Raw genomic sequence first — 56,503 nt, 5'->3', positions numbered from 1 at the left:
CCGGCCGCCGTGCTCGACCGGCTGGACGTGGAGGCCAAGGCGAACTGAGCGGCGGAACCTTGGGTGCGATGGGTTTGCGGTTTTCGCGGCAGCTCGCGGATGAATTCCAGCCTTCCGACCGGCACCCTCATCCCGGGGTGCCGGACCGCAGCGCAGGCCTCGAAGGAGGCCTTCAGGGATCGCGCGGCTGGCTGGAGGCCTTCGAGGCCCGCTGACGCGGGCACCTTGGGATGAGGGGATTGGGCGGGATCACCCGATCAGCTCGCCGAGCGGAAATGTCGAATCCGTGTCAACGTTGGGCGCGCTTCGCCGCGCCGAGCTGGTGTCGGTCTCGACGACCCCCGTTTTGGATTGGAGTGCTGCTCCGGTGATCGTCGCTCGCCTCTCCAAGATCGTCCTGATCGCCGCCCTGGCGCTGACCTGCACGCTGGTGGTGTTCGGAAACGTCGTCGATCCGGCGACCAATCTCAGCTTCGTCCGCCACGTCCTGTCGATGGACACCGTGCTTCCGGATTCCGGGATCACCGACCGCTCGATCACCAATCCCGAGCTCCAGCAGGCCGCATTTTACCTGATCGTCGCCGGGGAGGCGCTGACCGCCCTGCTCCTGTGGATCGGCGCGGCGCTGATGCTCGCGCGGCTCAAGGCGCCCGTTACGGGCTTCGCGCGGGCGAAGGGCTGGGCCATCGCCGGCCTCAGCGTCGGATTCCTCGTGTGGCAGGCGGGCTTCCTGGGCATCGGCGGCGAGTGGTTCGGCATGTGGATGTCGAAGACGTGGAACGGCCAGGAATCCGCCTTCCGCTTCGCCATGACGGTGCTGGGCGTCCTGATCTACGTCGCCCTGCCTGAGTCCGAGGCGCCTCGCCCAAGATCCGGTCCCTAGGAAGCCGGCTTGCGCTCGTCCGCTCGACTGCGCCGCTACAGCGCGATGATCTCGGGATGGCGCGCTGCCAGCATCGTCCGGGTGGCCTCCGCCCAGGCGCGGTCGCGCGCCTTCCGATCCCGCTCCAGGGGCACGTCCGCGACGAGGCGGGCCGGCCGGCGCGAGAGCAGCAGAAGCCTGTCAGCGATCCCGATCGCTTCCGCAACGTTGTGCGTCACCATCAGGACGCTCATGCCGGCCTGATCCACGATGTCGACCACGAGGCCGCGCAATTCGGCGGCGGCAGCGTCGTCGAGGGACACGAACGGCTCGTCGAGGACCAAGACCCGTGGCCCATCGGCGAGCGCCCGCGCCAAAGCGACCCGGCGCTGCATCCCGAGGGATAGCGCCTTCGGATAGTTGGTCCGCCACGCCGTCAGTCCGAGGCGCTCGAACAGCTCGTCGAGGTCGCGCCCGCGCCGCGCCCGCGGCAGCCCGAGGCGGACGTTGTGCTCGACGCTGCGCCATGGCAGCAGCCTGGGCTCCTGGAACACCATGCCGGCCTGCTCTGCACCGGACACCCGGCCCTCGAAATCGGGGTCCAGGCCGAGCAATGTCCGCAACGTCGTGGTCTTCCCGGCGCCCGAGGGACCGATCAGGCAGACGATCTCGCCCGCCCCGACCGTGAAGGCGAGGTCGCTGACTGCCTCCACGGGCTCGGCACCGCGGGGGCGATACCATTTCGAGTCGATGGCGACTCGGAGGACGGGCTCAGCGCCAGCGGCGGACATGGGCCTCGAGCCGTTGCAGGAGAAGGACGTCGATGCCGATCATCACGGCCATGAAGACGAGGCTGTAGCCGATGATCGCGGCCACGTCGGTGCTCTGGACGAAGTAGTAGTTGATCGCGAACCCCACGCCGTCGGGGCGGCCGAGCAGCTCCACCACCAGCACGATCTTCCAGGCGAGGGACAGGCCGGAACGCGCGGCCGTCACCACATAGGGCTGGAGCTGCGGGATCAGGACATCGCGAACCCAGGTGCGGCGGTCGAGCCGATAAGCGCGCGCCATCTCGTCGAGCTGCGGATCGAGGTTGCGGGCACCCTCGCGGACGATCACCGCGACGTTGGGAAGCTTGTTGAGCACGACCGCGAGGATCGCCGCCGTCTCTGTGAGGCCGACCCAGACATAGGCCAGCACGGTGATCACCAGGGCCGGCGTGTTGAGCAGGACCAGGAGCGGCGTGTCGAGGGTGAGATCCGCGGCCTTCGAGCGCCCCAGTGCGACGCCGAGCGCCACGCCCAGCGCCATCGCGATCGCGAAGGAGACGGCGACCCGGAGCAGCGTCACGCCCACATTGTGGGCGAGGTCGCCGCGCTCGGCCTCCTGCGCGATAAAGCGCAGCACCGCCAGGGGCGGCGGCAGCAGGCGCGAGCCGGCCTCCAGCGCGGCAGCCTGCCACGCGGCGATCAGGACCACCAGCGACGCGATGCGGGTCAGCGCGCCCATGCGGTCCGGGCGTTCCACATCACCGTCGCGCCGGGCTGCCGGGCGGCCGCCTCAACCATTGCGGTCGCTGTCGTAGTAAAGGTCGGGTGGCAGCCCGTTCCCTTTCCCGACGAGCCGCGTCCCGCCGAGCCGCGCCATCACGGCGTAGAGTTTCTCCGCGTCGGCCCGCTCCTCGGCCACCGGACGGCGCGGAATGCCCGCCAGGAAGTCGCGCTTCAGCGCCTCGAAGGTGGCGTCGTCCTCGGCCGCCATCAGGGGGCGCACGATCTGCCAGGTTGTCGGATCCTGCGCCAGCATGTCCTTGGCGGCGCGCGAGGCCCGGGCGAAACCCGCCACCGCGGCCGGCTTCTCTTTCACGGTGGTGTCCTGGAACAGGTAGCCGATCAGTGCGACGTCGCCGGTGACGCCCAGCGCGTGCATGATATCCTCGGCCCCGACGAGGCGGCGGTACTTCTTGGCCTCCAGGCGCGCGCAGTAGGTCCAGTAGGTCAGCGCCGCGTCAAGGGCGCCCTGTTCCAGCTTCAGCGTGATGAGCGGGGGCGCGCCGTAGGCGATCTCGGCGGCGTGCTCGAGATCGATTCCAGCGGCATCCTTGGCCTGGGCTTTGAGGAGCAGCCAGTTCTTGTCGAGGGGCCCCCGGCCACGCCGAGGCGCTTGCCGTCGAGATCCTTCAGGGACTTCACCGGGCTGTCGGCCGGCACCATCACGGCGCCCTCCGAGGTCGAGTAGGGGATGAACCGCACCGCCTGCCCGTCATTGCCGAGCCGGGCCGCCCAAAGCAGGTCACCCACGATCGTGTCGACCTGATTGCCGATGAAGCTGATCCGCGCGGCATCGTTGCCGGCAAGCTTGACGGCGTCGAGCTGAAACCCGTTGGCCGTATCGAGCCCACGGGCCTTGATGACCGCAGCCTCCCAGGTCGAGGTGCCGAAGGGCAGGCTTCCGAGCCGCACGGTCGGGACGTCGGCGCGCGCCGCCCGCAGCCCGAGGCCGCCGATCACGCTTCCGGCGAGCATCGCGCGCCGTGACAGCATCACGCCTTCTCCCATCGTATTGCGCAGTCTTTGAGGACGACAGACTGGGGTTCGAGTCTGTTCCAGCGCCATTGGAAAATGGTCATAGGGCCCGCACCGGCCTCCGTCCATCGTGCGGAACACGCTTGCGCGCAACCTGCGTCAGCGGCACCCTCCGCCGGACGCATTTTGGCTGAGGCAGGACCATGAGTGAGCGACGCGAGGGCGTTCTGGACGACGCGACCGTGGAGGCGCGGCTCAAAGCCGAGCTGCCCGCGTGGCGCTTGGAGGACGGGTGGATCCGCCGGACCTACAAGACCGCCGGCTGGAAAAGCACACTGATGGTGATCAACACCGTGGGCCACCTCGCCGAGGCCGCGTGGCACCATCCCGACATCACCGCATCGTACGCCTGGGTCGAGGTCCGGCTGATGAACCACGCCGCGAAGGGCATCACCGACAAGGATTTCGCCCTCGCCCGGAAGATCGAGGAGGTCGTGTCCTGGCAGCCGGGCCAGGAGGGACAGGGGCTCGAGGGCACGCCGACCGATCCGCGCTTCGCCTACATCAAGTACGACAAGTAGCCCGCGGCATCCGGGCTGGGGCCGTCATTGCGGCTCCTTCACCCGGCGGCATTCGGTCTTGAGGTAGGCGGTCTTGCCGATCTCGTCGCGCCGCTCGGTCCGCGCGATGATCTCTTGCCAGCCGGTGGCGCAGCCGAGCTCGTTGGCGACCCTCACCTTGCGCACTTCCAGGGCCTGATCGTCTGTGCAGGCGTCCTGCGCGAGACCGTTGGCGCAGACCAGCACGACGGCGATGAAGGCGTTCATGGGAGGCGTTCCTCGTTCCAGCCCTGCCTTACGCGCCAGAACGCTCGAGGTTTCCGGAGGCGCATCGCGGCCGGTGCGGAGGATGTCCACGGTCGGCCCGTCCCGAGGGGGGAAAGGACGGGCCGACCGCTTCTCGCGGCGTCCGGGGACGCCGCGATCGCGAAAGCGTGACGCTCACACGCTGTGGGTTGCCGCAACGCCACTGCCCGGCCGGATCCGGTAGCAGCCGACATAGAGGGCGGGCAGGAACAGCAGCGTCAGGACGGTGGCGGCGAGGATGCCGCCGATCATCGCGACGGCCATCGGCCCCCAGAACACCTCCCGGGCAATCGGGATCAGACCCAGGCTCGCCGCAGCGGCCGTCAGAAGGATGGGGCGCAGCCGATGGTGCGTCGCCTCGAACACGGCGTCCCAGGGCGGCATGCCCTCCGCCCGGAACTCCTCGATCTGGCTCACGAGGATTACCGCGTTGCGGATGATGATCCCGACCAGCGCCAAGATGCCCAGGATCGCGACGAAGCCCATCGGCTTGTCGAACAGGAGCAGGGTCGGCACGACGCCGATCAGGCCGAGCGGAGCGACCGTGAAGACCAGCAGCATCCGCCCGAAGCTCTGGAGCTGCATCATCAGCAGGACCGCCATGGCCAGCAGCATCACCGGGACGACCGCCGCGATCGGGCCCTGACCCTTGGCGGATTCCTCCACGGCGCCGCCGGTCTGCAGGGTATAGCCCTCGGGCAGCGCCTTGACGAAGGCGTCTATGCCGGGCTGCAGGGCCGTCACGATGGTGGCCGGCTGGGTCGCGTCGCGGATCGTCGCCCGTACCGTCACGGTCGGCAGCCGGTCGCGGCGCCAGACGATCGGCTGCTCGAGGTCGTAGCCGATCCGCGCGAAGGCCAGGAGCGGCACCACGGAGCCGTTGGCGAGCCCGACCTGGAGCGACTGGAGCGTGTCCAGCGACGACCGTTCGGCCGCCCGCGCCCGGCCGACGACGTTCACGAGGTAGATCGAATCGCGCACCTGGGTGATCGCCTGGCCGCCCTCGATCCCGTTGAGGATGCCGGCCACGTCCTGGCTGGTGACGCCGAGCTGGCGAGCCTTGTCCTGCAGGATCTCGACCCTCAGCACCTTGCCGGGCTCGTTCCAGTCGAAGGTCGGCACGTCGAGGCGCTTATCCGCGGCGACCACGTTGGCGAGGTCGAGGGCGAGGCGTCGCACCGTCTCCATGCGGGGTCCGCTGAGCCGGTACTGCACCGGTCGGCCGACGGGCGGACCGAGGCTGAGCGGCTGGACCAGCACATCGGTCCCGACGAACTCGCGCAGGCCGACATGCTGGAGCCGCGCGATCACCCGGTCGCGCACCTCCAGGGACTTGGTGACGATGACGATCTGCCCGAAGAAGGCGTTGGCGAGTTGCTGGTCGAGGGGCAGGTAGAACCGCACCGCGCCCTGGCCGACATAGGAAGACCAGCTCGAGACGTCCGGATCATCCTTCAGCCTGGCCTCGAACCGATCCATCTGCGCCCGGGTCTCGGCGACGGTGGCGTTCTGCGGCAGGGTCAGATCGACCAGCACCTCGGACCGGTCCGAGGACGGGAAGAACTGCTGCTGCACGTGGCCCATGCCGATGATCGCCACGCCCATCGCGCCCAGGCACAATGCCACGGTCGTCCACCGCCAGCGCATCGCTACCCGGAGCGCGGCGAGGAACAGGCGCGTGAAGATCCCGCGCTTCTCCGTGTGATACCTCATGGTCGTCGGGAGCAGCGTCACGCCGATCAGTGGCGCGAACAGGACCGCGACGATCCAGGACACCAGCAGGGCGGCGGCGATCACCACGAACAGCGAGTAGGTATACTCGCCCGCGCCGGACCCGTTGAAGCCGATGGGCAGGAAACCCGCCACGGTCACGAGGGTCCCCGTGAGCATCGGGAAGGCGGTGGAGGTGTAGGCGTAGGTCGCGGCCTTCCGGAGCGTGTCGCCGCGCTCCAGCCGCGCGACCATCATCTCGACCGTGATCATGGCATCGTCGACCAGGAGGCCGAGCGCGATGATCAGAGCGCCGAGCGAGATGCGCTGCAGCGTCACGTCCATGACCTGCATGATCACGAAGACGATCGCCAGCACCAGCGGGATCGACCCCGAGACCACGAGTCCGGCGCGGACGCCGAGGCTGACGAAGCTGACGGCCAGCACGATGATCACCGCCTCGACCAGCGCCTCGGTGAAGCCGCCGACCGCGTGCTCCACCTGTTTCGGCTGGTCCGACACGAGGTGCACGCCGACGCCCACCGGCAGCGTGGCCTCGATCCGCCGCATGCGCGCCTTCAGGGCCTCCCCGAAATGCAGCAGGTTGGCGCCGGGCCGCATCGCGATGGCGAGCCCGATGGCGGGCTTGCCGTCGACCCGGAACAGCGGCGCCGGCGGATCCTCGTAGCCGCGGCTGATCTCGGCGATGTCGGCGAGGCGGAAGAAGCGGTCGTTGACGCGCAGGTTGAAGTCCTGAAGCGAGGCCTCCGACGCGAAGGAGCCGCTGACCCGGAGCGAGACGCGCTCCGGCCCCGCCTGGACGACGCCGGAGGCCGAGACGGCATTCTGCGACTGGAGGGCTTTGATCAGCGCTTGGAAATCGATGCCGTATCCCGCGAGCTTGCGGGTTGAGAAATCCAGGTAGATCGCCTCCGCCTGCGTGCCGATCAGCTGCGTCTTGCCGATGTCCGGCACGCGCAGGACCTCGGTGCGGATCGACTCCACGTAATCGCGCAGCTGCCGGTGCGTAAGGCCGTCCGCCGTGAAGGCGTAGATGTTACCGTAGACGTCACCGAACTCGTCGTTGAAGAACGGACCCTGCACGCCCTCGGGGAACTGCCCCTTGATGTCGCCGAGGCGCTTGCGGACCTGATAGAAGGCCGGTTGCACCTCCGCCTTCTTCAGCGTGTCGCGGAACTGCACGAAGACCGTCGACGATCCCGGCGTGGTGTAGCTGCGGACGTAGTCGAGGCCGTTGAGCTGCTGGAGTTCCTTCTCGACGCGGTCGGTGACCTGATCGAGGGTGTCCTTGATGGTCGCGCCCGGCCACGTCGTCTGCACGACCATGGTCTTGATGGTGAAGGGCGGATCCTCCTCGCGGCCAAGCCGCGTGTAGGCCATCACGCCCGCGACCAGCGAGACGAGCATCAGGAACCAGACGAATGAGCGGTGCTCGAGCGCCCAGTCGGAAAGGTTGAAATCCTTCACGGGAGAACCTCGTCCGGCCGGCTCAGACGGCGTCGTCGGTCAGGCGCACGGCTTGGCCCTCGGTGAGGGCGTGGACGCCGGCGATCACGACCCTGTCGCCGGGTCGAAGCCCGGCCGTGACGGCGATGCGCTCACCCTCGTCGCTTCGGACCGCCGCGAGGGACACGTCGCGGCGCGTCACCGACCGGCCATCGGCGGAGACCACCCAGACCGAGCGGCGCTCACCGTCTTCGAGGAGCGCCGAGGCCGGCAGAAGGATCTGCGCCGGCACCGTCCGGGTCAGCGACACGTTGATGGTCGCACCGAGGCGAAAGGCCGGGTTTGGATCCTCGAGCGTGAGCCGGATCCGCTTCGAGCGCGTTCCGGATTCGGCGAGCGGCGCCACCTCGCGGATCCGGCCGCGCGCCGTCACGTCGGGCGCGCTCTGGAGGGCGACGGTGAAGATCCCGTCCGCCGGCATGGCGCCGACATGGACTTCGGGGATGTCCACCACGGCCTCGCGGACGTCCGGCCGGGCGACGGTCACGACGCCCTGGCCCGCGCTCAGGACCTGTCCGACTTCGGCGAGGCGCTGCGTCACCACGCCGTCGAACTCGGCCTTCAGCTCGGTGTAACCCATCTGGTCACGGGCCTTCTGCAGGCTGGCGAGGGCCTGATCGACCCGCGCCCGGGCGGTCTCGCGCTTGGCCACGGCCTGGTCGAGGGTCGCCTGGGCGACGCTGTTCCCCGTCATCAAGCGTCGCGTTCGCGCCTCGGCGGCCTCCGCGTTCTCGGCCTGGGCACGCGCATCGGCGAGGTCGGCCTCGGCCCGGGTCAGGTCGAAACGGGTGACGATGACGTCGAGGGCGGCGAGGCGCTGGCCCTTCTTGACGATGTCCCCGACCGTCACGTCGCGCGCGATCATCCGGCCGGGGATCTGGAAGCCGAGCTGCGCCTGGTAGCGCGGTTCGACGGTTCCGGCGAACGGGCCGAAGGTGATCGTATCGGTAGCCTCGGCCACGCGGGTGAGGACCGGGCGCACGACGCCGGCGTCCGATTGTTCGGTCTCGTCGCTCCGCTCGTGACAGCCGCCCAGGATCGAGACGAGGACGCCGGCCGTGATTAGGGACCGCACACTCATGGACGGTCTCCCAACTCGGTTGCCGCCACGATCTGCCCGGGCCGGAGGAACTGGATGCCCGCGACGACCGCGCGCTCGCCCGGCTCCACGCCCTGCCTGATCGCGATGATGTCGGGGCCGAAGCGATCGATCTCGACGGCGCGGACCGACACGGTCCGCCGCGCCGGATCGTAGATCCAGACCGACGGGCGGCCGTCATAGCGGTACAGGGCGGACCAGGGCAGCTCGACGGCACTGTGGGGTGCGAAACGGCCGCGTCCCACGACGACGGCGCCCAGCCCCATGGCGGCCGGCGTCGAACGGAGGCCGATCTTCACCCGCACCGTACCGCTCGACGCGTCCACCGTCGGCGAGATCTCGCGCACCGTGCCGGTGGTGGCGACCGACGGATCGGCCTGCAGCGCGACCGCGACCGCATCGCCGTCCGGCGGCTGCGTCGTCAGGGATTCGTAGACGTTGAAGACGGCATCCCGCGGTCCGTCCTGGGCCACCACCAGAACCGTCTGGCCGGACTGCACCACCTGGCCGACTTCGAAGCTGCGGCTCGTGACGATCCCCGCGACCCCGGCGCGCAATTCCGTGTAGGAGAATTGTTCCTGCGCCGTGCCGAGTGCGGCTTTGGCCGAGTCGACAGCCGCCTGTGTGGTGCGGAGTTCCTGCTCCGCATTGTCGTAGGTCGAGCGCGTGGTGAACCCGCCGGACAGGAGCTGCTTCTGGCGCTCGAACGACATCTTGGCCTGGGTCAGCAGCGCCTCGGCGGAATTCAGCGCCGCCTTAGCGTTGTCGAGGTTGGCCCGTTGCGTCAGGGGTTCAAGGCTGGCCAGCACCTGATCGGCCTCGACATGGTCGCCGACCTCGACCCGGCGTTCGGCAACCTTGCCGTTCGTCCGGAAAGACACGTTGACCTGAGCCTGAGCCTGGATGTCGCCGGTCAACACCACGTCGAGCGCCATCGGCGAGCGTCTGGCCTCCACCACCCTGACCTGGGCCACGGTCCGGTCGAGGGCCGCTGGCTCGCCACGGGCGCACCCAATGCTGCCGAAGGCCGTTAACGCCAGTGCATACGTTATGGGTCGGAAGGCGAAAATGCGGATCATCCGATCGACCTTTTTGGCCGGGCTCGTGCAGATTGCATGGATCGGTCCTATCCGATCCGTTACATACCGTCCAGTCGGTATTTAAGGTCGGCCAACGCAGGACAGGCAGGCGATGCGCGCGAAACGACAGCGGCTGGCCGAGCGGCCCGAGATCATCCTCGAAGCGGCGGCCGCAGTCCTCCTGAAGAGCGGAGCGCGCGGGCTCACCATCGACGCGGTCGCGGCCGAGGCTGGCCTCAGCAAGGGCGGCGTTCTGCACCACTACGCGTCGAAGGAAGCCCTTGTCCTGGCCCTGGTTGCCCGGAAGCTCGCCCAGCTTCGCGAGGAAATCGCCGTCTGTGAGGCGGAGATCCCGCAAGGCCCGTCGCGGCTTCCCCGGGCCATGGTGGCGCATGTCCGCGGCCATTACTGCGACGACGACGAATCTTCGCAGGCGCTTCTCCTCGCCTCGCTGGAATCGCCGGAGGCGCAGAAGGATTACAGGGCCTTCGTGGCCGAGCAGCTCGGCCGCCTCGGCGCCATTGAGGGAGCCTGTCCGGGTGAAGGTTCGGTACTCTTTTTCGCGATCCTGGGCCTGTTCATGGGACGAACCCTGGGCTTCCATCAGCTCGGGGATGCGGAGCTCACGCCGATGCTCGACGCCCTGGAGCGGATCGCCCGCCGGTTCGAAGGCGACTCCACTTGAGACTGCCGTTCGGCCGGTCGAGAGGCTGTTCGGAACAATCGGGGCGCGGACAGGGATGCGCCGCCGGTGCGGGCCATGACGATCCCGGTGGGCGGACACAGGCTCGACCAGGCCGCCATCCGGGCAAGGGGACGGCGCCATGAAAAATTTCCGGTTCGTCGCACCGGTTTGGTCTCTTCCAGGGTTCTCAGGCGTTGTAGGCTTCGCCGCTCATCCAGTGCCCGTGCCGGTTCATGAACGAGCCCTCCGCGACATCATCTCCGGATCATCCGCGCACGATCGTTGCGCGCGCTCTGTATGATTCCGATCAGGCCGGAGACACGGACTTGCCCGCGTGGGACGATCTGGCCGTGAATTCGGCGCATGCGGATCTGCGTGAGCGCTATTTACGACGCGCCGACGCCCTCGTGGCGGGGCCGCTGGCGCGCTACTTCACCGATGCGGCGGCGCGATCCGCCGTCGAGGAAGAGTTGCGGGTGCTGCGGCGCCAGAGGATGGCGCCCGAGCGCGAGCGTGAGCTCCTCGCGGCGAACAACCGGATGCTTGCGCGGGCGGAAGCGGCCGAGGCGGCGCAGGGGATCGCCGAGGACGCCCTGGCGACGATGCGGCGCGAGAGGGATGTCGCCCGCGAGGCGGAAGCCTTCTGGCAGCAATTCGCCTTCGACGCCGACGATCTGGCGACGGACCGGCTTCTGGAGCAGACCGAGGCCCGGGCGGCGGCCGAGCGCGTGGCGATTCAGGAGCGGTGCCGCCGGGAGCGGGCTGAGGGCGCGCTTCGCCTTTTCGCCGATCGAGCGGAGGTCATGCCGAAGGAGGGTTGGGCCTCGGAGCTGGCCAAGGCCAACCGCGACATCCCGCTCTGGTGGTTCCATGCGGCCCGCGCCGCTCTGGAGCCGCCGGACTCGTCCAGCAGTACCTAGGCTTGCCGACGGCGCGCGGATCGCTGCCGTCTCCCGCTGGGCGATAGGACTTGTTCGCTCCCGCCGACAGCGGTCACGCAGCCGCGGGCTGCTTGGCGGTCGCGGGCGGATCGCGGAAGAGCGCCGTGCAGCCGGAGCCGCGATGCATGCTGAGGATCGACGCACGGTCGATCTCCGGATGGGTCTTCAGGACCCTCTGCACGCAGGCGAGGACGCGCTCATACTGGGCGGCGTCGTAATTCGGCTCTAGCGGACTTACGGCAATGTAGGTCTCGACCACGAGAACGCGCTCGGCCCGGTCATGGCCGACATCGACCGCGATCCAGGACGACTTGATCAGGCTGGTGCTGGCGAGCATGGACGTTCCTCGTTCAGCGTTGCTTCGCTCGGTCGACCCCGCGGGGCGACCATTTTGACGAAATCATGGACCGCACGGGCCCGAAAGCCAAGGGCCGCCGCGGGTGGTCCCGCGACTGCGCCCAGGCACCGCTGTTGAGTAGACCGGATTGTCAGCCTACGGTCAGGCGTTGAATGAGAACGATGCCACCGCTGGCGGGTACTCGCGTCCGACGAATGGCATGTGGTATACAAACTTCGAGACTCGTAACATCGAGGCCGAATGACGGTGTCGCGACACGACGAGACCGCGCTGTGACAGGGAGTGCAGACATGATCCGTCGGAGGATGGACAGCGCGGACTGTCGCGGAGCGGACCGGCGGTCGCTGCCTGCCGAAGGTACCCCGCCGTTTCTCAGGGCGGCCTGAGCCGCCCCCCACAATCCCGAACCCCGTCCTCCAACACCGAGACCGATCATGACCAAGGCCCTCGAAGGCGTCCGCATCCTGGACTTCACCCATGTCCAATCCGGCCCGACCTGCACCCAGCTCCTGGCTTGGTTCGGCGCGGACGTGATCAAGGTCGAGCGGCCGGGGGTCGGTGACGCCACGCGTCAGCAGCTTCAGGACATTCCGGAGGTGGACAGCCTCTATTTCACGATGCTGAATCACAACAAGCGCTCGATCACGCTCGATTCCAAGAATGCCAAAGGCAAGGAGGTGCTCTGGCGCCTCATCAAGGAATGCGACGTCCTGGTCGAGAACTTCGCCCCCGGAGCGCTGGCCCGCATGGGTCTGACCTGGGAGAAGATCCACGAGGCCAACCCGCGGATGATCCTGGCCTCCGTGAAGGGCTTCGGTCCCGGCCGCTACGAGGATTGCAAGGTCTACGAGAACGTCGCCCAGTGCGCTGGCGGTTCGGCCTCGACCACCGGCTTCCGGGACGGCATCCCGATGGTGACCGGCGCGCAGATCGGCGATTCCGGAACCGGCCTGCACCTCGCCCTCGGCATCGTCACCGCCCTCTACCACCGCACGCAGTCCGGCCTCGGCCAGAGGGTGGACTGCGCCATGCAGGACGGCGTGCTCAACCTGTGCCGCGTCAAGCTTCGCGACCAGCAGCGCCTCGAGCACGGTCCGCTGAAGGAGTACAGCCAGTTCGGCGAGGGCATCCCGTTCGGTGAGGCAACGCCGCGCGCGGGCAACGATTCCGGCGGCGGCCAGCCGGGGCGCATCCTGCGCTGCAAGGGCTGGGAGCAGGATCCCAACGCCTACATTTACGTCATCACCCAGGCGGCGGTCTGGGAGCCGATCTGCGACATCATCGGCGAGCCCGACTGGAAGAACGACCCGAACTACGCGACTCCGAAGGCCCGCCTGCCGCATCTCAATGAGATCTTCACGCGCATCGAAGCCTGGACGATGAAGGTGTCCAAGTTCGAGGTGATGGACACCCTCAACAAGCACGACATCCCGTGCGGCCCGATCCTGTCGATGAAGGAGATCGCCGAGGACGAGGCCCTGCGGAAGACCGGCACTATCGTCGAGGTCGATCATCCGACCCGCGGCAAGTACCTGACGGTGGGCAACCCCATCAAGCTCTCGGCCAGCCCGAGCGACGTCAAGCGCTCGCCGCTTCTGGGTGAGCACACGGACGAGATCCTCCGCCAGGTCCTGGGTTACTCCGAGGCGGAAGTCGGCGAGATCGCGGAATCCGGCGCCATCGGGGTGGTGCAGAAGATCGCCGCCGAGTGATCTGAACGGACGGGCGCGGTGGGGTCAGCGGACCTCGCCGCGCCTTGACCGCCTTCGGGCGGCCGTCGAAGCATAGAGCCGCCCTCGTTCCGCGGCGACGCGACCGGATTCTCCGAGCGCGCCGCTCCGATCATCGCCGGCATCGCGTCGGCCCACGCCCAGGAGATTGCATGCGCATCGCCTTCATCGGACAGCAGGATTTCGGCAAGGCGGTCCTGGAGGCGTTCCTGAAGCGCGGCGACGAGGTCGCGGGCGTCTTCTGCGCCCCGGAGAAGCCGGGAGCCAAGCCGGACGTCCTTAAGACGGCTGCCGAGGAGAAGGGCCTGCAGGTCTTCCAGTTTCCGAGCCTCAAGAGCCCGGAAGCGGAGAGCGCGATGCGCGGCCTCGAAGCCGATATCGGCATCATGGCCTACGTTCTGCAATTCGCGCCGCAGAGCTTCGTCAACATCCCGAAGCACGGGACGATCCAGTACCACCCGAGCCTGCTGCCGCGCTATCGGGGTCCGTCCTCGATCAACTGGCCCATCGCCAAGGGTGAGTTGCAGACGGGCCTCACGATCTTCCGTCCGACCGACGGCCTGGATGAGGGTCCGGTCATCCTTCAGAAGACCTGCCCGATCGGCGCCGACGCGACGCTCGGCGACATTTATTTCGAGAATCTCTTCCCGATGGGCGTCGACGCGATGCTGGAGGCAGCCGACCTCGTCGTCTCTGGCCAGCATGTCGAGATCGATCAGGATGAGGACGCCGCGACCTACGAGGGCTGGTTCCGCGCGGCCGAAGCCGAGATCCGCTGGTCGGCGCATGCCGAGCAGATCTACAATCTGATCCGCGCCGCCAACCCGGCCCCCGGCGCCTGGACGACGGTGGACGGAAAGAAGCTGCAGATCTTCGACTCCAGCCTGAATCCGGTGCGCCGCCTGTCCGACGTGAAGGGCAAGCCCGGCGAGGTGATCGCGGTCGATGAGGACGGCTTCAGCGTCTGCGCCCAGGGCGGCCAAGTCCTGATCCGAAAGGTCAAGCCGGAGGGCGGCAAGAAGGTATCGGCGGCCGATTATGCGCGCGAGAGCGGCCTCTCGGTCGGTCAGGTGCTCGGTCGTTAGGACGCCGCGTTCAGCCCATATCCGCGGAAGCGCTCCACCGTGGCGGCGATCTCGTGATCGGACAGGACGGTGGGCGCCCCCACTTGGAGCGCCACGGCATATTGCTGACACAGGGTCTCGAGCTCGACGGCGAGCCAGAGAGCCTTCTCCAGGGTGACGCCGGCCGCGATCATCCCGTGGTTGCCCAAGAGGCAAACGTTGCGGTCGGCAAGGGCCGCGAGGGCGACTTCAGATAGCTCGGCTGTCCCGTAGGGCGCGTAGGGCGCGCAGCGCACGGTCGGGCCGCCGAAGGCCGCGATCATGTAGTGCACCGCCGGGATACTCCGTCCGCACATCGCGAAAGCGGTGCAGTAGACCGGGTGCGCATGGACCACGGCGCCGATCTCGGGCCGGTGGGCCAGGATATCACGGTGGAAACGCCATTCCGATGACGGCTTCTGGCCGGGCGGATGCGAGCCGTCGAACCCGAGCGGAACCACATCGGTCGCCTGCATGCGCTGCGTGGGCAAGCCCGACGGCGTGATCAGGAGCCCATCGCGGAAGCGAACCGAGACGTTACCCGAGGTGCCTCGGTTCAGCCCCTGCGTGTCCAACTCCCGCGCCGCCGCCACGACGCTCTCCCGTGCGCTGCGCTCGTCCGTATCCATGCTCAACCTCCGGAAGTCAGGGTCCGGGGTTATGCAGGAAGCCCGGCGCCGTAAAGACGGCGCCGGGCTGATCCGCGTCACGCTGCGGCTGTTACTGGGCGAGGGCCGGCGCGAGGCTCACCTCGGGCTTCTTGGTGTAGGCCGCCCGCATCGGCTTCAGCACGAAGAGTGCCAGGAGCGCCGCCACGATGTTGAGGGCGGCGGCCGCCAGGAACACCGCGTGCCAGCTTCCGGTCATCGTGGTGAGCACGCTGGTGTAGGGCACGATCAGCGCAGCCGTTCCTTTGGCCGTGTAGAGCAGGCCGGCATTCGTGGCGGCGTATTTCGACCCGAAGGTATCACCGCAGGTCGCCGGGAACAGCGAGTAGATCTCGCCCCAGGCGAAGAACACGAGGCCTGTCAGCAGCACGAAGGCGATCGGGTTGTCGCCGAACTGGCTGAGCGCGTAGATGCCTACGCCTTCGATCGCGAAGGAGAGGAACATCGTGTTCTCCCGGCCGATATGGTCGGAGACCCAGCCGAAGAACGGACGCGTCACGCCGTTGAGCACCCGGTCGAGCGTCGCCGCGAAGGTCAGCGCCGGCAGGGTGATGCCCAGGAGCGAGACCGGCACGTCGGCGATCTTGAAGTCCTTGGCGATCGGGCCGAGCTGCGCGGTGGCCATCAGACCGCCGGCCGCCATCATCACGAACATGGCGTACATCACCCAGAAGATCGGCGTGCGCACCATTTCACCGGGCTTGTAGTCGCGCTTCGACTGGCTGACGCGGGCGACCTGCGGGACCTGGCCCTTGGCCGGCGCACGCAGGAACAGGGCGAGCAGCATCACGATGACGCCCTGGCCGATGCCGAAGTAGAAGAAGGCCGCCTCGTAGCCCTGCGACTTGATCATCGCCTGGATCGGCACGACCGTCAGAGCCGAGCCGGCGCCGAAGCCCATGGCGGTGATGCCGGCGGCCAGGCCGCGGCGGTCCGGGAACCATTTCAGCGAATTGCCGACACAGGTGCCGTAGACGGCGCCCGCACCCGTGCCGCCGATCGCGGCCGCGATGTACAGGACCGTGAGCGAGTCGGCGTAGGAGTTGATCACCCAGGCGATGGCGCAGAGCAGGCCGCCGAACAGGGTGACGATGCGCGGGCCGTATTTGTCGACGAACCAGCCCTCGATCGGCACCAGCCAGGTTTCGGTGACGACGAAGAGCGTGAACGCCACTTGGATCGCCGCGCGATCCCAGCCGTGCCGCTCCTGCATCGGGTTCACGAAGAAGGTCCAGCCGTACTGCATGTTGGCAATCATGCACATGCAGACGACACCGAAGGCGAGTTGCAGCCAACGGCCGCGCCCCACCGGTTTGAGGATCTCGGACATACGCTTCCCTCCTAGGACGTGTTCTTTTCGGATCTTGTATTCAGTTACCCTATGCCCTGCCGGGGACCTTAATGGCAGGACGAACTGGGAGCCGTTCTTGAAAAAATTCTTGGCCGCTAGGCAAATTTCGTCTGCAACATTGCGACATCCGTGAACCGAAGCAGCGTCGGATATTTGATGGTCGACGGTATGCCAGCAGAATGGTGCTGATGCCCGGGTCGGGTGTCAATGGAACCTGCAGAAAAATACATGACCGGCGGTGGGGATTAAGCCCAGTCGCCGTACGTGCCACCTTGCGACCCCGTTCCGGACGAGCCGTCCGCCGACCTTTTGCGGGATAAGGCCCGGCTCTTGTCACAGGTCTGTGGGGTCCGCCCGCGATTGACTAGGATCTGGCTAAGGTTTGGGTTAGTTCGCTTGAGAGCGCACGACAGAGAATGCGTGCGGGAAATCATACGTGTGAGCCGACTGGACGAGGGATGTCGAACTCCGAACCGTTGAGCGTGAAGCCGATCGTCGCCAGCTCCAGTCTCCGGACATTGGCCTACGAGGCGCTCAAGACGGCCATCACCAACATGGACATCTACGGGCGTCCGGAGGAGGTGCGGCTCGACGAGCGTAAGCTGTCCCAGGATCTGGGCGTCAGCCGCACCCCGGTGCGCGAGGCGCTGACGGTCCTTGAGCAGGAGGGCTTTGTCCGGTCGGAGGCGCGGCGCGGCGTCTTCGTCATCAAGAAGAACAAGCGCGAGATCGTCAGCATGATCCACGCCTGGACGGCGCTGGAAAGCATGGCGGCCCGCCTTGCCTGCACACGCGCCACAGATGGGCAGCTCCGATCCCTGCGCGAGTCATTCCCGGAGTTCTACGAAGGTCAGCCGTCCGAACACATGGACGAGTACTCGGACGCGAACATCCGCTTTCATCAACGGATCATCGCCCTCGGCCACTGCGAGGCGATCGCCGACCTCACCAGCAATCTGCTGATGCATGTCCGCGGGATCCGCAGCACGGCGCTCCGGCAGGGGGACCGGGCGGAGCGGTCGATCCGAGAGCACGTCGCCATCATCGCGGCGCTGGAAGCGCGCGACGCCGACTTGGCGGAACGGCTGGTGCGCGAGCACGGCCTGGGCCTGGCCCGCCACGTCGATACCTACGGGGATTATCTTGACTGATCCCGGAGCGGATCCGGTCATGCCCGAGACCACGCGTGCAGTCGGTCGACACAGACCGTTACGACTCGGATGCGATCTCCCGGTCGACTGAGGGCTGCGTCATGTCCCGCATCTGACGGATCTTACCTCAGGCGCGGACAGGCTGGGTCGGCAGATCGTACTCCGCCCGAGTTCGATGCGCGCGCACACATACCGATGTCTTGGCGAGGCCGTTGGCGTCTCTGATCGTAGGGCATTGACCACTTCGCGTGTCGGCCGGATTGACCGAGGCCCCGGGGCATTATCACGGTTAGCCGGATCTGACGCTGGCCGACCCGAAAAGCCGCTGGCGTTCTCCGATCTCTTACCTCGGACGCTTGCACTGCAATATTACGCAGACGTCGCGCGAGCGTGCACGATATGTCGTGCAGCGCATGAGAACAGCGCCTCCCCGGTCTTCAACGAGCCAGATGTGACGTCACATGCATGGCTCGCATGATCGGTATTCGATATCTGGCATACCAGTTTGCGAAGCAACATGGCATCTATCGCATCGCAACATACAGAGGCAGCGCGCCTCTCACGGAGTGCCACCGATGTTCGCCAGCTTCCTCGTGATTTTCGTCGCTTTCGCCGTCTGCCAAGCGCTCCTGACGGTCAAGTATGCGGACTTCCTGAGCCCGGCCTCCGACGTCGGCGCGACCACGGTCCAGGCCGCGCGCGGAGTCAGCACCGCCAAGCTCGCTTGATGCGGCTACGCTGCACGGTCACGGCGCGGAATGCGTAGGGTTAACGCTTTCCTCAAAATTCCTGGCTATGGTCAACGTATCGTTGACCATGCGGGCCAGGAGCGACCGTGTTGGCTCTCGGCGCTACATCGCGCTTTTCCGACGGCCCCTACGTTCTGCTGATCTCGGATCGGCCGTCTGAACGCGCGGCCCTTGAACGCGCCATCGCGCTGGTGATGAACTGCCGGGGTCTTGCCGCCGACGGATCTGTCCCCAAGGAGCGCCCGCACCTCGTCATCCTGGACCTGCCGCCAACCCAGGCCGCGAAGCTGGAGCCGGTTCTGAGCCAGCGGGGGCCGCCCGTGCCGCGGCTCGTGCTGGTTCGCGGAGAACCTGCACCGGCCGCGCCGCACCTGCGTCAGCTTCCAGCCGCCGCGCCCCGACAGGTCGTTCTGGCGAATGTCTTCGCCATGATCGAGGAGGCGACGCGCTCGGTCGAGCTGCGGCAGCGCCGGCTCGTGGAGCGTGTCACCGGCGCGACTGCCATCGTCGCGGAGCTGTTCGACAGCGCGGCCCTCGGTGGCGGCCTCCAGCAGGCCGACGTGGAACGCGGCACCGAACTCGTGCTCTCCGCTGTGTCGGAGGTCGGCATTCTGACATGGCTCGCGGAAGTCTGGCGCCATGACATCGGCGTGTATCAGCACACCCTCGGCGTCGCCGGCCACGCCGCAACCTTCGGGGCACAGATCGGCCTGAGCCGCAACGACCTCCGGCTGCTCGTCCGCGCCGCCCTCCTGCACGATATCGGCAAGTCGCGCATCCCCGTCGAGATCCTGAACAAGCCAGGCCCCCTCACCCCCGAGGAGTTCCGGCTGATGCAGCGCCATCCCGAGATCGGCGCCGACCTGTTGCGCGGCCAGGGCGACTTCGAGGATGCGGTGGTCGACGTGGTGCGGCACCACCATGAACGGCTCGACGGCAAGGGCTACCCGGACCGCCTCGCCGGATCCGCGATCAAGGATCTCGTCCGGATCGTGTCGATCTGCGACGTATTCTCGGCGCTGACGGAGCGCCGGACGTACCGGCAACCCGCCACCGCGGCGGAAGCGCTCGCGATCATGACCGACAGCACCGGCCACCTCGACTCCGACCTGCTACGCGTCTTCGCGCCGGCGATGCTCCGGGGCGAAGCTCTGGCGGCCTGACCGCGGGGTGGCGTTGCGGACGCGCCACGCCCTCGCCCGATCGTTCGCGCCGCCTGGGCCTGCCGCGCTTTCGCCACAGCCGGCTCCGACGCAAACCCGCAAGCCCACAGCGCCCAAGCCGGACCGTGCCGAAACTTCAGCTCACCCTCGCCGCCACCCTGACGCTCGCTCTCGCCGGCTGCGGCGGGCTCTCCTTCGGCCCCGAGCCGACGGCAGAGACCGTCACCCACGCCGCGGTCCTCGACGAAGTCGCGGCGGCGGCGGCAATCTCCGCTTACCGCGTCCAGAACGGTCTGAGCCCTGTCGTCGTCGACCCCACCCTGGTCAAGGCAGCCGCCTTCCAGGCTGGAAACAACGCCCGTCAGGGTCAGCTCAGCCACGAGATCGGCGGAAGCTTCACGTCGCGCATGAACGCCATCGGACTGGCGCGATCCTACGCGGCCGAGAACCTCAGTGCTGGCTCCGAAACCCTGGAGCAGGTGCTCGCCCGCTGGAAGGCCAGCCCCGAGCACAACAAGAATATGCTGCTCCCCCAGATCCGGCGGATCGGCATCGCTCGTGTGGACGCGCCGGGTACTCGCTACAAGCGCTTCTGGGCGCTGGTGATGGCCGGGGCCTGACCGGCCCGTCGATCAGCTGTCCGCCGGGGCGACGTCCACGATCCGCACCTGCGCGCGCTCGGCCCCCCGCCATCGGTCGCAGGACAGCGTTCCGGCCACATGCATCTCGCGGCCGATGCCGTTGAGCAGGGCTAGACCGAGCGGCCTCTCGGCTGCCCGGAAGCAGATCGCGCCGACCGCCTGACCATCGCGGCTGCGCAGGCGTGCCCGGACGTGCCCTGATCCGACGAGCCCGGCATCCACGAGGCGGTGGCGCCCGAGGGCGAAGATCGGCTCCGGGGCGCCCTGTCCAAACGGACCGGCGCGCCCGAGCAGCCGAACGGTCTCCGCGGTGGCGCCGCCGGCGCTGAGGCTGCCGTCGATGAGCAGGGCGTCGGCCGCCCGCGCAACGGCGACGCTCGCGCCCAGAAGTGTCGACAGGTGAGCCTCGAAGCGCGGGATGTCGTCGGCGCGCACGGTCACGCCGGCCGCCATGGCGTGCCCTCCCCCCTTGCTGGCGAGCCCGGCCTCCACGCAGGCGCGCACGGCCAGACCGAGATCGGCGCCCGGGATCGAGCGTCCGGACCCGGTCGCGGTGCCGTCCGGCCGGATCGCGAAGGCGAAGGCGGGGCGATTGAAGCGCTCTTTCAGCCGGGACGCGATCAGGCCCACGACGCCGGGATGCCATGCGTCGCTCCCGGTCACCAGCACCGACCGGGCGGGATCGCCGGTCAGCGCGCGGTCCATCTCCGCCTCGGCCTCCATCACCGCCTGTGCCTCGATCGCCTGCCGCTCCCGGTTCAGCCGGTCGAGCTCGGCGGCGATCCGCGCCGCTTCGAAAGGATCGGCGGTGGTCAGGAGACGGGCTCCGAGAGCCGAATCGCCAATGCGCCCTCCCGCGTTGATCCGTGGGCCGAGGACGAAGCCGAGGTGCCACGCCTCGGGCGGCTCACTGAGCGAGGCGGCATCGAGGAGGGCCGCGAGCCCGGTGCGGCCGCGATGGCGCATCACCGTCAGACCCTGTGCGACGAAGGCCCGGTTCAGACCGGACAGCGGCACCACGTCGGCAATGGTCGCCAGCGCGACGAGGTCGAGGGCGTTGGTGAGCGCCGGCTCCGGCCGGCCCGGACCGAAAAAGCCCCCGATGCGCAGGGCGCGGTTGAGGGCGACCAGCGTCAGAAACACCACCCCGGCGGCGCAGAGATGGCCGAGGCCCGAGAGGTCGTCGAGCCGGTTCGGATTCACGATCGCGCGGGCCGGCGGCAGCACCTCGGTGGCGGCGTGGTGATCGAGGACGATGACGTCGAGGCCAGACCTCTCGGCCTTCTCCAGCGGGGCGTGACCGCTCGTGCCGCAATCGACGCAGACCAGCAGGGTCGCCCCATCGGCCGCCAGCGTGTTGATGGCGGCGCTGTTGGGACCGTAGCCTTCGGTGATCCGATCCGGGATGTGAATGGGCGCTTTGAGGCCCAGGCCGCGGAGGTAGTCCGCCAGCATCGCGGCGCTGGCGGCCCCGTCGACGTCGTAGTCTCCGAACACCGCCACGGTCTCGCCGCGCCGGACCGCGCGCACGAGCCGGTCAACCGCGGCCTCCATGTCGAGGAGGACGAGCGGGTCCGGCATCAGGTCGCGCAGGCGCGGTGCCAGGAACCGATCGACCGCGTCCGGCGCGATGCCGCGGCCCGCCAGCACCCGCGCCAGCAATTCAGGCAGCCCGTAAGCCTGTACCATCTTGGCGATGTGGGTCTGGACGAGGCCGCCGACACAGCGCTCCTGCCAGCGCCGCCCCGTTACAGAGGCGGCGACACCCAGATAGGCCGCGGGTTCGGCAAGGGATGGAGCACAGGACACGGACGCCATCCTACACCGGCTCGGTCGCCAAATCCCGCGCAGACCCGCAACAGCGCGCGCTCGACACGATGGGGCCGAAACGACAGAGGGCGGGCATCGCTGCCCGCCCGTCTTCTCGCCGGAGACCGGTGTCTCAGAGCGACTTGAGCACGCTGTCGACGACCTTCTTGGCATCCCCGAACAGCATCATGGTGTTGTCGCGGAAGAACACCTCGTTCTCGACGCCCGCGTAGCCGGAACCCATGCCGCGCTTGATGAACAGCACGGTCTTGGCCTTCTCCACGTCGAGGATCGGCATGCCGTAGATCGGCGAGGCCTTGTCGGTCTTGGCCGCCGGGTTGGTAACGTCGTTGGCGCCGATTACGAAGGCCACGTCCGCCTGCGGGAACTCGCCGTTGATGTCCTCCAGCTCGAACACCTCATCGTAAGGCACATTCGCCTCAGCCAGCAGCACGTTCATGTGACCCGGCATGCGGCCCGCCACCGGGTGGATGGCGTACTTCACGTCGACGCCCTCCTTCTTCAGCATGTCGGCCATCTCGCGGAGCGAGTGCTGCGCCTGGGCGACCGCCATGCCGTAGCCGGGGACGATGATGACCCGCTCGGCGTTCTTCATGATGTAGGCCGCATCGTCCGCCGAGCCCTGCTTCACCGGCCGCGTCTCGACCTGGCCGGAGCCCGCCGCGGCGGTGTCGCCGCCGAAGCCGCCCAGGATGACCGAGATGAACGAGCGGTTCATCGCGTGACACATGATGTAAGACAGGATCGCGCCCGAGGAGCCGACCAGCGAACCGGTGATGATCAGCGCGAGGTTGCCCAGGGTGAAGCCGATGCCGGCCGCCGCCCAGCCCGAGTAGGAATTGAGCATCGACACGACCACCGGCATGTCGGCGCCGCCGATCGGGATGATGATCAGGCCGCCCAGCACCAGCGAGGCGAGGACGATCAGCCAGAACAGCGCCTTCGATTCCGTGCCGATGAACAGGGCGATCAGCAGCACGAGGCCGGCAGCCAGCAGACCGTTGATGAGATGGCGCTGCGGCAGCATGATCGGCTTGCCGGACATCCGTCCGTCGAGCTTGGCGAAGGCGATCACCGAGCCGGTGAAGGTGATGGCGCCGATAGCGACGCCGAGACCCATCTCGAACAGCGACTGCTTGTGGAAGTGGCCGTTCTCGATGATGCCGAAGGCCTGCGGCGCGTAGAGTGCGCCCGCCGCCACGAAGACCGCCGCGAGACCCACCAGCGAGTGGAACGCCGCCACGAGCTGCGGCATGGCTGTCATCGGCACGCGCTTGGCGATCACCGCGCCGGCGCCGCCGCCGATGCCGAGACCGAGCAGCACCAGGATCCAGGCGCCGAAGCCGGCCGGCGGGTGGCCGACCAGCGTTGTCAGGATGGCCAGACCCATACCGACCATGCCGTACAGGTTGCCCTGCCGGGATGTGGTGGGGTGCGAGAGCCCCCGCAGCGCCATGATGAACAGGACGCCGGCGACGATATAGAGAAGGGAGGAGACGTTCTCTGACACCGGCTCAGCCCTTCTTCTTGTACATGCCGAGCATGCGCTGCGTGACGAGGAAGCCCCCGAAGATGTTCACGCTGGCGAGCACGATCCCGATGAAGCCGAAGAACCGGGCAAGCCCGGTGCCCTTCTCGATGAGCGGCACGCCGACGGCGAGGATTGCGCCGACGATGATCACGGACGAGATCGCGTTCGTGACCGACATGAGCGGCGTGTGGAGCGCCGGGGTCACCGACCAGACCACGTAATAGCCGACGAAGATCGCCAGCACGAAGATCGCCAGCCGGAACACTGTCGGATCCACGGCGCCGCCGGTGGCGGCGCTGAGCCCGTGGCCCATGCCGTCGGCGAGAGCCTGGGCCTGGTCGGCGGCGTTGCGCGCCACCGCGGCCGCGGCGCGGGCGGCGTCGGCGAGCACGCGGGCCTGATCGGCCGCCTGATCGGGAGGGACGATGACGTTTGCCATTCTGCTACTCCTCTCGGCCGGGCTTCACTGCGCGCCCGCCGGGGCGGCCGTGCCGGACGCCTTGTTGGCCTCCGACTTGGCAAGCCCCACGGACGCGGCTTCCGAGGCGGCGCCATCGGTCTTGGGCTGGAAGGACGCGTGGACGACCGAACCGTCGCGGGTGAGGTTCGTGGCCTTCACCAGCTCGTCGTCCCAGTTGATGGCCAGCGCCTTCGACTCCTTGTCGATCAGGGTCTCGACGAAGGCGTACAGATTGCGGGCGTAGAGGCTCGAGGCGGTGGCGGCGAGCCGACCCGGGACGTTGACGTGGCCGACGATCTTCACGCCGCGATCCGTGGTGACGATCTCGCCGGGCTTGGCGCCCGCGACGTTGCCGCCGCGCTCCACCGCGAGGTCCACCAGCACCGAGCCGGGCTTCATCGAGGCCACCATCTCCTCGGAGACGAGCTTCGGGGCCGGCCGGCCGGGGATGAGCGCAGTGGTGATGACGATATCCTGCTTGGCGATGTGGCCCTTCACGAGCTCCGCCTGCTTCTTCTGGTACTCGGCAGACATCTCCTTGGCGTAGCCGCCCGCCGTCTCGGCCTGCTTGAACTCGTCGTCCTCCACAGCGACGAACTTCGCGCCGAGCGATTCGACCTGCTCCTTGGTGGCGGGGCGCACGTCGGTGGCCGTGACGACCGCGCCCAGGCGCCGGGCCGTGGCGATGGCCTGGAGGCCGGCGACGCCGACGCCCATGACGAAGACGCGGGCGGCCGGAACCGTGCCGGCGGCCGTCATCATCATCGGCATCGCCCGGCCGTACTCGGCGGCGCCGTCGACCACCGCGCGGTAGCCGGCGAGGTTCGCCTGCGACGAGAGAACGTCCATCACCTGAGCGCGCGTGATGCGCGGCATCAGCTCCATGGCGAAGCCGGCCACGCCCGCCTCGGCCATGGCCTTCAGCGCCGCCTCATTGCCGTAGGGATCCATGATTGCCACAACCGTGGCACCGCGCTTCAACTGCGGCAGCTCTTCGGCGCCGGGGCGACGAACCTTGAGCACGAGGTCCGCGTCACCCGCGGCATCCGCGGCGCTGCCGGCGATGGTAGCGCCTGCGGCCTCGTACTCCTCGTCGAGGATGCCGGCCTTCTGACCCGCGCCGGACTGCACCACCACGTCGGCGCCCAGCGCCTTGAACTTCTTGACGGTCTCGGGGACCGCGGCCACGCGCGGTTCCGCGGAGTCCGTCTCGGACAGCACAGCAATGCGCATGCGAGGCTTCCCCTGGATAAGCTCGGCCTCTCGAATGCGCGAACCGACACCGCTTTTCGAGAGGCGGACCTAAATTATGTTGGTGGAACCGGGCCGAATGTAACTTGTGCCCAATCGAATTGATCTCAAAACATTATCAACCCCGCTCGGCGTCCGGCCGGCAGGTTCGACAAACGAAGCGGGCGGCTGAAGAGCCGCCCGGATCGGGTCACGCGAAGAACAGGTAGAGGATCAGCAGCACACCGACCACGAGCGGTCCGCGCCAGCCGACCGCAGGGGCCAGCGCGCCGAGTGCGCCGGCGGCGCCCGACACGATCACGCCCAGGATGGCCAGGAGCCACGCCTCGCGAATGCCGCCGATCGCGAGGGCGAGGACCCAGCAGATCACAACGCCGGTGGCGATCTCGACGAAGCGGACGAAGCCGCGATAGGTCTGCTCGTGGGTCTTCGCGTCCATCGCCGGGCTGTAGGCGTGCCCGGCCACCGTGTCACTCTCAGCCATCGTGCGCTCGTATCCCTAAGACGCGACTTCTTGCGGTCACGGTGGGATGTAGCTCAAGCGTTTACCTGCCGCAATCGGACGCACGCAAGTTGATCGCTCTCGCGGTGGATCCGACACCGGTATCAGGCGGGCTTCGGTAGTCCCGCCTCGACAAGCGCCTTGCCCTGTCGCTCGGCCAGCGTGTCGAGCGAGAAATGCTCGATCTCGGCCTCGAACAACCGGTGGTAGTTTAGCTCCGACCGCAGGTGGAGGAATACCGCGCCGAGGCCGACGGCGGCCCGATCCATGAAGACGAATTCCTGCGGCACCGTCACGGGACCACGTTCCTTCAGGGCCTGATGCACCTCGAAGGCTTGGCGGCGGCCGTATTCGCCAGGCTTGACGCCGTCCGCGACCGTGCGGGTGCGGTCCTCCAAGAGCGGCCCGTAGATGAAGCGCGCCCAGATGTTCAGGATCTCGATCTTCTCGCGGTCGAGATTCTTGAAGCCCCAGACCTCGTAGGCGTGGACGATGCGGGCCTCATCGTTCTCAAGCAGCCCACGGTAGAGATCGACGACGCCGCCGACGAATCGCGGATGGAAGATCCGCACGCAGCCATAGTCCAGCAGGTTGATGCCGGCCGCCTCTCCGCCCTCGGAGAAGACGGTGTAGTTCCCGAGATGCGGATCGCCGTGGATCACCGCGGCTCGGCTGAACGGGTGCCACCACGCCTTGAACATCGCCTGCGCGATGCGGTTGCGCACTTCGACCGGCTCCTCGGCAAAGCCCAGGATCTTGTCGCCGTGGAGCCAGCCGAGGGTCAGGAGGCGCTTGGTCGAGAGCTCGGGGTAGACCTCCGGCACGCGCACCGCCGCGATGTCCCGCAACACCGCGCCGTACAGGGCGGCGTGCTTGGCCTCGCGTTCGTAGTCGAGTTCCTCGCGCACGCGCGCCCCGATCTCCTTGGCGATCTCGCGAGTATCGAGCCAAGAGTTCATGCGCCGGTGCAGAGCGAAGGCGAGTTCCAGCTGCTTGAGATCGGCCTCGACGGCGGACTGCATGTCCGGATATTGCAGCTTGCAGGCGAGACGCTCGCCCTCTTTCGAGGTGGCGCGGTGGACCTGGCCCAGCGAGGCCGCCGCCGCCGGCTTCAGGTCGAAGCTGCCGAAGCGGCCCTGCCAGCCGGCGCCCAATTCGGACTGCATCCGCCGCCGGACGAAGGCGGCGCCCATCGGCGGCGCATCCGCCTGAAGCTTCTGGAGTTCGGCCGCGTATTCGGGCGGCAGCAGGTCCGGCACGGTGGCGAGGAGCTGCGCCACCTTCATGATCGGCCCCTTCAGGCCGCCGAGCGCCTGCGCCAGAGCGGCGGCATTCGTGGTGCCCTCCTTGCCGAAGAGCCGCGCCATCGCCATCCGGGCGGCCACGCCGCCCACATTAGCGCCCACGCTGGCGTAACGCCCGGCGCGGGCTGAGAAGCGGTTCGCTTCGCGATCGGTCTCGGCCATCTCTCGATCTGCTTGTGAGGTGTCACTCTGGACATAAGCCGCGCCCGGCGGCGCACCAGAGGCGTGGGTCTCTCCGCCGCGGGCTCAGGTCGGCCAGTTGTCCCGGATCCAGCAGGTAAGGCCGGCCCCGTCGATCTCGCCGGCCGCGAGGCCGAGGATGGCGACAGTCGCCTGGGCTTGATCGGGGGCGAAGCGCACGTTGTTGAGCCGGAGGAACAGCATCATCGCCACGAAGGCGATCCGCTTGTTTCCGTCCACAGAGGCGTGGTTTCGAGCGAGACCGAAGGCTGCGGCGAGCGAGGCCAAGTCGGCCTCCTCGTAGCGCCACCGGTTGATCGGCAGGGCAAGCGCGGACTCGAGGGCGTTCTCGTCGTGCAGGCCAGCAGGGCCTCCGAAGCGAACCAGCTGACGCTCGTGGGCGACATGGACCTCTGAGGTCAGCCAGCGGGGCTCGCTCATTTGGCAAGCGTCCGAAGCGTGTCGCGGTATTCGTCCATGATCTCGTCGACCACGGTCATCGCGGCGTCAAAAAAGCCGGATCGTACGGGCTCAGCCGCACCCCGCCATCCGGCAGCTCGGACACATGGAGCCTTTGTCTCTGCTGGAGGTTCAGGCGATTGACCAATGCCTTCGGCAGGATGAACCGGTCGAGTTGCCGACGCGTTTGACTTCGAGCTTCATGGATCAAGTCCAGGATGTTATACAAAAAGTATAACATCCTGGCCGGCCCGACGGAAACGGTCCTCAGACCTGCTCCTCCATCCCCTCAAGCTCCACGATCATGCCCTCGATCATGCCGAGGCCGATCTGCCAGAAGCCAGGGTCCCTCGCGTCGAGGCCGAACGGCGCGAGCAACTCACCGTAGGGTTTAGACCCGCCCGCCGACAGCAGCGCGAAATAGCGCTCGACGAATCCCGCCTCCGCCCGGGCATAAACCCCGTAGAGCGAGTTCACGAGACAGTCGCCGAACGCGTAGGCATAGACGTAGAACGGCGAGTGGATGAAGTGCGGGATGTACGCCCAGAACGGCTCGTAGCCCGCATCCAGCGTGATCGCCGGCCCGAGGGATTCCGCCTGCACGGACAGCCACAGCGCGTTGATCTGGTCGGTCGTCAGCTCGCCCTTGGCCCGGGCCAGATGCACCTTCCGCTCGAAGGAGTAGAAGGCGATCTGGCGCACCACCGTGTTGATCATGTCCTCGACCTTGGCGGCGAGCATCGCCCGGCGCTGGGTCGTGTCGGTGGTTGCGGCGAGGAGCTTGCGGAAGGTCAGCATCTCGCCGAACACGCTCGCGGTCTCCGCCAGCGTCAGCGGCGTCGGCGCCATCAGGGCGCCGTTCGGGCCGGCGAGCACCTGATGGACGCCATGGCCCAGCTCATGGGCCAGGGTCATCACGTCCCGCGGCTTGCCCTGGTAATTCACCAGCACATAGGGGTGGACGGACGGTACGGTCGGATGCGCAAACGCGCCGGGCGCCTTGCCCGGACGGGTCGGCGCGTCGATCCACCGATCGTCGAAGAAGCGCTTCGCGATTCCCGCCATCTCCGGCGAGAACGCGTCGTAGGCCGACAGCACCGTGTCGCGGGCCTCCGTCCAGGGGATCGTGCGCTGCTCAACCTTGGGCAGGGGCGCGTTGCGGTCCCAGTACGGCAGCGAGTCCTGACCGAACCACTTGGCCTTCAGCCTGTAATACCGGTGCGACAGGCGAGGATAGGCGGCGCGCACGGCGTCGACGAGGGCCTCGACAACCTCGGGCTCGACCCGGTTGGCGAGGTGGCGCGCCTCGGCCACGTCCTTGAAACCCCGCCAGCGGTCGGAGATCTCCTTGTCCTTCGCCAGCGTGTTGGTGATCAGCGTGAACACCCGGAGGTTCGCGCGCAGCACCGTGCTGATGGCCCCGGCGGCCTCCTTGCGGACGGCGCCGTCGGGATCCTGGAGCTTGTTGAGGGTCGGCTCCAGCGGCATCTCCTCGCCCTGGACCGAGAAGCGCAGAGACGCGATCGTCTCGTTGAACAGCCGGTCCCAGGCGGCGTTCGCGGTGACCGACTTCTCCAAGAACAGCTTCTCGGTCCGGTCGTCGAGCTGGTGCGGCTTCTCGCGGCGCAGGTCTTCGATCCAGGGCGCGTAATGGGCCAGCGGCCCGTCGGCCATCGCGGCGTTCATCACCGCATCGTCGACCCGGTTCAGCTCCAGGCCGAAGAACAGGAGGTCGGCCGAGGCATTGGTCAGCCGCTCGCGCGTATCGCCGTAGAACTTGGCGCGCGCCTCGTCGGTGGTGTCCCCTGAATAGACCAGGCCGGCGAAGGACATGAGCTTGCCGAGCAGATCCTCGATCCCCTCGTAGGCGCGCACCGCCTCCGCAAGCTGCCGGGACGCGTCGGGACCGGCCGCGATCTCCGCGATGCGGCCGGCATAGGTCTCGGAAAACCGGCGGCACTCCTCCTCGGCGCGGGACAGGTCACCGGAGAACTCGGGCGCGTCCAGTCCGGAATACAGATCCGAGAGGTCCCATTCCGGGAGATGGCCGAGGTCGGCGGCCTTCGCGGCGGCGCGCGCGGCGCTCACGCCCTCCGGCAGACGGACGTGCACCGGCGAGGCGGCGTGGCTCGGCATCATGTCGGGCGTTCCTCTCAAAGTTTCGTCAGGCCGTCGGCCAGGGTCTCGGGGCCGTACCCTGATATCGAATGTGGCGACCCGCGTTCAACGTGACGGGCCGACCCGAACGCAATCGGCGCCTGACGAAGCGCTGCAAACGTCGTTAAGCGGCACTTTACGTCTGTCGGTCACCCTACGGCTCGAAACGAAACACGCGCCGAATCGGCGTCTGCGGCCGGGATAACGCCCATGTCGCGCGCCGGGTCCACGTGCGCCGTGCAGGGAGCCCTCATGTCCACCACCGTGCTGATCGTGGACGACGATCCGGTCCAGCGCCGCCTCGCCGAGGCGGCGGTCCGCCGGTTCGGCTTCGAGCCGCGGGTCGCCGAGTCCGGGATGGACGCGCTGACCCTGCTGAGATCCGAGGGGGCCGACGTCGTGCTGCTCGACCTCGTGATGCCGGGGCTCGACGGGCTCGGTGTGCTGGCCGAGATGCGCAAGAGCGGCCTCGCCACGCCGGTCATCGTTCAGACCTCCAACGGCTCCATCGATACCGTGGTCACGGCCATGCGGGCCGGCGCCGTGGACTTCGTGGTCAAGCCCGCCGGGGCCGAGCGCCTGCAGGTCTCGATCAAGAACGCCCTGCGGGTCGACACCCTGGAGGAGGAGGTGCGGCGGATGCGACGCCGGGCGTCCGGCGCGCTGACCTTCAAGGACCTGACCTCCAAGAGCCCCGACATGGAGCGGGTGATCCGCCTCGCCGAGCGGGCGGCGAAGTCCAGTATCCCGGTCCTCATCGAGGGCGAGTCCGGCGTCGGCAAGGAGGTGCTGGCGCGGGCGATCCAGGGGTCCGGCGACCGGCGGGGTAAGCCGTTCGTCACGGTGAATTGCGGGGCGATCCCCGATAACCTCGTCGAATCGACCCTGTTCGGCCACGAGAAGGGCGCCTTCACGGGCGCTACCGAGAAGCACGCCGGCAAGTTCGTGGAAGCCTCGGGCGGCACGCTGTTCCTGGACGAGATCGGCGAACTGCCTCTGGACGCGCAGGTCAAGCTGCTGCGCGCGCTGCAGGAGGGCGAGGTCGATCCGGTGGGCGGCAAGCGCCCGGTGCGGATCGACATCCGGCTGGTGTCGGCGACCAACCGCTCGCTGCTCGACTTGGTCAAGCAGGGCAAGTTCCGCGAGGACCTGTACTATCGCCTCAACGTCTTCCCCATGACCCTGCCGCCGCTGCGGGCGCGCCGCGAGGACATCCCGGACCTCGTGCGCTCGTTCTGCGCCCGCTTCTCCGCCGAGGAGGGCAAACGGGTGCGCGCGATCTCCCCGGAAGCGATGGCCCTCCTGACGCGCTATCCCTGGCCGGGCAACGTCCGGCAGCTCGAGAACGCCGTGTTCCGGGCCGTGGTGCTGGCGGACGGCGACGAGCTGACGGTCGCCGAGTTCCCGCAGATCGCCGCGCAGGTCGAAGGTTTCGACGTCCGCATCCCGGCCGCACCCCAGCAGCAGGTGCTGCCGGCCTACGCGCCGGAGCCGGTCCGCGAGATCGTGCGCGTCGAGGTGCGCGATCCCCACGCCATGTCGCTCGTCGCCGAGGAGACCGGCGAGATGAAGCCGATGGAGGTGCTGGAGGCGGAGATCATCCGGTACGCGCTGCAATTCTACCGGCAGCGGATGTCGGAGGTCTCGCGGCGCCTCGGAATCGGCCGATCGACCCTTTACCGGAAGCTGAAGGACCTCGGCCTCGAAGGCGACGAGAAGTCCGAGGACGCGGCCTGATCGACCATCGCGTGCGGTAGCGCACGGGACGGATCTGACCGACGCGGTCGCGCAGGACATCAGGCGCGGCTGCCACGGACACTCGACGACTTCCATGATCGTAGAATGTGAAGCATTCGCCGTATAGAAACCGACGATGGGCCAATATTCCGCCGACGAAGACTATGGTTGCTGAAAGCCACGCTTGCGCGGATAATCACAATCTGCGCGTGCGGTCCCGCCGCCGCACCCTGGGAGATCACGATGCGCGTCCCGCGCTCCAGCCTGATGGCGCTGGCCGCCCTGTTGACCGGTACGCTGGCCTCGGCCGGCGCGCTCGGTGCCGAGACGGCCGCGCTCGCCGTCACGCCGGCCGAAGCGCCCGCCGCCGCTCCGGCCGGGCCACAGATATCCCAGCCGGCGCCGCAGCCGCCATCCGAGCCGGCCGCACAGAATGCCTCACAGCCGGCATCGACCGACCCGATCGCGACGACGCTTCCCGATTACAAGCCGGAAGCGCCCGCTGCGGAGCCGGCTCCGGCCGCAGCGGCAGCCCCCGTCGTCCCGGCCGATCCCGTCGGCGCCGCCGTGCTCGCGCGGCTCGGCGACCCTGCACCGCTGCTGCTGCGCCTGACAACGAAGGACCGCGACGCGATCCGGAGCTTCTACGAGGCTCGGGCCTACAAGCCCCTCTGGGTCGCCGACGGCGCGTGGACGGAGGCCGCGAAATCCGTCTCCACACGGCTGGCAGCCGCGGGCGAGGACGGACTCGACGCCCGCGCCTACACGGTCCCGACCCTCGCGGAGAAGCCGGACGAGAAGGCGGTGGCCGATGCCGATCTCCGTCTGTCCGCCGCGGCTGTCCTCTACGCCCGGGACGCCCGGGGTGGACGGGTCAACCTAGCGTCGATCTCGCGGCTGATCACGCCGAAGCTCGATCTCCCGGCCGGCAATGACGTGCTCGCCAGATTGTTCGATACCGGTGCGAAGGCTGGCGACGCCCTCCAGAGCTACAACCCGGCCACACCGGGATATCGGGCGCTGAAGGCGCGCTTGGCCGCTCTGCGCGGGCCCGCACCCGCGGCCGTGAAGCCGCTGCGTCTGCCGTCCGGTCCGGCCCTGCGGGTGGGCATGCGCGATAGCCGGGTGCCGCTGCTGCGCGCGCATTTCGGCCTCGACGCCCGTCCGGCCGGCACGCTCGATCACGGCCCCGGGGAGCCCGAGGCCTACGACGACGCCGTCGCCGAGGCGGTGACGAAATTCCAGCGCGGCCGCGGCCTTCCGGCAAACGGCGTTCTGAACGTCCAGACCGTCCTGGCGCTCGCCGATGCCGGACGGACCGGCCGGCCGTCGGGCGGCGAGGCCGAGCTGATCGTCAACATGGAGCGCTGGCGCTGGCTGCCGGGTGATCTCGGATCGGACTACATCCTGGTCAACGTCCCCGAATATCGCCTCCGGGCCTATCGCGGCGGGAAGCTGCGCGACGAGGCCCGCGTCATCGTGGGCAAGCCGGAATCGCGCACGCCGCTCTTTTCGGGCCTGATGGAATACGCGGTCGTCAATCCGTCCTGGTACGTGCCGCCCTCGATCCTGAAGACCATGGCGCCCAAGCTCGCCGGCTACGGCGGGAAAACCTGGGGCGGCTACGAGGTGGTCCGGCGCGGCGGCCACATCTCGCTGCGCCAGCCTCCGGGCGAGCGCAATGCGCTCGGCTTCATCAAGTTCATGTTCCCGAATCAGCACGCGGTCTACCTGCACGACACGCCGAACCGGTCGCTGTTCTCCGCTTCCAAGCGCGACTTCAGCCACGGCTGCGTCCGCGTGGACGACCCGTTCCGCCTCGCCGACGTGGTCCTTCCGGACTGGTCAGAGGAGCGGTTGAAGAAGCTGATCGGCAAGGGCGAGCGCACCATCCGGCTTCCCGAGAAGCTGCCGGTGCACCTCGCCTACTTCACCGCCTACGTCGACGATGGCGGTGCCTACCGCACGCTGCCGGACCTGTACGGCTATGACGCGCCGATGCGGGCCGCCCTGGGCCTTCCGGGCGGCGGGGGACCCGCCATCGCTCGGCTGCCGGACGAGGCGCCGCGCCGCAAGGCGGAGCGCGCTCCCACGCCCGCGAAGCCGCGGGTTGCGCAGCGGCGCGCGCCGCACAGCCGCGTCGCAGACGATTGGGCGGCCAATCGCTACGAGGACGTGGACGCCCCGCACCGAACCGTGCGCCGCGCCGCCCGCGCCGACAGCGCTCCGGAATATGGCGAGCCGGGTCTCTGGACACCGGCGCCGCAGCAGCCGGTCTCCCGCGGCTGGTGGTGAGCCCCGCAGGCATCGACAACTTTCACGTGCGCGACCGCACAGCCGGGCACGATTTCGCCACGGTCCAGCCTTAGCCGTTTCGTCCGGAACCCAGGCCTTACAGTGCCGGGTGCGGTCACCGGGAGAGGAACAGGACCATCGTGCCGTATCTCCCGCGCACCGTTCGCCGTATCGCCCTCGCGCTGACCGGGATGGCGGTCGGCCTGATCGCTGGGACGGCGGAGACCGAGGACGCGGTCGCCAACGGCGACACCCGCTCCCTGACGATCCTCCACACACACACCCAGGAGAGCGCGACCATCACGTTCAAGCGCGACGGCCGCTACGATCGCGCGGCCCTCGATCAGCTGAACTGGCTCTTGCGCGACTGGCGCATCAACGAGCCGACCAAGATGGATCCGCGCCTGTTCGACACGGTGTGGGAAGCTTACCGGCAGGTCGGCTCGAATCAGGCGATTCACATCGTGTCGGCCTACCGGTCGCCGGGCACAAACGCGATGCTCCGCCGACGCTCCAAGATGGTGGCCGAGTTCAGCCAGCACATGCTCGGCAAGGCGATGGACTTCTATCTGCCGGACGTGCCGATCGACCGGATCCGCGAGGTCGGACTGCAGATGCAGAGGGGCGGCGTCGGCTGGTATCCGCACGCGGGCACGCCCTTCATCCATCTCGACGTCGGCTCGGTGCGGATGTGGCCGCGCATGACGCACGAACAGCTCGCGCGCATCTTTCCCGACGGCAAGACCGTGCACCTCGCGAGCGACAACCGGCCGTTCCCGCGCTACGAGGAGGCCAAGGCGGAGATCCTCGCCCGCGGCGGCACCGTGGCGGGCATCACCACCCAGATGGCCAGCGGCGAGGACGAGGACGGTCCCGGCCTGTTCGGCTTCCTGGCGAGCCTCTTCGGTGGCGGCGCGTCAACGCCGCAGCCGGCGCCGGCGCCTCCGACCACGACGGCCCAGAAGAAGTCGCGCCGCGCGCCGGTGGTCGCCGTCGCCAGCGCCGATCCGCAGGATCCCGTGGGCGCGCGCGTCGCCCTCGCCTACGCGGCGCCCGCGGCCGACAGCGCGCTACGCGGCTCGCTCGCGGAGCGCGAGCAGGCAAAGGGCTCCGACCTCAAGCCGATGGACGCCAAGACACTGCTCACGGGCGCCGCCCCCGCCTCGGCGCCCGACGATGCCGTGCCCGCCGTTGAAGCACCGTTGCCGCCGCGGCGGCCGTCGGACCTCGCGGCCGTGGCGGCCGCCATCGCCATGCCGCTGCCACCGCCGAGACCGGTCCAATTCGCGTCCCTTGGCGGCGGCATGGCGAGCCTCGCGGCGACCGGCGAGAGCCGAGCCCTCACCAGGGCCGAACCGTCCCGAACGCGCGCTCCGATCGACGCGGAGGCCGACCCGAAGCTTCAACTCCGAGCGCTGTTCGAGGCGGTGTCGGCCGGTTCCGGGACGGCACCGGCCAGCCGGAGCGCACCGGTGCACGTCGCCGCCACGCGTGTCCGGGACGCCGCGCCCCAGGCGTTCGTGGCGGCGGCCCCGGACCGGGTGTCGACACGGTTCAGCCCGCGCAGCCCCGGCGACGAACTCACGGCAGCACGGTTCACGGGCTCATCGACGCGGGCGGTACCGGCCGCGCGCTGACCGCCCGGACGGCTGACCATTGGGTCCGAACTTCACGCCACACGATATCACTGCACTTCGCGGACGCTGCGGACGGTTGAGACCGGTCACCCGTACCGTAGGCCGTCGTGCTCAGCGCTGCGGCTTGGCGAGGTTGACCGCGAGGGCCGACACGAGCGTCGCCGCGTAGCTGTCGTCCTGTGTGGCGGTAATCCGCTCGGCCTCGGCGCCCGTATTGGCTGCCACCGACATCATCAGCATGCCGGCCGTGGTGAGGCCGCCGATGGCAGCCACGAGGGCAAGGTACGCGCGCAGCGCGGCGCGCGGCGCAACCGCCTTGGTCTCATCGAGGCACAGCGAGGAGGGACCGGGAGGCATCATGGCGGACGAGACCGGCGGGCGAGCCTGGACCAGAGACGGACCGAACAGGCACATGCCCGGTCCGCATTTTCAACTGATCAACGTGCCGCGAAGAGCCGAGTTCTTCGGCCGGATGACCTTTTTCAACCCCTCATGACGGGATTGGTTGACGAGCGGTGAGAGCGCTCCGCAGGGAACGCTCCCGACCGGGCTCAGCCCTCCTTGCCTGACACCTTGCCGAGGGCAGCCTGCGCGGCAGCGAGGCGCGCAATCGGCACGCGGTAGGGCGAGCACGAGACGTAATCGAGGCCCACCTCCTGACAGAAGCCGACCGAGGCCGGGTCGCCGCCGTGCTCGCCGCAGATGCCGAGCTTGATGTCCGGTCGGGTCTTGCGGCCGCGCTCGACGCCGATGCGCACCAGCTCGCCGACCCCCTCCTGATCGATGGTGATGAATGGGTCGGCCGGCAGGATCCCCTTCTGCGTGTAGGGGCCCAGGAAGGTCGCCGCGTCGTCGCGGGAGATGCCCAGCGCCGTCTGGGTCAGGTCGTTGGTGCCGAAGGAGAAGAACTCGGCCGTCTCGGCGATCTCGCCCGCCTTCAGGGCGGCTCGTGGCAGCTCGATCATGGTGCCGACCTGATAGTCGAGGCTGGCGCCCTTCTCCTCGGCCACCGCCTTGGCCATGGCATCGATGCGCGCCTTCACGATGTCGAACTCGGCGCGTGTGAAGACCAGCGGCACCATCACCTCGGGCGTCACCGCCTTGCCGGTATCGGCAGCGGCCTGCACGGCGGCTTCGAAGATGGCGCGCGCCTGCATCTCGGCGATCTCCGGGAAGGCGATCGCGAGGCGGCAGCCGCGGAAGCCGAGCATCGGGTTGTGCTCGGAGAGTTCGCGGGTGCGGTGCCGGATCTTCTCCTCAGAGACGCCGGTCGCCTTCACCACCTCGGCCACTTCGGCGTCCGTGTGCGGCAGGAATTCGTGGAGTGGCGGATCCAGCAGACGGATCGTCACCGGCAGCCCGGACATGATGGTGAACAGCTCCAGGAAGTCCTGCCGCTGGTAGGGCAGGATTTTCGCCAGAGCCGCGCGCCGGCCCTCCGCATCGTCGGCCAGGATCATCTCGCGCACCGCGATGATGCGGTCGCCCTCGAAGAACATGTGCTCGGTGCGGCAGAGGCCGATGCCCTCAGCGCCGAAATTGCGCGCCGTGCGGGCGTCGGTCGGCGTGTCGGCGTTGGCGCGGACCTTCATGCCGCGGATCCCGTCGGCCCACTCCATCAGGGTGGCGAAATCGCCCGACAGCTCGGGCTCCAGCATCTTCACCTCGCCCTGGATCACCTGCCCGGTGGACCCGTCGATGGTGATCCTGTCGCCGGCCTTCAGGGTGATGCCGCCGACCGTCAGGGTCTGCGCCTTGTAGTCGATCCGGATGGATCCGACGCCGGAGACGCAGGGCTTGCCCATGCCGCGGGCAACCACGGCCGCGTGGCTGGTCATGCCGCCGCGGGTGGTGAGGATGCCCTCGGCGGCGTGCATGCCGTGAATGTCCTCCGGCGACGTCTCGATGCGCACCAGGATGCATTTGCGCTCCGCCTTTCGGTGCGCCTCCGCATCCTCGGAATTGAACACGATCTCGCCGGTCGCCGCGCCCGGCGAGGCCGGCAGGCCCGACGCGATGACCTTCCGGTCGGCTTTCGGATCGATGGTCGGGTGCAGGAGCTGGTCCAGCGCTCCGGGCTCCACCCGGCCGATCGCCTCCTCCTTCGAGATCAACCCCTCGCCCGCCAGATCAACGGCGATGCGCAGGGCGGCCTTGGCCGTGCGCTTGCCGTTGCGGGTCTGGAGCATCCAGAGCTTCCCCTTCTCGATGGTGAACTCCATGTCCTGCATGTCGCGGTAATGCGATTCCAGGATCCCGTAGATCCGGGTCAGCTCCGCGAAGCTCTCGGGCATGGCCTTCTCCATGGAAGGCTTGTCGCTCCCGGCCTCGTCCCGCGCCTTCTCGGTGATGTTCTGCGGGGTGCGGATGCCCGCGACCACGTCCTCGCCCTGAGCGTTGATCAGGAACTCGCCGTAGAGCGCCTTCTCGCCGGTGGAGGGATTGCGGGTGAAGGCGACGCCCGTGGCCGAGGTGTCGCCCATGTTGCCGAACACCATCGCCTGCACGTTGACCGCCGTGCCCCAGCTCTCGGGAATATTGTTCAGCTCCCGGTACTTCTTGGCGCGCGGGATCATCCATGAATCGAAGACGGCGCCGATCGCACCCCAGAGCTGGTCGTCGGCGCCCTGCGGGAAGTCGGAGCCGTGCTCGTCGCGCACGATCTTCTTGTAGGTCTGGATCAGCGTCTTCCAGTCCGCGGCGCCGAGCTCGGTATCGAGGTCGAAGCCTTTGCTCTCCTTGTACTGCTCCAGCGCCTCCTCGAAGGCGTGGTGCTCCACGCCCAGCACCACGTTCGAGTACATGGTGATGAAGCGGCGGTAGGAATCGTAGGCGAAGCGCTCGTCGTCGGCCTCCTTGGCGAGCGCAAGGACGGTCTCGTCGTTGAGGCCGAGGTTGAGCACCGTGTCCATCATGCCCGGCATCGAGGCGCGCGCGCCCGAGCGGACGGAGACGAGGAGCGGGTTCTTGGCGTCACCGAACTGGCGGCCGGTGAGCGCACCGACCTGGGCGAGTGCCGCCGCGACCTGATCCTTCAGCTCCGGCGGGTAGGACTTGCCGTGGTCGTAATAGTAGGTGCAGACTTCGGTGGTGATGGTGAAGCCGGGCGGGACCGGGAGGCCGAGATTCGACATCTCGGCGAGGTTGGCGCCCTTGCCGCCGAGCAGGTCGCGCATCTGCGACTTGCCCTCCGCCTTGCCGTCGCCGAAAGCGTAGACCCACTTCGCGCTGCCGGTCGCCATGTCGATCCCGTCCGTATCTGGTGCCCGGCGGCGGCCGAGCTGATGGGCGGGGTTGGACCATCCCGCACCGCAACGCAAGATGAACACGCGACGGCGCTGTGTGCACGCGAATGACGGCGGTGGCGGTCTGTCAGCAACCTCCCCACGGAGACCCGACCGCAGAGCTCCGCGGATGGCCATTCCCACCCGCGCCCTCATCCTGAGGTGCCCGCGTCAGCAAACCTCGAAGGAGCCCACCAGAGATCGCGCGGCTGGCTGAAGGGCTCCTGCGAGGCGGCTCCGCCGCATCTCAGGATGGGGGCACAGGCGGGATGTCCGTGTCCGACAAAACCCTCAGCGCAGAATACCTAGCCCGATCACGCCGACGGCGATCAGGTAGATCGCCACGATGTAGTTGAGCAGTCGCGGCATCACCAGGATCAGGATCCCGGCGAGAATTGCTATGAGCGGCTGAAGGTTCGAGATTGTGATGGTCACGGGCGCCTCCTCTGGCCAAGCCCAGCCGTGGGTCGCCGTCGTCCCTAGGCGTTGGAGGTTCCCTGAAGCTGACCAGGCGTGGGGCGGCCGGCGATGACCGGCCGCCCCACGCCTCTGGATTGGTCAGGGCTTCGTCGGCTTCGGTGTCGGCGTCTGCGTTCCCGGGATCGGGTCCTTCGCCTCGCCGACGGGCAGGCTCGCGGAGATGGTCGGGTGCGCCAGCTCCGGATAGGGCTCGATCACGTTGGTGCCGTTGAGGGGCTTGTTGGCGCCGTTGTGACAGGTGGCGCAGTTGATCTTCGGTGCGTCCCCGAGGGCGCCGAGGCGGTTCCGCGGGAAGGTCGACGTCAGCGGCGTCATGTAGTCCTGGTTGAGTTCGCGCACCATGCGGATGCCGTACCAGGCATGGACGCGGTTCGGCGTGCTGGTATCCCACTGCGCCACCGATCGGGTGTTGTGGCAGAAGGTGCAGTTCACACCCAGCGACTGGGACATGCTGATCATGATCGCGAAGGTCTTCTCCGCGTCCTGGATCGGCTTGCCTTTGGTCTCGGGCAGCGCCGTGGTCGCGTTGACCCGCACCGCGTCCTCCGATGTGTCCTTGTACTGGTAGAAGGCTTGGTAGACGTCGTAGGGCAGCGAGGTATTGCCGACCTCCGCCGAGGCGATGTTCTGGCTGTTGTTGCGCGGGATGAACTTCCCGGCACTCTGGACCGGATGGTCGAACCAGATGTTGGCCGGAACCGGATTGCCGCGGTGGCAGGTATAGCAGGTCACGCCGGCCTGGTGGACGTGGTTCTCCTTCCAGGACGAGTTGATGTACTGGGTCATCTGGAGCATGCGCCGCGCGACGCGCTTCTGGTACAGCTCGTCGGAGGCCATGTTCTCGGTGCTGTGGCAATACGTGCAGCCCTGCTGCGGCGCGACCCACTCGGTGATCGATACCATCAGTCGGTTGAACTGCTCGGCCGACAGATCGCCGAGAACCTGCACGTTCTCGTAGACGGCGGAGGCCTTGTCGCCCCCGGCGTCGGCGGGGTCGGCCGGGGCCGGTGCCCGGTTGGCCTCCGCCAGCGCCTCGTTGCCGGCCCGGGTCCGGATCAGATCCATTCCGGTACCGCGGAAGCCGGTCTGCTTGGCCGCCATGGGCGGATGGGTCCAGCCCGCGCCGCCGAACATCGCGATGGTGAGGAACAGCGCCAGCGCCCCGCCGACGACCGCCAGAACTGTCTTCATGACGGCCTCCTTACGGCTTCATGCCAGGTGCGAGATGGGCGGGATCCACGATCGGGCCGTAGACCTGCGGATAGGCGGGGGCCACGTGGTGCTTGACCGCCCAGAGGTACCAGTTGTCGACCACGGTGCCGGTGAGCAGGATGCCGATGCCGCCCGTGAGCGTCGTGAGGACCGCGAACCACCACGCCCAGCGGTGAACCGACTCCATCGTGGCGTTGAAGCCCATGGTCCAGCGCCAGAACAGCGCGGCCCGCTCGGTGGCCGTGCCGCGGTCGACGATCTGGTCGATCTCGCGCTCGGCGCCGTAGCGTGAGCAGGCCAGGATGGTCCCGCCGTGCATCGCGAACAGCAGCGTCGACCCGTAGAGGAACGTGATCGAGAGCATGTGGAAGGGGTTGTAGAACAGGTTGCCGTACCGGAGCGAGAACGCCGCCGTCCAATCGAGGTGCGGGAAGATCCCGAAGGGCACCGCCTCCGACCAGGAGCCCATCAGGACCGGGCGGATGAAGCCCAGGACGAGATAGAGCCAGATCGCCGACGCGAAGGCGTAGGGGACGTGGAGCCCGAGGCCCAGGGCCCGCGCCCGCCGGTAGAGGTGCACCCACCAGAGCAGGATCGAGGTGGTGAGGAAGAAGCCGGCGATCAGCCACCAGCCGCCCTCATTCAGCGGCGGCAGCACCTTCAGGCCGTATTTCGGCAGCGGCGGCTCCAGGGCCAGCCACGGCAATTGCCGCACGAACTGGACCGGATCCCAGTTCACCGAGGCCCACATGTTGAGCCCGATGATCTCGAAGGCGATCACCCCGCAGGTGATCGACAGGGCCGCGACGTAGCCGATGTAGATCGGCCCCACCTGGCTGTTGCCGAAGAGTCCGAACAGGTAGCTGTTGAACGGCCGCCCGACCCGGTGCTCCGTCTGGACCGGCACGCCGTAATCCGGGTCCACCGGGCGGACCTGCGCCACCGTGAAGATGTTCTGGTAATAGGCCATGGCCTGCCCTCCCCCGGAGTGCCGCGCCCGCAGGCGGCGGCGACCCGTGTTATTGGTGCCCTCTCGTCCGTAATCCGCCCGTCACCGCCAGACCGGCAGGTTCAGCCACCAGCCCCACCATTGCGGCCAGCCCCGGGTCCAGAACGGTCCGCTGATCACGATGCAGACCGCGCTCCAGAACCCAGCCGACAGCGCCAGGAACAGACCGAGCCGGTGGATGCCGAGCGTACCGATCGAGTAGCCGATGGAGTCGCGGAAGAACGTGTCCTCGTGCTCCGGCGTCTTGACCGTCTCGCCCTTCTTCGGGTTCGTCGCCGAGAGGATGAGGCCGCCGTGCATGGCGAGCGCGAGCGTCGTCGTGAAGAAGAACGTCACGGCCAGCATATGCGCCGGATTATAGTGGAAGTGGAGGTACTGATATCCGGTGTTCGACACCCAATCGAGGTGGCTGAGAATACCGTAGGGGAAGCCGTAGCCCCAGGCGCCCATCAGGAACGGCCGGATCACCACCAGAGTGAAGTAGGCGAAGATCGCCATGCCGAAGGCCGCCGGCACGTGGTAGCCGATGCCGAGCTTGCGGCAGATCTCGACCTCGCGCAGTGCCCAGGACACGAACGAGCCCAAGGCGCAGAACGTGATGATCTGCCAGAGCCCGCCCTCCTTGAGGGGCGCAAGCTTGAGCCCGTAGCTGATGTCGGGCGGTGCTATGTTGATCTGCCAGATGTTCCAGGTCGGCCCGATCGCCGCGCCATAGATCACCAGTGCGGTGCCCAGCACCGTGAAGAACATCCCGACGACGCCGAAGAAGCCGACGAAGAACGGCCCGACCCAGAAGTCGAACAGGTCGCCGCCCAGCAGCGTACCGCCGCGGATCCTGTATTTGCGCTCGAAGCTCAGCATCGCCATAGCGGCGGCTCCTCACTCAGGCCGGAGAAGGAAAGGGTGACCGCGGCCCTCGCGCGCCGCGGTCCGGGCCGGCGGTCAGGCCGGCAACTGTGGCAGGGCGAGCGTGATGGCGTTCGCTGCCTTGTTGGTCTTCGGACCTTCCAGCCAGTTGAACCGGTCGGTCGAGAGCAGGATGAAATGGATCAGCAGCGCCAGGATGAAGAGGAAGGTGAACAGAGCCACCAGCGTGCGCCGCGGATCGAACAGCAACCAAACCTTGTGCATCCGATCCTCCTCAGCCGATCATCGTGACGAGGGCGCGGGCCGCATCGGTCACGCCATCAAGCGAAGCGTAGCCCTGCGGTCCGGGAAGCCAGGGGCGCCACAGCCAGACAAGGATGTGGGCGACCACGGCAATCGCCGTGAAGATGAGGAAGCTGGTCAAGAAGATCGCGTGGAACTCCTTGGCTTCCGGTTCCGTCAGCCCGGATAGGCTGCTCGGTCTTTCTGTACTGACGGGTCCACTCGCCATCGTTCAGACCTCCGTGTGTTGGCCGCGCCTCTCGCGAAGCGCGACGGGTTCAGCCGTGATGCCTCGCGGCGCTCACGACCCGACTTCCCCCGCGTCACCGGACGGAAGTGTCTCGTTCAGGGGCGTCAGCCCATGAAGGCGAAGGGGATCGCCTGAACCGCCATCGCGCGCGCCTCGCCGAAGACCGATCGGCGCGCCGGCGCGAGGCCCGGCCGGGCCATCTCACGGGCGGGCTTGAAGCGGTTCAGCGTCGCGGCGACGAGGAAAAACGGGTAGGTCGCCGTCAGGATCAGCCGGAACTGGAACGCTTCCTGATGCTGGCGGCCGGTCGGGACCATCGTTCCCATCGTCAGGTCTCCTCTGGGTGAAACGGGAAGACGGGTCATGCCGGGATCCCCCCGGCGAGATCGGCCCGGGCCCGCGCCACGTGGGCGGGTGCGACGGCACCGGATTCGGCATCGCGGGCGGCGCGCTCGGCGGCGTCGCGCAGGCGCTTGGCGGCGGAGATGCGAGCGAGGACCGGCTGCGCCTCGACAAGGGCGTCGAGCGCTTGCCGCGCGGCCTCGTCCCAGGGCAACTCGGCGTGACGCCGGGCCGGGGTTGCCTCGACCTTGTCCATGTCGCGGGCGAGCGGAAGGATATGGAAGAGGGTGTCGAACAGGGCGTTGCAGACCTCCTGCACCAGGTAGGTCGCACCCGCGTAGCCCATGAACGGCGTGCCGGTGTGCCGCCGGATGATCGCGCCGGGGAACGAGGCCGGCACGTAGGTCGCCCGGGCCCCGCATTCGGCGAGGTACATCCGCTCGTTGAACGAGCCGAAGAGCACCAGCGGCGGCTTGGCGGCGATGGCCGCGCGGATCGCCGCGTTGTCGGGCTTCACGCCGGCCGAGCGCCCGAAGGCGAAGTGGCAGGGCAGCCCCATCTCGTCTTCGAGGAAGTGGCGCACGCCCCGCGCGTAGGTCTCGGTGGCGGCGATGCCGAAGCTCGCGGTCCCGAAAAAATCCTGCGTCACCGACCGCCAGAGATCCCAGACCGGCTTGATCGTGGTGTGGCGCTCGCGCTCGATGAACGGCTCGGGATCGAGCCCGAGGATCTCGCCGAGCGAGCGCAGGAACTTGGTGGTAGAGAGGATGCCGATCGGCGCCTGCAGGTAGGGCCGCTCCAGATCCTCGCAGAGCAGGCGGCCGAACTCGCGGTAGAGGCAGATATTGGCGTCGGCGTTGACGAGTTTGGGCACGTCGGCGAGGTGCGAGCCCAGCGGGAAGGTGAGGTTCACCTCGGCGCCGATCCCCTCGACCAGCCGGCGGATTTCGGCGAGATCGGAGGGCATGTTGAAGGTGCCGTAGGCCGGGCCGATCAGGTTCACCCGCGGCTTCTCGCCGGGCTTCTTCTCCGGCCGGGCCGGGATGCCCTTTTTGGCGAACTTCTTGGCGCCGTATTCCTGCCAGAGCCAGCGCATGGCCCGGTCGGCCGCCTGCCACTGGTCCTCGTCGATGGTCCGCGGCAGGAAGCGCTGGAGGCCCGTGCCCTCGGGGGTGACGCCGCCGCCGATCATCTCGGCGATCGAGCCGGTGACCACGACGCTGGGTTGGCCCGGATCGAGGGTGGCGTGGGCGCGCTTCATGGCACCCTCGGTGCCGTGGCGGCCGAGTTCTTCTTCCGCCAGACCCGTGACGACGATCGGCAGTTCGTGCGGCGGCAGCGCGTCGGTGTAGTGCAGGACCGAGGTCACCGGCAGGTTCTCGCAGCCGACGGGACCGTCGATGACGACCTGCAGGCCCTTGATCGCCGTGAAGACGTAGACCGCGCCCCAGTACCCGCCGGCCCTGTCGTGATCGAGGATCAGCATCACGCCATCTCCCCGATCGGCTTCTTGGGACCCTCGATCTTCGGGCCTGGGCGGCGCTGCGGCAGCTCCTGCCAGACGCCCGCGGCATGGCCGGTGCCGACCCCCTCGAAGAAGTCGCGCATCGCGTCGAACCGCGCCCTGTTGCCGAGCGCCGCGTTGATCACGGTGGCGAGCGACCCGGCGCCCGCCGCACCCATCAACGGGCGCGCCGAGATCAGGTTGGTGAAGTAGAGCGCCGGGGTGCCGCGCTCCTTGGCCCGCTGCACCACCGGCGTCGTGCCGATGGCGAGGTCGGGCTTCAGCGACTCGAGGGCGTAGAGGTCGTCTTCGAGGGAGGCCCGGTAGCGCACCGCGGTGCCGCGCGCCTCGAGCCAGTCGCGATCGGCGTCAGACCAGGGCGTGCGCGGGCAGGCGGTGCCGACATACGGCACCTCGGCGCCGCTCTCGACGAGGAGGCGCGCCACCAGCAGCTCCGATCCCTCGTAGCCCGACAGCGTGATCCGGCCCTTGATCGGCATCGCGCCGAGGGCCCCGCGGATGCCGGGCAGGATCTTGTTCTTGGCCGCCTCGACGGTGGCGCGCGCCACTCCGCAGGCCTCGCCGATCCGGTCGAGCCAGTCGGCAGTGCCGTCGACGCCCACGGGCGCCGAGCCGACGATCGGCCGGCCCGCCGCCTCGAACTCGCGGATTGAGGCCGTGTAGAACGGGTGGATCGCCGCAACGGCCGCGCAGTCGAGGGCGGCGTAGAGCTCGCGCCACTCCCGGGTCGGCACGACCGGCCCGGCGGATAGCCCGAGCGGCTCCAGGAGCGACCCGATCACCACGGGATCGGCCGGGAATACCTCGCCCAGGAGGGCCACGCTCGGGCGCTCCGAACGGCCGCCGCGGGGCGCCGCGACCGGGCCCTGCTCGGCCTCCCCGCGGGCGACCTTCAGCATGGCGCCGGCCAGCACATCCTTGGCCTCGGCATGGGTCGGCACGCCGAACCCCGGCACGTCGATGCCGATCACCCGCACGCCGTCGATTTCTCTTGGCAGGAGGCGGAGCGGGACGCCGGAGGCAGTCGGGACGCACAGGTTGATGACGACGACAGCGTCATAATCCTCTGGCTTCGCGGTGGCGTGGACCGCCTCGCGGATGTCCTCGAACAGCTTGCCGGTGACGAGCGTTTCCGAATTGAACGGCACGTAGCCGACGCTGCGCTTCGCCCCGTAGAAGTGCGACGTGAAGGTGAGCCCGTAGACGCAGCAGGCCGATCCGGAGAGGATCGTGGCGGTCCGGCGCATGCGCAGGCCGACCCGGAGCGAGCCGAAGGCAGGGCACATGCTCTGCGGCTGGTCGTGCGGACCCTGCGGGTAATCTTCGCGCAGCTGCGCTAGGGTCTCCGACATCCCGGCAGCTTCCGCGGCCGCCACCATCGCGTCCTTGCCGGCGTGGCAGCCGAGCCCGTCCGCCTGCGCGGCAGCGAGATCGACGTTGGCCGGCGCCTTGCGGGCCCGCAGAGCGGCGATGTCGAGGGAGGCGGCCATGCGCGTCAGACCTCGTCGTAGACGACTTCGAGGGACGGCTTGGCCACGTGGGCGACTCCACACATGTCCTCGTGGGTCGCCGGGACCAGCACCACGTCGCGGCCCGTGGTCTCGCTGGAGAACAGGCCGAGCAGCCCGTCCTGCGAGAGCGGCGTCGGGCGGTGCGGCGCGGCCTCAGCGACGTTGGCGGCGAGTTCCGAGAACAGGGCACCCCAGCACCCGTCCGGCTTGCCGATGATCTCGTAGTTGGCGCTCTTACGGCGGATGTCCTCGTCGGCCGGGATCGAGGCCAGGACCGGGATGCCGGCTGCCTCCGCGAAGGCCTGGGCCTCGCCGGTGCCGTCGTCCTTGTTGATCACGAGGCCGCCGACGCCGACGTTGCCGCCGAGCTTGCGGAAATACTCGACCGCCGAGCAGACGTTGTTGGCGACGTAGAGCGACTGCAAGTCGTTCGAGCCGACGACGATGACCTTCTGGCACATGTCCCGGGCGATCGGCAGGCCGAAGCCGCCGCAGACGACGTCGCCGAGGAAGTCGAGCAGGACGAAGTCGAAGCCCCACTCGTGGAAGCCGAGTTTTTCCAAAAGCTCGAAGCCGTGGATGATGCCGCGACCGCCGCAGCCGCGCCCGACCTCGGGGCCGCCGAGTTCCATGGCGTAGACGCCGTCGCGCTTGAAGCAGACGTCGCCGATGGCGACCGCCTCGCCGGCGAGCTTCTTCTTGGTCGAGGTCTCGATGATGGTCGGGCAGGCCTTGCCGCCGAACAGGAGCGAAGTGGTGTCGCTCTTCGGATCGCAGCCGATCAGCAGGACCTTCTTGCCCTGCTGGGCCATCATGTAGCTGAGGTTTGCCAGCGTGAACGACTTGCCGATGCCACCCTTGCCGTAGATCGCGATGATCTGCGTCTCCTTCTTCGCCGGCGCGGTGGCGACGGCGTCCGGCTCGATCGCGGCCTCGGCGCGGAGCTGCGCGGCCTGGGACAGGGCGGCTTTGTTCAGCTGAACGTTCACGCGGCGTCCCTCCAGTCGAGGATCATCTTCAGACAGGCGGGATCGGCGAAGGCGGTACGGTACGCGTCCTCCGCTTCCGCCGCCGGCGCCCGGTGCGTGATCAGCCCGTCGAGGGAGAGACGCCCGCCATCGATCAGCATCGTCACGGCGGCGAGGTCCTCCGGCCGGAACTCGGCGGAGATCCGGATCCGCGCCTCGCGCATGAAAGCGGGCGGGAACGCGAAGCTGAGTGACGCTTCGTAGAAGCCCGCGAGGACGATCTCGCCGCCCGGTGCCAGACGGGCGATCAGATCGTCCAGGCCCGCGCCGTTCCCGCTCACGTCGGTGATCGTCAGGTAGTCGCGCCGGGAATCATCCTGCGGCGCCAGGACCGCGTATCCGTGATCGCCCGTCGTCCGCGCCGGGTCGGTCTCCCAGACCGTGGGCTGCGCGCCGGCCGCCTGCGTGAGCCGGGCGAGCAATCGACCGAGCACGCCGTGCCCGACGATCAGCGGCGTCGCGCCGGGCCGGAGGCCGCCCAGGGCGCGATAGGCCGTCGCCGCCAGCGCGAGGAGGCAGGCTTGGTCGCCGAGGGCCGCATCGACCGGGACGAGCCGGGCAGCCGGTGCGATGAGGTGCGAGGCGGCTCCGCCGAACAGGCCACGGACGGGACCGAAGCAGCGCGCGCCCGGGACGAACACGGCCTGCCCTTCCCGGACAGTGCCGGCGGCATCCGCCTGGATGACCGTCCCGACCGACTCATAGCCGGGTACCAGCGGGTAGCCCATGCCGGGAAACGGCGGCATCCGGCCCGACCAGAGCAGCCGCTCCGTCCCGGTGCTGATCCCGCTCCAGGAGACGGCCACGACCGCGTCGGTCTCCGCAGCCGGCGACAGAGCCAAGCGCTGGAGCGCGAGGTGCCTGGGGCTGTCCAAAATGACGGCGAGAGCATCCATGGCTGGAACCATCCGCCTTCCAATGAGCGACTCTCCGTCTCTTGAGCCGCTGAGTGTCATCCTAGATAGACACATGTCAGCGTCAAGATACACTTACATCAAAGAGCCCGTTTTTTGGGCGTGAAGCACGCGCGTGAGCAGAGGACGACGGGTCCGAAGCTCCTTGACCCACGCGAAACCGGCGGTCCTGAGCATGCCTTGAAGCTCCTCCGAACGGCGCGGGCGTCCGGACCCCATCGCCAGAAGGTAGAAGCCGAAATAAGCGTCCCCGACCGGCTCGGCGCCGGGCGTGCCCGCCATGGGCTCGGCGAGGAGTAGCGATCCGCCGGGCGGAAGCGCCGCGTGGGCGGCTTGAAGAAGCGTCAGGGCCGGCTCGTCATCGTGGTCGTGAACGATTCGGACCAAGGAGATTGCGTCGGCGCCGGTCGGCAGTCCGCCATGGAAATCACCGCCGTGGCAGGCGATCCGACCCGCGAGACCGGCTCTTGCGAGACGGGCCTCGGCACGTTCGGCGACCGCGGGGAGATCAAACAGGGTCATGCCCAGGCGAGGGTGGCGGTGCGCGACCGCCTGCAGGAAGGCACCCTCCCCGCCGCCCACATCCATCACGTGGCGGAACCGCGCGAGATCGCAGGCGTCGAGCACATCCTCGGCGATGAGCGCCTGAGAGGCTCCCATCAGACCGCTGTAGGGCGCGACCGTTCGGGCGTCACCGGTCTGTCCGGCGGCGTAGGGCCAGTAGGCGGCGAGCCGGGTAGGCTGGGCGTGACCTCGCAGAAGCGCCACCGGGTCGGCCAGATCGGCGTAGAGCAGCGCGTGGTGCTCCACCATCGCGGCGACGCCGGGATTGCCGACCAGGGCGGCGCCGAGATCGGCGAGACCGAACCGGTCGCCGGAAACCATCCGCAGCAGCCCCAGCGATTCGGCTGCCCGCAGCAGGCGGCGCGCATTCTCGGGAGGCAGATCGAGGCGTCGCGCCAGCGCGTCGACCGAGAGCGGGCCTTCGGCCAGGACCGCGAACAGGTCCAGGCGGATGCAGGCCGTCAGTACCTGCGCGTAGACGAAGCCCGCGCAGAGGTCGAACAGTGCCCGCGTGTTGCGGCGGGCGATCCGGCGGGTCAGCGGGAAGCCGGCCGCCCAACGCTGGAAGCGCGGGCTGGCCACGAGCCGGTTGCGCCACGCGAGCCAGCGATCCGACCAAGCGGACGGTGCCGGCGGGACCGTGCCGGCTTCGGGAAGCGAGCCGGCGCTCAGGCCACCACCGCCCGCAGGCTCGCGGGCAGGAAGAGCCGCGCCTGCGCCTCGATCTCGGCGGTCAGCTCGGCGGCGCCGGGACAGTCCGGGATCGCCGAGACAGCTTCGCGCGTCAGGCGCGAGAGGCGGTCCAGCGCGCCGCCCGTGCCGAGCAGAGCGGCGGCGTTGGGCCGGCCCAGGGTGGCGTCGCGTCCCGCGGGCTTGCCGATCTCTTCCTGGCGGCAGGCCACGTCGCGCAGGTCGTCGGCCACCTGATAGGCCTCGCCGAGGCACTCGCCCAGCCTGCGCCAGGGCTCCGGCTCCGCGCCCGCCGCGGCGGCGCCCGCGACTGTCGCGGCGGCGAACAGCGCCCCCGTCTTGGCCTGCTGGTAATCGCTCAGGCTGATATGCTCTTCCGATTCCCAGGCCTGCCCCGCAGCAATGCCGGCGGGTGAACCGGCCGCCCGCCCAAGCAGGCCCACCAGCCGGATCAGCCGCCCAGGATGGAGGCCGGCCGCGCGGGCCACGGTCTCGAAGGCGAGAACGATGAGGGCGTCGCCCGCCAGGACGGCGATCGGCTGGCCGAAGGCGACGTGAACCGAGGGCTTCTGTCGGCGCATCGCGGCGTCATCGAAGCACGGCAGGTCGTCATGGACCAGGGACGCGCAGTGCAGGAGCTCGATCGCCGCCGCGGCGGCCTCGGATCCGGCGGGATCGTCGTCGCCGCAGGCGCGGGCCACCGACAGGCAGAGGCGCGGACGGATGCGATGGCCGCCGGGAAACACCGCGTATCGCAACGCCTCCGCCAGAATGGGCGGCGCACCCGGTGCTTCCGCGTGGGCGACAGCGCGGTCCAGCGCCATCTCGATTCGTCGGCCCGACTCCATCGCGCTGCTCCCCGTGTTGTTTGCGGTTGTCAGCAATAAGTGTCATTTCTTATTGACACTTCTGCGTTCGGAGATCAATCCGGTCCTTGGGTAGAGCGTGGGGCCGGCGTGGCGCAGGAGCGCGTCATCGTGATCGGAGCGGGGATCGGCGGCCTCGCCGCCGCGCTTCGGCTTGCCGATGCAGGACGCGACACGCTGGTCCTCGAACGGGCGCCGCATCCCGGCGGCAAGATGCGCAGCATCCCCGTCGGCGACTGCAGGATCGAGGCCGGGCCGACCGTCTTCACCATGCGCTGGGTCTTCGAGGCGCTGTTCGCCGATTGCGGAGAGCGATTCGCGGAGCACGTCGTCCTCGCGCCGACCCAGCTCCTCGCCCGGCACGCCTGGAGCCGGGACGAGCGACTCGACCTGTTCGCCGACATCGAAGCCTCGGCGGCGGCGATCGCGGAGTTCGCGGGGCCGCGGGAAGCCGACGGTTACCGGCGGTTCTGCGCGCGGTCGGCGGAGGTCTACCGGACGCTGGAGGGGCCGTTCATCCGTGAGGGGCGGACGAGCCCGGCGGGGCTCGCCCAGCGGGTCGGGCTGTCGGGCCTCGGCGATCTGTGGCGGATCCAGCCTTTCGCCACCCTGTGGTCGGCGCTCGGAAGCTTCTTCCGCGATCCGCGCCTGCAGCAACTGTTCGGCCGATACGCCACTTATTGCGGCGCCTCGCCCTTCACCGCACCGGCGACGCTCATGCTCGTCGCCCATGTGGAGCAGGCCGGTGTCTGGACGGTCGCGGGCGGCCTCAGCGCCCTGGCGCGGGCGGTGGCCGATCTTGCGGCAGAGCGGGGCGCCGTGTTCCGCTACGGCGCGCAGGTGGAGCGGATCCTCAGCGAGCAGGGCCGCATCGCCGGCGTCCTGCTGTCTGACGGCGAGCGGATCGCGGCCGACCGCGTCGTCTGCAACGCCGACTGCGCCGCCCTGGGAGCGGGACTGCTCGGGCCGGACACGGCTGCCGCCGGCGAGCGGCTGACCCCTGGGGAGCGTTCCTTGTCCGCCTTGACCCTCTGCGCCGCGGCGACCGCGCGGGGCTTTCCCCTCGCCCACCACACCGTGTTCTTCTCGCGCGACTACCGAGCGGAGTTCGACGCCATCCTGCGGGCGCGCCGCCTGCCCGAGGATCCGACCGTCTATGTCTGTGCTCAGGATCGGAGCGAGGCGGCCTCTCCGCCCCAGGGACCGGAGCGCCTCCTGATGCTCGTCAATGCCCCGGCGGACGGCCGGGAACGCCCTCTCACGCCGCCGGAGATCGAGACATGCGCGAGGAACCTGTTTCGCCGGCTGGAGGCCTGCGGGCTAACCCTGGAACCAACCTCGCCGCCGGTGACGACGACGCCGCGGGATTTCGAGAGCCTCTTTCCAGGGACGGGGGGCGCCCTGTACGGCCGGGCGGCCCAGGGCTGGGCGGCGACCTTCAAGCGGGCCGGCGCGCGGACGGCGGTGCCGGGCCTGTACTTGGCGGGGGGCTCGGTGCATCCCGGCCCGGGCGTGCCGATGGCGGCGCAGTCGGGACGGCTGGCCGCGGCGGCGATCCTGGACGACCACGCTTCGACAGCCCGGTCGCGCAGGGCGGCTACGCGTGGTGGTACGTCGACGCGGTGAGCGACGATGGCCGGCAGGGCCTCACCATCATCGCGTTCATCGGCAGCGTGTTCTCGCCCTATTACGGGTGGAGCGCCACGAAGGACCCCTTCGCTCACTGCGCCATGAACGTGGTGCTCTACGGCGACCGCAGCCGCTTCGCCATGACCGAGCGCCGCGCCGCCAGCCTGTCGCGCAGCGCGGACCACATCGCCGTCGGCCCCAGCGTGATGCACTGGGACGGCACTGCGCTGACGGTGCGGATCGACGAGCGGGGCGCGCCCCTCCCGCACCGGATCCGCGGCACCGTCCGACTCGAACCGCGCGGCTTCACGGGCGGCCCGTTCCACCTCGACCGGGCCGGGCGCCATCGCTGGTGGCCGATGGCGCCGTCCTCGCGGGTCGAGGTGGCGTTCGATCAGCCGGGCCTGAGCTGGAGCGGCAGCGGCTATTTCGACACGAACGACGGCGACGAGCCGCTCGGTGCCGCCTTCGCCCGCTGGACGTGGTGCCGGGCCGACCTGCAGGACGGCGCCGCCATCCTGTACGACGTCCAGCATCGGGAGGGCGGCGGCCAGAACCTGTCGCTGCGGTTCTCCAGCGACGGCAGCCGCCGCGAGATCCGGCCCCCGACCGCCGCGTCCCTGCCGGCGACGTCGTTCTGGCGCATGGGCCGCGAGACCCGCAGCGACGACGGGCGCGCACGGGTGCTCGCCACCTACGAGGACACGCCGTTCTACGCCCGGTCGCTCCTCGCCTCGACGCTCTGCGGCGAGCCGGTCCGGGCGATGCACGAGAGCCTGTCGCTGGACCGGTTCCGCAACCCGCTGGTGCAGTTGATGCTCCCATTCCGCATGCCGCGTCCGCTGGCCTGACGCGGGCCGGGAGCGCCGGTTCCAAAGGGTTACAAGCGGAGCGCCGACCGAGCCCGCCACCCCCGTCCTCGAGCGCGGGAAGCCATCCAGAGTCGCCACGTTGTCCGTTGTCGCGCGGCTCCGAAACTCTTCGCTCCTCCCGCGAAGCCAGCGCGCGCTCTCTCAGCGGCCGGTTCGCGTCCGACAGACGGGCCCTCCAACGCTGACCCTCACCACTGGCCGCCGACGTCACGGCTCAGGTTTGCTGCAGAACACGGCTTGTGCGAGACGGCGGCGGCTGCGATCCTCGCGCCGTCAACCAAGGCGGTCATTACTCGATGCGCGTGGACGAGCCGGCATTCGCCTCCCGCGTCCTGATCTACAGTCACGACACCTTCGGGCTTGGCCACGTGCGCCGCTCGCGGGCGATCGCCAACGCCATCGTCTCAGGTGACCGCGGCGTGCGGGCGATGATCGTGTCCGGATCGCCGGTGATCGACCGGTACGCCTTCGCCCCCGGCGTGCGCACGGTCCGGCTGCCACCGGTGACCAAGATCCCGGACGGCAACTACGCCAGCCTCAATCCGGCCGTTCCGCTTGCCCGGACCGTGGAGCAGCGAACGGCGGCCATCACCCGTGCCTGCGACGCGTTCCGGCCCGACCTGATCCTCGTCGACAAGGAGCCCGCCGGCTTTCAGGGCGAGCTGATGCCCGTCCTAGACGGCGCCGCAGCGCGCGGGATCCGACTGGTTCTCGGCCTGCGCGACGTGCTCGACGATGCCGACCGGCTCGTCCCGGAGTGGGAGCGCAAGGGTGCGGTCGAGACCATGGCGCGCTTCTACGATGAGATCTGGGTGTATGGCCTGAGCCGCATCCACGCGCCGCTCGCGGCGCTGCCGATGGATCCCGAGATGGCCGCCCGGATCGACGCGCGCCTGATCTACACGGGCTACCTGCGCCGAGAACTGCCGGAACCCCGCGCCGGGCGCGAGGAGCCCGCCATGGCGGACGGGCCGTTCATCCTCGTGACCCCGGGCGGCGGCGGCGACGGGGCCGCGCTGATCGACTGGGTGATCGCCGCCTACGAGGCCGATCCGGGCATCCCCCTGCCCGCGCTGATCGCCTTCGGGCCCTTCCTCGACGCCGCAACCCGGGAGCGCTTCACCGGCCGCATCCGCGCGCTCGCGGGTCGGATCGCCGCCATCACCTTCGACAGCGAGATCGAGTTCCTGATGTGCAAGGCGGCCGGCGTCGTGGCGATGGGCGGCTACAACACCTTCTGCGAGATCCTGTCCTTCGACCGGCGCGCCGTCCTCGTCCCGCGGACCGAACCGCGCCGGGAACAGGCGATCCGCGCGCTGGCGGCCGAGCGGCTCGGCCTCGTGCGGGTCCTGATGGAGGCCGAAGGGCGGACGCCGGAGCGCATGGCCGCGGCGCTCCGTGCCCTGCCGGACCAGACCGAACCGTCCCGGGTTTTGGTCCCAGGCCTGCTCGACGGGCTCGATGCCGTGGCGCGGCGGGTGCGGGCGCCGGCGGGCGTGGGCGCCAGCCAGCCGTCATTGCGGGCAATCTCGTGACGAACGGCCGGATCGCCGTCGTGCTCAAGGGCTATCCGCGCCTGTCGGAGACCTTTATCGCGCAGGAGATCCTGGCGCTGGAGCGGCTGGGCCTGCCGCTGGAGATCTGGTCCCTGCGTCGCCCGACCGACCGCGCCCGGCATCCCATGCACGGGCAGATCCGCGCGCCGGTCGCCTACCTGCCGGAATATCTCTACCAAGCGCCGCTGCGCGTGCTGCGCGGTCTGTTCGCAGCCCTTCGCCGCCCCCGGCTCCCGGCGCTGCTCGCGCTGTTCGCCCGCGATCTCCGGCGCGACCCCACGGCGTCGCGCCTGCGCCGGCTGGGACAGGCGCTGGTGCTCGCCCGGGAGCTACCCGCAGCCGTCAGCCACATCCACGTGCACTTCCTCCACACGCCCGCGAGCGTCGCCCGCTACGCTGCCCTGCTGACCGGTCGCGGCTGGAGCTTCTCGGCCCACGCCAAGGACATCTGGACGACGCCGGACTGGGAACTGGTCGAGAAGCTCGGCAACGCCGCCTGGGGGGTGACCTGCACGCGCGACGGCCTCGGCCGCCTGAACAGCTTGGCCCCCGGCCGGACGCATCTCGCCTATCACGGCCTCGACCTCGATCGCTTCCCGTCGCCGCCTGAGCGTCGAGACCCGCGCGACGGCAGTGATCCCGAGGCGCCGCTCCGGCTGATCTGCGTCGGACGACTTGTCGCCAAGAAGGGGCATGACGACCTGTTGAAGGCCCTCGCCGCCCTGCCTGCCGGGCTGCACTGGCGCCTCGAACTGATCGGCGGCGGGGAGCTTCGACGCAGCTTGGAGGCACGCGTGCGGGACACCGCCCTCGACCACCGCGTCGCCTTCCTCGGGGCGTTGCCGCAGCCCGAAGTGGTGGCGGCGATGCGCGCGGCGGACCTGTTCGTCCTGCCGACCAAACCCGCTCCGGGCGGCGATCGGGACGGGCTGCCGAACGTGCTGATGGAGGCCGCGAGCCAAGCCCTGCCGATCCTGGCAACCGCCTTCGCGGGCACGCCGGAATTCATCGCCGACGGCGTGCACGGCATCCTCGTTCCGCCCGGAGAGCCCGCGGCTCTGGCCGGCGCCCTGGTGCGCCTCGCGCGGGATCCGGCGCTGCGTCAGCGCCTGGGCGATGCGGCGCGGGCGCGACTCGTGCGCGACTTCTCGGCGGGGGCCGCCGTCGCGCTGATCGCGGCCCGGCTGCGGATCTCCGCGGGGCTGCCGGAACCGGCCGAAGCCGGCGAGACGGAGCTGACCGCGTGCGCGTCCTGATCGCGGTCACGCATCTCCTCGGTGCCGGGCACCTCACCCGGGCCGCAGCGCTCGCCCGGGCCTTCGCGGGCGCCGGCCACGACGTCGTGCTGCTGTCGGGTGGGGCGCCGGCCCCGATGGTGCGCCTCGACGGCGTCCGACTCGTGCAGCTACAGCCGGTGCGGATCGCCGGCACCGATTTCGCGACGCCGCTCGGCCCGGACGGTGCGCCGGCGCATCCGGATCTGCTGGCGCACCGCTGCGCGCAACTGATCGAGGCGGATGCGGCCTTCTCGCCCGAAGCGATCATCACGGAGCTGTTTCCTTTCGGACGGAGGGCGCTCGCGGCCGAGTTTCTGGCGCTGGTTGAAGCGGCCCATGCCCGCAGCCCCCGTCCGCTGGTGCTCGCCTCCGTGCGGGATATTCTCGTCGCCTCCGCGAAACCTGAACGCATCGCGCAGGCCCATGCCCGCCTGTCGGCGCTCTACGATGCCGTGCTGGTGCACGGCGACCCGGCGCTCGTGCCCCTCGACGCGTCCTGGCCCCTCGACGCCGCCGCTTCCGGCTTGATCCGCTACACCGGCTACGTGGACGAGGGCACGCGCCCGCTGCCGGCCGCCCGGCGCTCCGGCATCGTGGCGGCTGCCGGGTCCGGTCCGGCGGGGCTTGAACTCTTGCGCGCCGCCGCCGAGGCGGCGCGGCGCCGGCCGGAACTCGGCTGGCGGATCCTGGCTGGACACGGCGTGCCCGAGCCGGCCCTGGCGGATCTGTCGCGGGATCTGCCGGACGGCCTCGTGACGCGGGCGCGACCCGACTACAGGAGCCTGCTGGCCGGT

General features: G+C 68.9%; 51 protein-coding genes and 1 pseudogene (2 of these 52 cut by a window edge). 19 read left to right on the top strand and 33 right to left on the bottom strand.

The features are described from left to right. Together MMSR116_RS13655 and MMSR116_RS13650 are read left to right on the top strand one after the other, a co-directional pair. Window positions 1-48, top strand: the final stretch of a protein-coding gene (locus tag MMSR116_RS13655; protein ID WP_191991899.1) for a hypothetical protein. It extends 1,749 nt beyond the left edge of the window; 48 of the gene's 1,797 nt are visible here — the last part of the coding sequence; its start codon lies beyond the left edge, outside the window; its stop codon occupies window positions 46-48. A gap of 319 nt (window positions 49-367) precedes the next feature. Then, window positions 368-883 (top strand): DUF2165 family protein, encoded by a 516-nt coding sequence (locus MMSR116_RS13650; protein WP_010682581.1) that lies wholly within the window; start codon window positions 368-370, stop codon window positions 881-883. Window positions 884-918: 35 nt separating this feature from the next. On the opposite strand, the gene MMSR116_RS13645 is transcribed toward MMSR116_RS13650, so the two are convergent. The 3 genes and pseudogenes from MMSR116_RS13645 to MMSR116_RS13635 form a co-directional block, all read right to left on the bottom strand. Then, window positions 919-1,653 (bottom strand): ABC transporter ATP-binding protein, encoded by a 735-nt coding sequence (locus MMSR116_RS13645; protein ID WP_039892322.1) that lies wholly within the window; start codon window positions 1,651-1,653, stop codon window positions 919-921. Beyond that, a complete protein-coding gene (locus tag MMSR116_RS13640; RefSeq protein WP_010682583.1) occupies window positions 1,634-2,371 on the bottom strand; it encodes an ABC transporter permease in 738 nt (245 codons plus the stop codon). Before MMSR116_RS13640 ends, MMSR116_RS13645 begins: the two co-directional genes overlap by 20 nt. Window positions 2,372-2,422: 51 nt before the next feature. After that, window positions 2,423-3,405, bottom strand: a pseudogene (locus MMSR116_RS13635) (ABC transporter substrate-binding protein). 185 nt (window positions 3,406-3,590) lie between these two features. Between MMSR116_RS13635 and MMSR116_RS13630 the strand changes: the two are divergent. Beyond that, entirely contained in the window at window positions 3,591-3,968 is a 378-nt protein-coding gene (locus MMSR116_RS13630) for a 4a-hydroxytetrahydrobiopterin dehydratase (protein ID WP_010682585.1), read from the top strand. A 24-nt stretch (window positions 3,969-3,992) separates the two neighbouring features. Here MMSR116_RS13630 and MMSR116_RS13625 read toward each other — a convergent pair whose 3' ends face one another. The 4 genes from MMSR116_RS13625 to MMSR116_RS13610 all read right to left on the bottom strand — a co-directional run bounded on the left by MMSR116_RS13625 (window position 3,993) and on the right by MMSR116_RS13610 (window position 9,668). Beyond that, entirely contained in the window at window positions 3,993-4,214 is a 222-nt protein-coding gene (locus MMSR116_RS13625) for a hypothetical protein (RefSeq protein WP_010682586.1), read from the bottom strand. 174 nt (window positions 4,215-4,388) lie between these two features. Then, window positions 4,389-7,451 (bottom strand): efflux RND transporter permease subunit, encoded by a 3,063-nt coding sequence (locus tag MMSR116_RS13620; RefSeq protein WP_010682587.1) that lies wholly within the window; start codon window positions 7,449-7,451, stop codon window positions 4,389-4,391. Window positions 7,452-7,473: 22 nt separating this feature from the next. Next, a complete protein-coding gene (locus MMSR116_RS13615) occupies window positions 7,474-8,571 on the bottom strand; it encodes an efflux RND transporter periplasmic adaptor subunit (RefSeq protein WP_010682588.1) in 1,098 nt (365 codons plus the stop codon). Continuing rightward, window positions 8,568-9,668 carry an efflux RND transporter periplasmic adaptor subunit gene (locus MMSR116_RS13610; protein WP_010682589.1) on the bottom strand — a complete coding sequence of 367 codons (1,101 nt, stop codon included), beginning with the start codon at window positions 9,666-9,668 and terminating at the stop codon, window positions 8,568-8,570. The genes MMSR116_RS13615 and MMSR116_RS13610 overlap by 4 nt, the downstream gene beginning before the upstream one ends. A 112-nt stretch (window positions 9,669-9,780) precedes the next feature. On the opposite strand from MMSR116_RS13610, the gene MMSR116_RS13605 reads away from it, so the two are divergent. Then, window positions 9,781-10,353 (top strand): TetR/AcrR family transcriptional regulator, encoded by a 573-nt coding sequence (locus tag MMSR116_RS13605; RefSeq protein ID WP_010682590.1) that lies wholly within the window; start codon window positions 9,781-9,783, stop codon window positions 10,351-10,353. Window positions 10,354-10,679: 326 nt separating this feature from the next. Further along, complete coding sequence (locus MMSR116_RS13600; protein ID WP_244625660.1) at window positions 10,680-11,273, top strand: hypothetical protein; 594 nt, start codon at window positions 10,680-10,682, stop codon at window positions 11,271-11,273. Window positions 11,274-11,346: 73 nt separating this feature from the next. On the opposite strand, the gene MMSR116_RS13595 is transcribed toward MMSR116_RS13600, so the two are convergent. Continuing rightward, entirely contained in the window at window positions 11,347-11,631 is a 285-nt protein-coding gene (locus tag MMSR116_RS13595) for a hypothetical protein (protein ID WP_010682592.1), read from the bottom strand. Between the two features lie 455 nt (window positions 11,632-12,086). Here MMSR116_RS13595 and frc point away from each other — a divergent pair, with 455 nt between their 5' ends. Further along, window positions 12,087-13,364 carry a formyl-CoA transferase gene (frc, locus tag MMSR116_RS13590; protein ID WP_010682593.1) on the top strand — a complete coding sequence of 426 codons (1,278 nt, stop codon included), beginning with the start codon at window positions 12,087-12,089 and terminating at the stop codon, window positions 13,362-13,364. 170 nt (window positions 13,365-13,534) lie between these two features. Beyond that, complete coding sequence (locus MMSR116_RS13585; protein WP_010682594.1) at window positions 13,535-14,467, top strand: methionyl-tRNA formyltransferase; 933 nt, start codon at window positions 13,535-13,537, stop codon at window positions 14,465-14,467. Here MMSR116_RS13585 and MMSR116_RS13580 read toward each other — a convergent pair. Next, window positions 14,464-15,114, bottom strand: coding sequence for a class II aldolase/adducin family protein (locus tag MMSR116_RS13580; protein WP_010682595.1), 651 nt, complete (start codon window positions 15,112-15,114; stop codon window positions 14,464-14,466). The two genes, MMSR116_RS13585 and MMSR116_RS13580, sit on opposite strands and share 4 nt — an antisense overlap. Before the next feature lie 91 nt (window positions 15,115-15,205). Further along, on the bottom strand, window positions 15,206-16,483 hold the full coding sequence (gene oxlT / locus MMSR116_RS13575; RefSeq protein WP_010682596.1) for an oxalate/formate MFS antiporter: 1,278 nt from the start codon (window positions 16,481-16,483) through the stop codon (window positions 15,206-15,208). Window positions 16,484-16,962: 479 nt separating this feature from the next. Between oxlT and MMSR116_RS13570 the strand changes: the two genes are divergently transcribed. The 4 genes from MMSR116_RS13570 (at window position 16,963) to MMSR116_RS13560 (ending at window position 20,187) form a co-directional block, all read left to right on the top strand. Further along, window positions 16,963-17,655 (top strand): GntR family transcriptional regulator, encoded by a 693-nt coding sequence (locus tag MMSR116_RS13570; protein WP_039892329.1) that lies wholly within the window; start codon window positions 16,963-16,965, stop codon window positions 17,653-17,655. Window positions 17,656-18,230: 575 nt separating this feature from the next. Then, entirely contained in the window at window positions 18,231-18,383 is a 153-nt protein-coding gene (locus MMSR116_RS31365; RefSeq protein WP_010682598.1) for a hypothetical protein, read from the top strand. A gap of 107 nt (window positions 18,384-18,490) precedes the next feature. After that, complete coding sequence (locus tag MMSR116_RS13565; protein ID WP_244625659.1) at window positions 18,491-19,567, top strand: HD-GYP domain-containing protein; 1,077 nt, start codon at window positions 18,491-18,493, stop codon at window positions 19,565-19,567. Window positions 19,568-19,692: 125 nt separating this feature from the next. Next, complete coding sequence (locus MMSR116_RS13560; protein ID WP_010682600.1) at window positions 19,693-20,187, top strand: CAP domain-containing protein; 495 nt, start codon at window positions 19,693-19,695, stop codon at window positions 20,185-20,187. A gap of 12 nt (window positions 20,188-20,199) precedes the next feature. Here MMSR116_RS13560 and recJ read toward each other — a convergent pair whose 3' ends face one another. The 8 genes from recJ to MMSR116_RS13520 all read right to left on the bottom strand — a co-directional run bounded on the left by recJ (window position 20,200) and on the right by MMSR116_RS13520 (window position 29,864). Then, the gene (gene recJ / locus MMSR116_RS13555; RefSeq protein ID WP_051072120.1) at window positions 20,200-22,026 is read right to left on the bottom strand and encodes a single-stranded-DNA-specific exonuclease RecJ; all 1,827 of its coding nucleotides are present in this window, start codon (window positions 22,024-22,026) and stop codon (window positions 20,200-20,202) included. Between the two features lie 124 nt (window positions 22,027-22,150). Further along, window positions 22,151-23,548 carry an NAD(P)(+) transhydrogenase (Re/Si-specific) subunit beta gene (locus tag MMSR116_RS13550; RefSeq protein WP_010682602.1) on the bottom strand — a complete coding sequence of 466 codons (1,398 nt, stop codon included), beginning with the start codon at window positions 23,546-23,548 and terminating at the stop codon, window positions 22,151-22,153. Window positions 23,549-23,552: 4 nt separating this feature from the next. Beyond that, window positions 23,553-24,008: a proton-translocating transhydrogenase family protein gene (locus tag MMSR116_RS13545; protein WP_010682603.1), complete on the bottom strand. Its 456-nt coding sequence runs from the start codon at window positions 24,006-24,008 to the stop codon at window positions 23,553-23,555. 24 nt (window positions 24,009-24,032) lie between these two features. Then, the gene (locus MMSR116_RS13540; RefSeq protein WP_010682604.1) at window positions 24,033-25,262 is read right to left on the bottom strand and encodes a Re/Si-specific NAD(P)(+) transhydrogenase subunit alpha; all 1,230 of its coding nucleotides are present in this window, start codon (window positions 25,260-25,262) and stop codon (window positions 24,033-24,035) included. 208 nt (window positions 25,263-25,470) lie between these two features. Then, entirely contained in the window at window positions 25,471-25,764 is a 294-nt protein-coding gene (locus MMSR116_RS13535) for an aa3-type cytochrome c oxidase subunit IV (protein WP_010682605.1), read from the bottom strand. Window positions 25,765-25,886: 122 nt separating this feature from the next. Then, entirely contained in the window at window positions 25,887-27,248 is a 1,362-nt protein-coding gene (locus MMSR116_RS13530) for an ABC1 kinase family protein (protein WP_010682606.1), read from the bottom strand. Window positions 27,249-27,332: 84 nt separating this feature from the next. Beyond that, entirely contained in the window at window positions 27,333-27,707 is a 375-nt protein-coding gene (locus MMSR116_RS13525) for a type II toxin-antitoxin system death-on-curing family toxin (RefSeq protein WP_010682607.1), read from the bottom strand. Window positions 27,708-27,992: 285 nt separating this feature from the next. Then, window positions 27,993-29,864 (bottom strand): M3 family oligoendopeptidase, encoded by a 1,872-nt coding sequence (locus tag MMSR116_RS13520; RefSeq protein WP_010682608.1) that lies wholly within the window; start codon window positions 29,862-29,864, stop codon window positions 27,993-27,995. A gap of 270 nt (window positions 29,865-30,134) precedes the next feature. On the opposite strand from MMSR116_RS13520, the gene MMSR116_RS13515 reads away from it, so the two are divergent. The 3 genes from MMSR116_RS13515 (at window position 30,135) to MMSR116_RS13505 (ending at window position 35,551) form a co-directional block, all read left to right on the top strand. After that, a complete protein-coding gene (locus tag MMSR116_RS13515; RefSeq protein WP_010682609.1) occupies window positions 30,135-31,619 on the top strand; it encodes a sigma-54-dependent transcriptional regulator in 1,485 nt (494 codons plus the stop codon). A 243-nt stretch (window positions 31,620-31,862) separates the two neighbouring features. After that, on the top strand, window positions 31,863-33,914 hold the full coding sequence (locus MMSR116_RS13510; protein WP_010682610.1) for a L,D-transpeptidase family protein: 2,052 nt from the start codon (window positions 31,863-31,865) through the stop codon (window positions 33,912-33,914). Window positions 33,915-34,054: 140 nt separating this feature from the next. After that, a complete protein-coding gene (locus MMSR116_RS13505) occupies window positions 34,055-35,551 on the top strand; it encodes a DUF882 domain-containing protein (RefSeq protein ID WP_010682611.1) in 1,497 nt (498 codons plus the stop codon). Window positions 35,552-35,662: 111 nt separating this feature from the next. Here the strand turns inward: MMSR116_RS13505 and MMSR116_RS13500 are convergent, their stop codons facing one another. From MMSR116_RS13500 to MMSR116_RS13430, 15 genes are all read right to left on the bottom strand, one after another. Beyond that, window positions 35,663-35,965 (bottom strand): hypothetical protein, encoded by a 303-nt coding sequence (locus tag MMSR116_RS13500; RefSeq protein ID WP_244625658.1) that lies wholly within the window; start codon window positions 35,963-35,965, stop codon window positions 35,663-35,665. A 137-nt stretch (window positions 35,966-36,102) separates the two neighbouring features. Continuing rightward, window positions 36,103-38,793 carry a pyruvate, phosphate dikinase gene (gene ppdK, locus MMSR116_RS13495; protein ID WP_010682613.1) on the bottom strand — a complete coding sequence of 897 codons (2,691 nt, stop codon included), beginning with the start codon at window positions 38,791-38,793 and terminating at the stop codon, window positions 36,103-36,105. A gap of 333 nt (window positions 38,794-39,126) precedes the next feature. Then, the gene (locus tag MMSR116_RS13490; RefSeq protein ID WP_010682614.1) at window positions 39,127-39,270 is read right to left on the bottom strand and encodes a DUF3096 domain-containing protein; all 144 of its coding nucleotides are present in this window, start codon (window positions 39,268-39,270) and stop codon (window positions 39,127-39,129) included. Window positions 39,271-39,393: 123 nt separating this feature from the next. Continuing rightward, complete coding sequence (gene pufC, locus MMSR116_RS13485) at window positions 39,394-40,506, bottom strand: photosynthetic reaction center cytochrome PufC (RefSeq protein WP_010682615.1); 1,113 nt, start codon at window positions 40,504-40,506, stop codon at window positions 39,394-39,396. Window positions 40,507-40,516: 10 nt separating this feature from the next. Further along, window positions 40,517-41,497 (bottom strand): photosynthetic reaction center subunit M, encoded by a 981-nt coding sequence (gene pufM / locus MMSR116_RS13480; protein WP_010682616.1) that lies wholly within the window; start codon window positions 41,495-41,497, stop codon window positions 40,517-40,519. An 81-nt stretch (window positions 41,498-41,578) separates the two neighbouring features. Next, window positions 41,579-42,403 (bottom strand): photosynthetic reaction center subunit L, encoded by an 825-nt coding sequence (gene pufL / locus MMSR116_RS13475; RefSeq protein WP_010682617.1) that lies wholly within the window; start codon window positions 42,401-42,403, stop codon window positions 41,579-41,581. A 75-nt stretch (window positions 42,404-42,478) separates the two neighbouring features. Then, window positions 42,479-42,667, bottom strand: coding sequence for a light-harvesting antenna LH1, alpha subunit (pufA, locus tag MMSR116_RS13470; RefSeq protein WP_010682618.1), 189 nt, complete (start codon window positions 42,665-42,667; stop codon window positions 42,479-42,481). A 10-nt stretch (window positions 42,668-42,677) separates the two neighbouring features. Continuing rightward, window positions 42,678-42,914, bottom strand: a complete 237-nt coding sequence (gene pufB, locus MMSR116_RS13465; RefSeq protein WP_010682619.1) for a light-harvesting antenna LH1, beta subunit — start codon at window positions 42,912-42,914, stop codon at window positions 42,678-42,680. 125 nt (window positions 42,915-43,039) lie between these two features. Next, window positions 43,040-43,261, bottom strand: coding sequence for a hypothetical protein (locus MMSR116_RS13460; RefSeq protein WP_010682620.1), 222 nt, complete (start codon window positions 43,259-43,261; stop codon window positions 43,040-43,042). A 35-nt stretch (window positions 43,262-43,296) separates the two neighbouring features. Further along, window positions 43,297-44,763, bottom strand: a complete 1,467-nt coding sequence (bchZ, locus tag MMSR116_RS13455) for a chlorophyllide a reductase subunit Z (protein ID WP_010682621.1) — start codon at window positions 44,761-44,763, stop codon at window positions 43,297-43,299. Further along, entirely contained in the window at window positions 44,763-46,292 is a 1,530-nt protein-coding gene (gene bchY, locus MMSR116_RS13450; RefSeq protein ID WP_010682622.1) for a chlorophyllide a reductase subunit Y, read from the bottom strand. Before bchY ends, bchZ begins: the two co-directional genes overlap by 1 nt. A gap of 5 nt (window positions 46,293-46,297) precedes the next feature. Beyond that, window positions 46,298-47,302: a chlorophyllide a reductase iron protein subunit X gene (locus MMSR116_RS13445; protein WP_010682623.1), complete on the bottom strand. Its 1,005-nt coding sequence runs from the start codon at window positions 47,300-47,302 to the stop codon at window positions 46,298-46,300. Continuing rightward, window positions 47,299-48,237, bottom strand: a complete 939-nt coding sequence (bchC, locus tag MMSR116_RS13440) for a chlorophyll synthesis pathway protein BchC (protein WP_010682624.1) — start codon at window positions 48,235-48,237, stop codon at window positions 47,299-47,301. Before bchC ends, MMSR116_RS13445 begins: the two co-directional genes overlap by 4 nt. 93 nt (window positions 48,238-48,330) lie before the next feature. Next, the gene (locus tag MMSR116_RS13435) at window positions 48,331-49,491 is read right to left on the bottom strand and encodes a methyltransferase (protein ID WP_039892592.1); all 1,161 of its coding nucleotides are present in this window, start codon (window positions 49,489-49,491) and stop codon (window positions 48,331-48,333) included. Further along, a complete protein-coding gene (locus MMSR116_RS13430; protein ID WP_010682626.1) occupies window positions 49,488-50,357 on the bottom strand; it encodes a polyprenyl synthetase family protein in 870 nt (289 codons plus the stop codon). Before MMSR116_RS13430 ends, MMSR116_RS13435 begins: the two co-directional genes overlap by 4 nt. Before the next feature lie 108 nt (window positions 50,358-50,465). Between MMSR116_RS13430 and crtD the strand changes: the two genes are divergently transcribed. The 5 genes from crtD to MMSR116_RS13405 all read left to right on the top strand — a co-directional run. After that, window positions 50,466-52,001, top strand: coding sequence for a 1-hydroxycarotenoid 3,4-desaturase CrtD (gene crtD, locus MMSR116_RS13425; protein ID WP_039892332.1), 1,536 nt, complete (start codon window positions 50,466-50,468; stop codon window positions 51,999-52,001). Beyond that, window positions 51,998-52,855, top strand: a complete 858-nt coding sequence (locus tag MMSR116_RS13420) for a carotenoid 1,2-hydratase (protein ID WP_010682628.1) — start codon at window positions 51,998-52,000, stop codon at window positions 52,853-52,855. The genes crtD and MMSR116_RS13420 overlap by 4 nt, the downstream gene beginning before the upstream one ends. 317 nt (window positions 52,856-53,172) lie before the next feature. Continuing rightward, the gene (locus MMSR116_RS13415; protein WP_010682629.1) at window positions 53,173-54,411 is read left to right on the top strand and encodes a glycosyltransferase family protein; all 1,239 of its coding nucleotides are present in this window, start codon (window positions 53,173-53,175) and stop codon (window positions 54,409-54,411) included. Next, window positions 54,408-55,688, top strand: coding sequence for a glycosyltransferase family 4 protein (locus tag MMSR116_RS13410; RefSeq protein WP_010682630.1), 1,281 nt, complete (start codon window positions 54,408-54,410; stop codon window positions 55,686-55,688). Before MMSR116_RS13415 ends, MMSR116_RS13410 begins: the two co-directional genes overlap by 4 nt. Then, on the top strand, window positions 55,676-56,503 hold the 5' end (the start) of the coding sequence (locus MMSR116_RS13405; RefSeq protein WP_010682631.1) for a glycosyltransferase. Its footprint extends 1,119 nt past the window's final position; only the first 828 of its 1,947 coding nucleotides appear in the window; it begins with the start codon at window positions 55,676-55,678; its stop codon lies off the right edge, out of view. Before MMSR116_RS13410 ends, MMSR116_RS13405 begins: the two co-directional genes overlap by 13 nt.

Source organism: Methylobacterium mesophilicum SR1.6/6 (assembly GCF_000364445.2).
In the GTDB taxonomy this organism is placed as follows: Bacteria; Pseudomonadota; Alphaproteobacteria; order Rhizobiales; family Beijerinckiaceae; genus Methylobacterium; species Methylobacterium mesophilicum_A.
This window is presented reverse-complemented; position numbering and strand designations above follow the sequence as displayed.

What these genes read in the sequence shown, in the direction of transcription:
- MMSR116_RS13510 (WP_010682610.1), top strand. Translation starts at nt 31,863, where the DNA reads ATGCGCGTCCCGCGCTCCAGCCTGATGGCGCTGGCCGCCCTGTTGACC.
- ppdK (WP_010682613.1), bottom strand. Translation starts at nt 38,793, where the DNA reads ATGGCGACCGGCAGCGCGAAGTGGGTCTACGCTTTCGGCGACGGCAAG.
- MMSR116_RS13615 (WP_010682588.1), bottom strand. Translation starts at nt 8,571, where the DNA reads ATGAGTGTGCGGTCCCTAATCACGGCCGGCGTCCTCGTCTCGATCCTG.
- MMSR116_RS13530 (WP_010682606.1), bottom strand. Translation starts at nt 27,248, where the DNA reads ATGGCCGAGACCGATCGCGAAGCGAACCGCTTCTCAGCCCGCGCCGGG.
- pufC (WP_010682615.1), bottom strand. Translation starts at nt 40,506, where the DNA reads ATGAAGACAGTTCTGGCGGTCGTCGGCGGGGCGCTGGCGCTGTTCCTC.
- pufA (WP_010682618.1), bottom strand. Translation starts at nt 42,667, where the DNA reads ATGCACAAGGTTTGGTTGCTGTTCGATCCGCGGCGCACGCTGGTGGCT.
- MMSR116_RS13570 (WP_039892329.1), top strand. Translation starts at nt 16,963, where the DNA reads ATGTCGAACTCCGAACCGTTGAGCGTGAAGCCGATCGTCGCCAGCTCC.
- MMSR116_RS13535 (WP_010682605.1), bottom strand. Translation starts at nt 25,764, where the DNA reads ATGGCTGAGAGTGACACGGTGGCCGGGCACGCCTACAGCCCGGCGATG.
- MMSR116_RS13520 (WP_010682608.1), bottom strand. Translation starts at nt 29,864, where the DNA reads ATGATGCCGAGCCACGCCGCCTCGCCGGTGCACGTCCGTCTGCCGGAG.
- MMSR116_RS13525 (WP_010682607.1), bottom strand. Translation starts at nt 27,707, where the DNA reads ATGAGCGAGCCCCGCTGGCTGACCTCAGAGGTCCATGTCGCCCACGAG.
- bchC (WP_010682624.1), bottom strand. Translation starts at nt 48,237, where the DNA reads ATGGATGCTCTCGCCGTCATTTTGGACAGCCCCAGGCACCTCGCGCTC.
- MMSR116_RS13430 (WP_010682626.1), bottom strand. Translation starts at nt 50,357, where the DNA reads ATGGAGTCGGGCCGACGAATCGAGATGGCGCTGGACCGCGCTGTCGCC.
- MMSR116_RS13500 (WP_244625658.1), bottom strand. Translation starts at nt 35,965, where the DNA reads ATGTGCCTGTTCGGTCCGTCTCTGGTCCAGGCTCGCCCGCCGGTCTCG.
- MMSR116_RS13540 (WP_010682604.1), bottom strand. Translation starts at nt 25,262, where the DNA reads ATGCGCATTGCTGTGCTGTCCGAGACGGACTCCGCGGAACCGCGCGTG.
- MMSR116_RS13515 (WP_010682609.1), top strand. Translation starts at nt 30,135, where the DNA reads ATGTCCACCACCGTGCTGATCGTGGACGACGATCCGGTCCAGCGCCGC.
- pufM (WP_010682616.1), bottom strand. Translation starts at nt 41,497, where the DNA reads ATGGCCTATTACCAGAACATCTTCACGGTGGCGCAGGTCCGCCCGGTG.
- bchY (WP_010682622.1), bottom strand. Translation starts at nt 46,292, where the DNA reads ATGGCCGCCTCCCTCGACATCGCCGCTCTGCGGGCCCGCAAGGCGCCG.
- MMSR116_RS13460 (WP_010682620.1), bottom strand. Translation starts at nt 43,261, where the DNA reads ATGGGAACGATGGTCCCGACCGGCCGCCAGCATCAGGAAGCGTTCCAG.
- MMSR116_RS13630 (WP_010682585.1), top strand. Translation starts at nt 3,591, where the DNA reads ATGAGTGAGCGACGCGAGGGCGTTCTGGACGACGCGACCGTGGAGGCG.
- MMSR116_RS13585 (WP_010682594.1), top strand. Translation starts at nt 13,535, where the DNA reads ATGCGCATCGCCTTCATCGGACAGCAGGATTTCGGCAAGGCGGTCCTG.
- MMSR116_RS13645 (WP_039892322.1), bottom strand. Translation starts at nt 1,653, where the DNA reads ATGTCCGCCGCTGGCGCTGAGCCCGTCCTCCGAGTCGCCATCGACTCG.
- MMSR116_RS31365 (WP_010682598.1), top strand. Translation starts at nt 18,231, where the DNA reads ATGTTCGCCAGCTTCCTCGTGATTTTCGTCGCTTTCGCCGTCTGCCAA.
- MMSR116_RS13415 (WP_010682629.1), top strand. Translation starts at nt 53,173, where the DNA reads ATGCGCGTGGACGAGCCGGCATTCGCCTCCCGCGTCCTGATCTACAGT.
- bchZ (WP_010682621.1), bottom strand. Translation starts at nt 44,763, where the DNA reads ATGCTGATCCTCGATCACGACAGGGCCGGCGGGTACTGGGGCGCGGTC.
- MMSR116_RS13610 (WP_010682589.1), bottom strand. Translation starts at nt 9,668, where the DNA reads ATGATCCGCATTTTCGCCTTCCGACCCATAACGTATGCACTGGCGTTA.
- MMSR116_RS13625 (WP_010682586.1), bottom strand. Translation starts at nt 4,214, where the DNA reads ATGAACGCCTTCATCGCCGTCGTGCTGGTCTGCGCCAACGGTCTCGCG.
- MMSR116_RS13605 (WP_010682590.1), top strand. Translation starts at nt 9,781, where the DNA reads ATGCGCGCGAAACGACAGCGGCTGGCCGAGCGGCCCGAGATCATCCTC.
- MMSR116_RS13580 (WP_010682595.1), bottom strand. Translation starts at nt 15,114, where the DNA reads ATGGATACGGACGAGCGCAGCGCACGGGAGAGCGTCGTGGCGGCGGCG.
- recJ (WP_051072120.1), bottom strand. Translation starts at nt 22,026, where the DNA reads ATGGCGTCCGTGTCCTGTGCTCCATCCCTTGCCGAACCCGCGGCCTAT.
- frc (WP_010682593.1), top strand. Translation starts at nt 12,087, where the DNA reads ATGACCAAGGCCCTCGAAGGCGTCCGCATCCTGGACTTCACCCATGTC.
- pufL (WP_010682617.1), bottom strand. Translation starts at nt 42,403, where the DNA reads ATGGCGATGCTGAGCTTCGAGCGCAAATACAGGATCCGCGGCGGTACG.
- oxlT (WP_010682596.1), bottom strand. Translation starts at nt 16,483, where the DNA reads ATGTCCGAGATCCTCAAACCGGTGGGGCGCGGCCGTTGGCTGCAACTC.
- MMSR116_RS13640 (WP_010682583.1), bottom strand. Translation starts at nt 2,371, where the DNA reads ATGGGCGCGCTGACCCGCATCGCGTCGCTGGTGGTCCTGATCGCCGCG.
- pufB (WP_010682619.1), bottom strand. Translation starts at nt 42,914, where the DNA reads ATGGCGAGTGGACCCGTCAGTACAGAAAGACCGAGCAGCCTATCCGGG.
- MMSR116_RS13595 (WP_010682592.1), bottom strand. Translation starts at nt 11,631, where the DNA reads ATGCTCGCCAGCACCAGCCTGATCAAGTCGTCCTGGATCGCGGTCGAT.
- MMSR116_RS13545 (WP_010682603.1), bottom strand. Translation starts at nt 24,008, where the DNA reads ATGGCAAACGTCATCGTCCCTCCCGATCAGGCGGCCGATCAGGCCCGC.